Consider the following 57,671-nt stretch of genomic DNA (forward strand, 5'->3'; position numbering starts at 1 on the left):
CCGGCGCGCGGTCCTCATTGCGATAGCCACGGCAAAGCAATGCCCCTGCGGTCTCATGGATCTCCTCCATGAGCGTGAACTCTGCGACCTGCATTTTCCCGCCCTTCGCCGCGATGTTCTCAGGCGAGGTGCCCTGGGGCAAGCGGAACGGGAGACGCTCGCCGAGACGTGAACCGCTTCGTCCCGATCGTGAATCGACGCTGGATGACCATGGTGCGGCAGCATCCCTGGCGTCGCCGGAAGAGGCGCCTCGCACCTCTCCGTCTGTCGGCGGCATGGTGGTCGGGTGACGGAGCGGTGGCCCCGGGGTAGGCTCCAGGCCGGAGGTCTTCCATGCACTTGCTCATCTCGTCGTGGCGTTCCGGCTACCGTGGTCGTCTCGCCCTCCTCGCGCTCCCTGCGCTGATCGCGGCCGCGGTGGGCGTGGGCGCCTGCTCGGCCTCGAGCGACGGGAGCACAGGTACGTTCGGCGACGGGGGGAGCGGCGCGTCCTCCTCGAACGGCACGGGCAACAACGGCGAAGGCGGCGCGGGCGGAGACCTCTTCGGGAACACCACGGTGACGACCACGGGCGGCAGCACGGACGACTGCTCGGAGGCCGCGAAGCTCATCTACATCATCGGCGCGGGCAACAACCTCTACAGCTTCCATCCCCCGACGCTGGCGGTGACGCCCATCGGGGTCATCAACTGCCCGCAGACGGGCGGCGCGACGCCCTTCTCCATGGCCGTGGACCGGCAGGGGACCGCCTGGATCCTCTTCAACGATGGGCGCCTGTACAACGTCGACACCCAGAACGCGGTGTGCACCGCGACGAGCTTCCAGCCTGGCCAGCAGGGGTTGACCCGCTTCGGCATGGGGTACGTGTCGGACGCGCCAGGGAGCAGCGACGAGAAGCTCTACATCGCCGACTTCAACGGGAGCGGCATCGCCACCATCGACACCACCTCCCTGACGGTGACGCCGGTGCGCCCTTACGACGCGCTCTTCCAGGCTGCGGAGCTGACCGGTACGGGGGACGCGCGGCTCTTCGGCTTCTTCACGGGATCGCCCGTGCAGATCGCGGAGATCGAGCCGGCGACGGGCCACGTGCTCTCCATGGCACCCCAGCCGTCGATCAGCATCGGCAACGGCTGGGCCTTCGCCTTCTGGGGCGGCGACTTCTACACCTTCACCAACCCGAGCGGGTCCGGCTCCCAGATCGACCGGTACTCACCGTCGATGGCGATGACGAGCACGGTGCTGACGGGGATCGGGGACAACATCGTGGGCGCTGGGGTGTCGACCTGCGCGCCCACCCAGCCGCCGCAGTAGCCTCGGCACCGGTGGGGATGCGGGGTGTCCGGGATTCGCGCGGGCACCCACCCCAGACGTCGTTCTGGCGCCGGCTGCTGAGCGCGAAGCGACTGCGGTTTCGGGGGGTCTCCTGGGGCCGCAGGCCCGTCGAACTGTACCATTGCAAAAGAAGGTGGTGCTTCCTCGCGGGTGGCCTGCGAGGAGGCCTGGTGCGCCAGGGGCGATAGGATACGCTCGCGGGATGCACCCTGTCCTCTCTGCGAAGCATGGGTTGTTCATGCTGCTTGGTAGCGCGGTGCTCGCAGCAACCTCCTGCGTGCTCGACCCCATGGGGACGGGAAACTCGCCGCCCGTCGCTTCGGGGGCCGGCGCCGCGGGCAGTGGCGCCGGGGACGGGGGAGGTGGCAGCGGCGCCACGGGCGCACCAGGCGTGGGCGGGGGGCCCTCAGGGGGGATCGGAGGCGGCGGAGGCGCAGGAGGCGCCGGGGGAGGGGAGACGCCGATCCTGATGGCGGGAGAGCTCCTGGTATCGCTCGATGCTGCCGATCTGACCGATGGGTCCACGGTGTGGAACAACCGCGGCTCTCTGGGCGTATTCACCCCTATCGGTGCGCCGAATGTCGGCGAGTATCAGCAGGTATGGGCGGTCGAGTTCCACGGCCGGGACGACGCCTACGTTGGGCCGCTCTCGGTCCCCGACATCGAGGGCAGCAGCGATCGGTCTATCGAGGTCTGGGTGAACAACCCTGATGTTGGGGGCGAGGAGGCGCTGGTCTCCTGGGGTAAGCGCGACGGCCTCCCGGCCACCATGGTGTCCCTCAACTACGGGACGAATGGAGGCTTCGGGGCAGTGACGCACTGGGCCGCCGACATGGCCTGGGAGGACGTGCCCAGCGCGGACACCTGGCACCACCTCGTCTATACGCACGAGAACGGGACCTCGCGCGTCTACTGCGACGGCGAAGAGCGGAACTCCTACGACCGCACGCTGAGCACGGAAGGAGGGGTGCCCATCAACCTGGGGGCACAGCGCTCAGGGAACGGTCAGCTCCAGGGGCCCGGCCCGTTGCCCAGGGCTGCGTCCGTGTGGATCGCGGTGGTGCGGGTCCACAGCGCGGCGTTGACCGCGGAGCAGGTGCGCCACAATTACGAGGTCGAGGTCCCGCGGTTCGAGTGAGGCTCCCCGGTGCGCTCACCCCGGGTCGGGCTCGGGCACCTCGCTGCGGTACCAGGGGGCCTCGATGATCACGAGCCCCTGCCTTCCCTGGAAGAACAGCATCATTCGCAGGAACGCGGAGGTGTGGTTGTGCAGGAGGTAATGGTACCAGCGGGGCTCCACCACCTGGGGGATCACCACGGCCACCTGACGGCCCGGGTGTGAGCGCGCCAGGCTGACGATGAAGCGGAGCAGGGGGCGGAAGAGGTGCCGGTAGCGGGACCTGAACACCACGAGCTTCGGGGGCGCGATGCCCCGCTCGCGCGCGGGCTTCTCCACGAGATCGGGCCAGCACTCGCGCAGATCCTCGGTGGGCCGGTCGCCGGTGAGGACCTGCATCGCGTAGACCTCGCTGGAGAGGGTGAGGGCGAAGCGCAGCCCGCTCTGCGCCACCGCATCCCAGCGCCGCACCGGGACCACCACGAGCGGCGCGGGGGAGGGTGACAGATCGAGCGGTCCCGCCGCGGTGGTCTCCGCCGCGAGCCGGTCGTGATGGTGCTGCGTGCTCCGGAGCAGGGCGAGGGTGGCGAGGATGAGGCCCGCGGAGATCCACGCTCCCTCGGTGAACTTCGCGACCACCACCACGACCAGGGTCGCCGCCGTCGCCAGGGCGCCGCAGGCGTTCAGCACGAGGCGGCGGCGCGCGTGGGGCCCTCCTTCCCGGCGCCAGTGCGCCACCATCCCCGCCTGCGACATGGTGAATGCCAGGAGGGCGCCCACCGCGAAGAGCGGGATGAGCCCTTCGGTGACTCCCTGGAACACCACGAGGAGCACGCCCGCGAGGCCCGTCAGGACGAAGATGCCGTGCGAGAACGCGAGCCTGCGGCCACGCCGCACGAAGGGTTCGGGGAGGAAGCCGTCGGCGGCGAGGATGCGGCATAGCCGGGGGAAGTCGGCGAAGCTCGTGTTGGCCGAGAGGGCGAGCACGGCGATCACCGCGGAGAGGGTCACGTAGTAGAACGGGCCGCGTCCCACCACGGCCGCCACCACCTGGGAGACGATGCTCTGGTAGCCCTGCTGCCCCGGGACGGTGGCGGTGATCTGGTAGGCGCGGCAGAGGAAGGCGATCCCGGCGAGGAGCACGACGAGCGCGCCGATGAGGATGGCCAGGGTCCGCCGGGCGCGCACGGTGCGCGGCTGCCGGAAGGCGGGGACACCGTTGCTCACCGCCTCCACCCCGGTCATGGCGGTGCAGCCATTGGCGAAGGCATGGCAGAGGAGCCACGCGGTCGCCATTTCGGTGGTGGCCGCGGTCGTGGGCGGCTGCACCACGGGCGGGGGCGCGCCGTCGTGCGTGAACGTCTTCCAGGCGCCGAGGCCGAGGACCACCAGCAGGCAAGCAAGGAAGGCGTACGCGGGCGTCATCAGGGCAAGCCCTGCGCTGCGCACGCCCCGCAGGTTGAGCAACGTCAGCAGCAGCAAGATGAGCAGGCAAAGCGGAAGGGTGTACGGCAAGAGCGCCGGTACTGCCGACACCAGGGCGCCCACGCCTGCCGAGGTCGCCACGGCCACGTTGAGCACGTAGTCGAGCATGAGCGCGGCAGCGCCGATCAGCCCGGCGGTGACCCCGAGGTTCTCCCGCGCCACCGTGTAGGAACCGCCTCCGCTGGGGTAGGCGCCGATGGTCTGGCGGTAGGACAGGTACACGACGATCAGCAGCACAATGATGGCAATCATCAAGGGGCCGACGTAATGCAGCCCCAGCGTGCCCAGGGGCAGGAGCACCGTGAGCGCGGCTTCGGGCCCGTACGAGGCCGATCCCAGTGCGTCCAGCCCGAGCACCGGCACGCCCGACAGCGTTCCGATCTGCTCCTCTTCTTCTTCGTCCGTGGCCAGCCGCTTGCCGAACAGCAGCGCTTTGAAAGACATGGCGGGGCCGCTGTGCAAGCCATGTTCCCCACGCCGATGGCCATCCTTGCCCAATGAGGATGCGCGGAGGATGCGCGCGCTGCGCTTCGTCCGCGGGGCAGGTGCATCCTGACAATGCATTCTCCTTTTCAGCAATGGAGCAGGGCGTGGAGGAAGAAAGCCGAGGCAGCAATGGCGTGCACCTCGGTCCCTCGGAGATCCTCGAAGGTCCTCTCGGACGCCCTCGAAGGTGCCGCAGCGTCCTCACCTCGCGAGGTGCCTCGTACAGGCCCCGGATTCGACAAGCCATGGCGCCCTGGTTCGACGATCCCTGAATCCTGGAGAGTGCGCGCCTCAGGACCACAGCAGGCGCGGATTCATGAACCTGGTCCGTGCGGTAGGGCTGCGCCTTAGGGTGGGTGTGCAGGTTTGATGACATCTCTGCCGGATACAAACGGGGATCGGCGCGCCTCTACCTTGAATTCGCCGTAATCTTGCCTGTTCACGTGGAAGGGCCGGTGTACGGGGATGGATTGGCGGGCACGTGGCCGCGCGATGGAGAAGCATGCTGAAGCAGGATCACCGGGAGGTGGCAGAGGGATCCATCTCCTCCGACGGGGGAGATGGCGCTGTCTCCGTGGCCCGTCCGCGGGGCGCCTGGAAGCAGGGATGGGAGCATTACTTCGATACGGCTTCGGATCTGCTGTGCGTCGCCAGCCCTGACGGGTACTTCCGGGATCTCAATCCCCGCTGGGAGCGGTTGCTGGGGTACACGGTGGCGGAGCTGTGCGCGATGCGCTTCTTCGATCTCCTCCACCCGGACGATATCGAGAGCACCGGGGCAGCAATGGCGCAAGCCGTGAGCGGCGAGGTGACCCTCGACGGGTTGATCAATCGCTACCGACGCAAGGACGGGAGCTACGCCCAGCTCGAATGGAAGTCGGCCGTGGTGGTGCGGGGGCTCTGTTATTGCGTGGCGCACGACGTCAGCGCGCGCGAGGAGAGCAGGCAGGCACTGAGCACGGCTCTCGAGCGCCTGCAATACCTGCAGCACGCGAGCGGCGTGTGTCTCTTCGCCATCGATATGCGCGGCGGTACGCATCGGGTCACGTTCCTCAGCGAGAACGTGTCCGATCTCTTCGGCTACACGGAGGAGGAGTTCAGGCAGGAGCCGCAGCTCTGGGAGTGCAGGCTCCACCCGGAGGATCGCGCCCGCGCCGTCGCGGAGACGGCGGCCCTCATGAACCACGGAACATGCCTGCGGGAGTACCGGTGGCAGCGCAAGGACGGGACCTACTGCTGGGTGCGGGACGAGACGAAGCTCGTGCGGGACAAGGGGGGTCAGCCCATCGAGGTGGTCGGCACCTGGCAGGACATCACCGGGCGCAAGGAGGTGGAGGTCACCCTGGAGCGGCAGGCCTGCGCCCTGGTCGAGCTCTCCACCCCGCTCATCCCCATCAGCGAGGACATCCTGGTGATGCCCCTCATCGGGATGGTGGACAGCCGCCGCGCCGACCAGATCATGGCCACTCTCCTCCACGGCATCTCGAGCAGGCATGCCCGGTTCACCATTCTCGACATCACCGGGGTGGGCGTCGTCGACACCAATGTCGCCGCGATGCTGATGCGTACCGCCAGGGCGGCGCGCCTGCTCGGCGTGGAGGTGCTGCTCACCGGCATCCGCGGGGACGTCGCCCGCACCCTGGTCGCGCTCGATGTGGACCTCGGTACGGTGGTGACCTTTGGCACGCTGCAGGCGGGTATCCAGCATGCCTTGCGCCGCGTGACGCCCTCGGGGCGGCGCTGACCGTGGATCGTGCTCGCGACGAGCGATGGCGAGCGCACCCTGTTCGGCAGGAAAATGCCGTAGCGTGTACATTCGACCCGCCGCGGGTCTCACGGAAGGGGGCGTTGGGCTCGGCGGCGCTCGGCGAGGAAGCATGCAGGAGCACGATAGGCGCGACGGAGCAGAAGGCGCTCAGGCCGGGGCAGGCGAGGAGGGCAGGCCGCTCTCGGACAGGGTGGCCGCAGCCTGGATGCAGGGGTGGGCGCACTACTACAAGGAGGCCTCGGATCTGCTGTGCGTCTCCAGTGCCAAGGGGTTCTTCCTGGACCTCAATCCAGCCTGGGAGCGGGCGCTGGGGTACAGCGTGGCAGAGATGTGCCGCGGTTCGTTCCTGGACCTCATTCACCCTGACGATCTCGAGCACTCCAGGCAGGCGCTGGCCCGGGTCGCCGTCGGCGACACCGCGCTGGGGGACCTGGTCAACCGCTACCGGCGCAAGGACGGGACCTACGCCTCGATCGCGTGGAAGTCGGTCGTGATGGTGGGGGAGCTTTGCTACTGCATGGCGCAGGACGTCAGCGCGCAGGAGGAGACGGAGGCCATCCTGCGCAAGGAGCGCGCGCGCTTGCACCAGCTCCAGCACGCCAGCGGCGTGGTGCTCTACGCCATCGGCTCCTTGGCTGGTGGCATGCCCGGGATCACCTTCATCAGCGACAACCTGCGCGACGTCCTCGGCTACAAGCCGGAGGAGTTCTTCGAGGATCGGGAGCTCTGGAACCGCATGGTGCACCCGGACGATCTCGCGCGCGCGTTGGACGGGACGCCCATCTTCGCGCATGGGTTCTACCTGCGCGAGTACCGCTTCCGGCACAAGGATGGGAGCTATCGCTGGATGCGTGACGAGACGAAGCTGGTGAAGGACGCCGAGGGGCGCCCCTTCGAGGCGGTGGGGACCTGGCAGGACGTCACGGAGCGCAAGGAGGTGGAGCACACCCTGCAGCAGCAGGAGAACGCCTTGCTCGAGCTCTCCACGCCGCTCATTCCCATCAGCGACGAGATCCTGGTAATGCCCCTCATCGGCATGGTGGACAGCCGCCGCGCCGAGCAGATCATGAGCACGATCCTCGATGGCATCACCGCCCGGCGCGCCAAGGTCGCCATCCTGGACATCACCGGCATGGGCTCCGTCGACACCAAGATTGCCGAGTTGCTCCTCCGCACCGCCAGAGCGGCGCGCCTGCTCGGGGTCGAGGTGCTCCTCACCGGCATCCGCCCCGATGTGGCCCAGACCCTGGTGACGCTCGGGGTGGACCTGGGGGCGGTGGTGACCTTCGGCACGTTGCAGGCCGGGATCCAGCACGCCATGCGCCGGTCGTCTGCGCCGTCGCGGCGCTGATCGCCGCCCTCCTCGGCGGTGGAGATGGCCGGGTCGGCGCGTGAGGCTCCCTCATGCAAGCGACACATGAGGGACATGCCCCACATTCATGACCTCGGGAGCCGCGCTTCGGGGACACTCCCCTCCGTTCACTTCAACGGATGAGGAATTCACCATGCGTCAGCTCATTGCTTCCCTGCTTGCACTCTGCGTCCCTTGCGCCGTCGTCGCCTGTGACGGCGACGATGGATCCGACGACACGTCGACGACCACCACGTCCTCCAGCAGCGGAGAGCAGGGCGGCGGTGGGAGCGGGGGTGGAGGGGCCGGCGGGGGTGGAGGCGGCACGGGCAGCCTCGAGGTCGAGATGTACTCCTCGGACGCGGCGGGGCCGGCCGTGAACTCGGTGCTGATCTCGGGCGCGGAGGAGGCGATCCTCGTCGACGGTCAGTTCATGCTGGCGGACGCCGAGGCGGTGATCGCGATGGTGCAGGCGTCGGGCAAGACCCTGACGACGATCTTCGTCACCCACGCGCACCCGGACCACTACCTCGGCCTGCTCCCCATCCAGGAGGCGTTCCCGGACGCGAAGGTGGTCTCGACGGCGAGCGTGGTCGCCGATTACGACGCCGCGGCCCAGGCGACCTTCGACTCGCTGAAGCCCCAGCTCGGCCCCGCCATCGCCGATGGGATCACGCCGCTCGTCGCCGTCTCGGGTGACGCGCTCGAGCTGGAGGGTCACACCATCCGCATCCTGGAGATCCCCGAGCCGGGCGAGAGCGTCCACGCGGCGGCCCTGGTGCTGGAGGCAGAGAGCACCCTCATCGCCGGCGACCTGCTCTACAACGACGTGCACCTGGTGCTGAGCGAGTGCGGCGCGGAGGGGTGGATCGAGAACCTGAACACCACCATCCAGCCGCTGGCGATGGAGCGGATTTTCCCCGGGCACGGGGCGGTGACCACCCCGGAGATCATCGCGACTGACATCGACTACATCGAGCAAGTCACGTCGATCATGGATGCCGCGGCGACGCCCGAGGAGGCAACGGCGCAGATCCAGGCCGCCTACCCGGACTACATGAGCGAGTTCCTGCTCGGGTTCAGCGTCACCAACTACTTCGCGAACTGCAAGCAGCCCTGACCCCGCGCCTCCCCGCCGCCGGGTTCAGCGCGAGGATTTCTCCGGTCTGAGCACCCGTGAACGGCGCCGGAGGTGGGTCTGACCCACTGTCCGGCGCGCGGTCGTGTACATCCCCAGCGCCATCTGCTGTAAGCTGCCCGGCCATCGATGAGGGCTGTTCGCCGCCACGGCGAACGTGCCATGGAGGCTCGGATGGCTGGAGAAGGCAAACACGCTCTCCTCGAAGTACCGGACTTCGGCGGCGGGAAGTCGTCGTACCTGAGGCTTGGAGCGGCAGCGCCGCTGGGGACGAGCCCCGGCGATGACCTCGCGGCGCGCATCACCACCTTCATCGACGACGATCGCAAGCGGGACGGGTGCCCGGAGTTCGTCCCGGTGGGCGAGCGGAAGGCGGAGACCGCGAAGCTGCACACCAAGGGGGGGTGGCGCGATCACTGCGACGGGAACCGGATCACCACCACCAAGGGCGACAAGGTCGAGGTGATCGGGGGCAACTACAAGATGCTCGTCCTCGGCCGCGGCGATCACGAGTCGGGCTGGGACATCTCCGGTGGGCACGTCACGGAGGTCACCCAGACGTTCGCGGGGGGGACCACCATCGAGTGGGTCCAGAACTACGGGGGGACCTGGAAGGTGGTGGAGACGACGGTGAAGGGGGAGGTGATGTCCACCTACCACGGGGATGTCGTCGACTACTTCTACGGCAACCGCAAGGAGAGCTACACCGGCAGCGAGGCGGCGGGGGTGGTGAGCTGGAAGGAGGACGTGCTCGACGACTCCAAGCCGCACGACACCCAGACCATCCCCAAGATCAACCCCAAGATCCTCGATCGCACCTGGGCGACGAAGATCGAGTCGTACACGGGGTCGGAGGCGCTGCGCCTCCCGCTGATCCACGAGGAGACGTGGGCGGAGGTGATGGAGACGAAGGTCGACGCGAAGTCGATGAGCGACGACACCACGGTGGAGGGAGAGTCGCGCTCGACCATGAAGGCCAGGACGATCACCTCGGAGACCACCGCCGACGCGATGAAGGACACCACCACGGTCACCGGGAACATCGAGAGCACCACGCGCGCCGACAAGATGATCTCGACGACCTACGGCGACAGCGAGGACGCCACGTACGGCGACACGAAGTCGTACCACGAGGGCAACTCCATGGCGACGGTGCTGGGCATCGAGACCACGGTGAACATCGGGATGGTCAACGAGGTGGTGCTGGGGATGATGAACGACGCCACCATCGGCGCGACCGCCGAGGTGCAGCTCGGCGCCACCATGAACCTGAACGTGGGCCTCACCGCGGAGATCACCCTCGCCGCGAAGCTCGAGTTCAACGCGGTCTCGACGGTGGAGATCGGGATGACCAAGACCGACGTCGCGCTCGACGAGACCAACGTCGCGCTCAGCCGCAAGGTGCTCTCGGCGATGAACCTCTACTTCTGATGCGGACGCTCAGGGAAGTAGACGCGGAAGTGGGCGCGGAAGTGGGCGCGGAAGTGGGCGCGGAAGCCGGCGCGACGGGCGGAGGTCATCATGGCGGATGAAGGCAGGTTCGGTGTCATCCACGTCCCGGACTTCGTCCCGGGAATGTCGTCGTACCTGCGCATCGGGGCCACCGTCGACGACGACTACCGCTGGCGGGACTCGACCGACGGCAACCGCATCTCGACGACGACCGGCGACAAGGTGGAGGTCATCGAGGGGGACTACAAGCTCATCATCCTGGGCCGACAGGAGCACCAGTCGGGGGTGAGCGCGGAGAAGGGGAAGGCTGCGCAGAGCGGCATCACCTACCGCGGGACCGTGAAGAAGGACGGAGACCGGCTCATCGAGGAGACGGAGAAGGGAGACGTGCTCAGCACGTTCCTCGGGGACGTCGTCGACGAGTACTACGGGAGCGCGGTGACGAGCCAGACGGGCTCGGAGAGCCCGGGGGTCGACAAGGAGAACCCGCACGTCATCGAGAAGACCTGGGCGACGCGGATCGAGTCCTACACGGGCTCGGCGGCGCTGCGGGTGCCGCTGATCTCGCAGGAGACGTGGGCCGTCGACATGGTGTCGAAGACCGACGTGCTGTCCACGACCACCGAGACCACGGTCGAGGGAGAGTCGCGCTCCTCCACCAAGGCGGGGACCATCACCTCCAGCACCGAGGCCGAGGCGACGACGGACGTGACCACGGTCACGGGGACCATCGAGAGCGTGACCTCGATGGGGAAGACCATCTCCACGACCTACGGGGACAGCGACGACACGACCTACGGGGACACGTCGTCGTACCACGAGGGAAACTCGATGGTGACCGTGATGGGCATCGAGACCACGGTGAACATCGGGATGGTCAACGAGTCGGTGATCGGGATGATGAACGACGCGACCATCGGCGCGACGGCCGAGGTGACCGTGGGGGGGACGCTCAACGTGCAGGTCGGGCTGGAGGCGTCGGTGACCCTGGGCGCGGAGGTGAACCTCACGCTCGCCGAGGTGACGCTGGAGCCCGCGAAGATCAAGATGCAGCTCGACAAGCTGAGGACGGCGCTGTTCCGCAAGAACGTGGCGGCGTTCACCCTCCTCGCCTGAAGGACGCGCGCGCGCCGGATCCCCCGTGAAGAGCAAGAACCTCACCCCATTCCTCTTCGGCAGCAAGGTGACCTCGACGAGGCCGCCGCAGCCGGAGATGGTCCTCATCGTCAAGGCGAAGTTCACCATCAAGCCGGGCGCACCTCCCGCGCTGCCCGAGGGGCACCAGGTGCTCGCCCAGGGGACGCTCCGCGGGGACGTGTTCCGCGAGGGCGACGACGACCAGGTGGGCGACTGCCTGTATCCCAGCGACTTCGCCGACTTCAAGCCGCAGGCCGACGTGCTGCTGCGGGGGCACTGCCACACGCCGGAGGGGAAGGCGCTGCCCGAGTGCCTGGTGCGCTTCGGCGTCGGGGCGTGGTCGAAGGTGCTGCGCGTGGTGGGGCACCGGGTGTGGATGGACGGGGTGATCGGGCCCGCGATGAGCGATCCCGTCCCGTTCGTGCGGATGCCCCTCGACGATCACCACGCCTTCGGCGGGTCCGGGGATCTCGTGAACCCGGTGGGCAAGGGGATCGGTACCCGCGAGCTGCCCAACGTGGAGCTGGTCGAGGAGGTGCTCCGGAGCCGGTCGGACCGGCCAGCGGTGGCCCGGTTCGGTGCGGTGTCACCCCACCGGGCGGAGCGGCGCGCCAAGGTGGGGAAGAATTACGGCAAGTCGTACCGCGAGAAGCGGGCGCCCTATTACGCCGACGATTTCGACTGGAGCTACTTCAACGCAGCCCAGGCCGATCAGCGCCTGCCTTACCTGCGCGGCGACGAGGAGCTGCTCTTCCAGAACCTCCACCCCGAGGCCCCCGTCTTCCGGACGCGCCTCCCGGGGCTGCGTATCCGCACCTTCGCGCTCGACCCTGGGGGCAGGTTCATCGAGGTGCCGATGGTCCTCGATACGCTGTTCGCGGACCTCGACGAGGGGTCGCTGCACCTCGTCTGGCGGGGCGTCACCGCGGCGAGGGACGAGGAGCTCTCCGACGAGACGGTGCTCGTCGCCTCGGAGGCGATGACGGAGCCGCCGCTGCCGCTGGAGCACTACCGGGAGATCCTGGTGCGGTTCCAGGCCGATCCGCTGGAGGTGGAGGACCAGCTCCCGGCGGATCTCAAGGGCGAGTGGCGCGCGCTGCAGGCCCTGGGGGAGCAGCGGGCGAAGGGGACGCCGCCGGACACGCGCGGGCTCGATCCGGTGTCCGCGCTGCTCAAGGTGCAGCTCGGCGACGTGGCGAAGCCGCAGCAGAACAAGCTCCGGGGGGTGCTGGAGGCCCTCTCGCGCGTGCCGATGCCGGACGGCAGGCTGCTCGGGAGCCTCATCGCCGAGGCCGTGGGGAGTGGGCAGGGAACGTCGCAGGGGGCGGTGGCGCCGGTACCGGGGGCCCTGCCCCTCATTGCCGACGCGACGATCCGGAAGGCGTTCCGGGCGCTGGTGCGGGCCGTGGAAGGGGCGAGGTCGAGCGCTGCGGCGCAGGAGAAGCCCCTCAAGGGGATGGAGGACTGGGACAAGCTCCTCCAGGATCCCAAGCTGGCCGCGATGGGTCTGTCGCGGGTCGAGCCCCGCCCGGCGGACAGCATCGGCCCGGGGCTCGATCTGCGGGGGCAGGATCTGAGCGATCAGGATCTGAGCGGTCGTGATCTGACGGGCGCCGACCTCACGGGGGCCATCCTGACGGGGGCGAACCTGCGCGGCGCGAAGCTCGTGCGGGCGAAGCTCTTGCAGGCGGTGCTCTTCGACGCCGACCTCCGGGGCGCGGATCTCTCGTCGGCGGACCTGACCCTCGCCACGCTGCAAGGCGCGCGCGCCGAGGGGGCGGCGTTCCGCAAGGCCACGCTGGATCACGCCTCGTTCGAGGGAGCACACCTCGCAGGGGCGGATCTGTCGGAGAGCGAGGGGCAGCAGTTCGTGCTTTCGCGGGCGGACCTGACCGGGGCGACGGCGAGGGGCGTCCGGTGGCACATGGCCTTCCTGGAGGCCACCACGCTGGAGAAGGCGAACCTGACCGAGGCCACGGTGACGCGATCGTTCGTCTCGAAGTGCAAGGGGGCCTCGGCGGTCTTCGAGCGCGCCACGATCACCGGGTCGAGCTTCGCGGGGTCGGACCTGCGCCGGGCGCGCTTCAGCGAGGCGCGTGGCGATGGGAGCGTGTGGATGGAGACCGACCTCACGGACGCGGATCTGAGCTACGCGACGCTGAAGCGGGCGCACTTCACGGAGGCCACGGCAGTGGGGGCACGGTTCTTCGGGGCCAACCTGCGCGAGGGGCAGTTCTTCCAGGCGAACCTCGCGCGGGCCGACTTCACGCGCGCCAACCTGTTCGACGCGAACCTGCACAAGGCGCTGGTCGGCGGCGCCCTGTTCGTCGAGGCCAACCTCTATGACGCGAAGCTCTACCAGAGCAGCGGGAGCGGGTGCGATTTCCGGGGGGCGAACCTCAAGAAGTCGACGCTGGAGCGTGACGGATGATCCTGGATGAGCTGAAGCAGCGCCTGCGCTCCGGTCCGTCGCTGGCAGGGGAGGGGCTCGACGGGCTCGACCTGCGGGGTGAGTCGCTCGCGGGGGTGAACCTCGAAGGGGCGAAGCTCAGCCGGCTGCGGCTCGACGGGGTGAACCTCGCGGGGGCGAACCTGCGCCGCGCGCAGATCGTGGGCTGCGCGCTGCGGGGGGCGGATCTCTCGGGGGCCGACCTGGAAGGCGCGGTCGTGCTCCAGAGCGATCTCTCGGGCGCGGTGCTCGCGCGCGCCAGCGTGACGGGCGTGAAGGTGGTGCGGTCACCGATGGTCGAGGCGGACCTGCGCGGGGCACGCCTCGCGGGGTCGGAGCTGGTCGAGGCCAGGCTGGCGCGGGCCGACCTGTCGGAGGCGGACCTGTCGGGGACGCGGCTCGACCTGTCGGATCTGTCGGGCGCGAAGCTCGCCAGGGCGGCCATCGCGCAGTGCTCGTTCACCCGGGCGAACCTGCTGGGGGGCACGCTGGAGGGGGCCCGCATCGACAGCGTGACCTTCTCCGAGGCGAACCTGCAGCGGGTGAGCCTCGCCGGCGCCGAGCTGACCCGGGTGGTCTTCGTGAAGGCCGATCTCCGGGGGGCCGTGCTGCCGAAGAAGCTCACCATGACGGTGTTCGATGGCGCGCTGCTCGGGGGGCCCGACTTCTCCGGGGCCAACCTGGCAGGGACGGCGCTCGAGGAGATGAGCTTCTCCGGGGTGAGCTTCGAGGGGGCCGATCTCACCTCGACCTCCCTGCAGGGCGCAGACCTGAGGTCGGCGAACTTCCGGGGAGCGAAGCTCGATCAGACGGTGCTGAACGGCTGCAACCTCACCGGGGCCGACTTCCGGGGGGCCACCCTGAAGGCGTGCATGTTCTACCAGGCGAACCTCGGGGGGGTCGATCTCTCGGGCAAGGACCTGGAGATGGTGATGTTCACCGGGGCCAACCTGTCGGGCGCGAACCTCACCGGGTCGCGGCTGGTGCGCTGCGTGCTGGAGCACGCCGACCTGCGCGGGGCGAACCTGACGCGGGCGCTGCTCACGCAGGTGCCGATGCGGGGGGCGAAGGTGGAGGGCATCACCTTCACCAAGGCGGTCTGCGACTGCGTGGACTTCACCGAGGTGGACCTCCGGAGCGTGACGCTCTCGGGCCTGACCATCACCCGTTGCTTCTTCGTGCGGGGCAACCTGTCGGGGATGGATCTGACGGGGTGCAACCTGTCGAACTGCGACTTCACCGAGTGCAACCTCGGCCAGGCCCGCCTCAAGGAGGCGGTGGTCACGAACTCCAACTTCAAGGGCGCCGATCTGCAGAAGGCGACGCTCTCGGGGGCGATGGCGAAGGCTGCCTTCTTCGGGGAGGCGCTCCTCGGGGGGGCGGTGCTGACGCAGGCGATGCTCCGCTACGCGACCTTCACCAGGGCCGATCTGTCGTCGGCCAACCTGGCAGGGGCCGATCTGCGCGAGAGCGTCTTGCAGGAGGTGCGCGCGCCCCACGCCCTGTTCGTGGGGGTGAAGGCGAGCCACGCGGACTTTTCCCACGCCGACCTCTCGGGCGCCGATTTCACCGGCGCCAACCTGGAGTGGGCGAACCTGCACCATGTCCTCGACGAGAAGACCAGCTACCTCGACGCGACCATGGTCACGGCGAGGCGCACGGACGTCGACAGGCTGGAGGCCGAGGCATGGAGGCCGCCCGAGAAGCGCGCGTGAGCGCGGCGCGTGCGGCGCGTGCGGCGCGTGCGGCGCGTGCGGCGCGTTCTGGAACAGGCACCTGGAGGAGATGTGATGTCGGTAAGAGCCATCAAGAAGAGTGACGCTTCGCTGCCCTCCCAGGGTGACGTGCCGCGGACCGAGGCTGGGCCTGCCCTGGCGGCGGTCGCCATGCCGGCGGCGACCTCCTCGCGCGCGGTCGCGCAGGTCGCGCAGGTCGCGCAGGTCGCGCACGTGAGGGACTACCTGGGGCCGGCCACCGTGGTCGCGGTGGAGGAAGGGACGGTCACGGTGGCGCTGCCGGGAGAGGCCGAGCCGATCCCGGTGGAGCTGGCGTTCACGCTGCCTTACGAGCCTGCGCTGGCGGATACGCTGCTCGTCATCGGCAGGGGCGAGAAGGCGTACGCCATCGGGGTGCTGCACGGGACGGGGCGCACGGTGCTCTCCCTGCAGGGGGACGTGGAGCTGCACGCGAGGGACGGCGCGCTCTCCTTGTCGGGGGACAAGGGCGTCAAGCTGCGGGGACCCGAGCTGGAGGTGGAGGCCGGCAAGGTCCGGATGGTGGCGGATGCGGTCGTCCAGAAGTTCAACTCCGTCTACCAGCGGGTGAGCACGCTCCTCAGCGTGCGGGCGCAGGAGGCGCACACCGTCATCGAGAAGACATCGTTCACGCAGGCGAAGAACGCCTCGATCCTCACCGAGGAGACGGTCACCGTGAACGGCAAGCAGGTCCTCCTGGGCTGAAGGAGATTTCGGCGATGCTCCCCGCGAACAACAAGGGCCTCGGCATGAGCGCCGGCTTTCCGGACGTGTGCCTGTCGCCCGTGCTCGGGCTCTTTCCGTTCCCGAACTTCTCCTTCAACGCGATGAAGGTGCCGTTCTCGCCGAACGTGTGGTTCTCGATGCTGCCGGCGCTGAACATGGCCTCGTTCAGCCCGATCAGCCTCGGCGATCAGCTCGGCACCCTCCACCCCACGTTCATGGGGACGGCGCGGCACACGTTCGGCAACTTCAGGACCCTCATCAACTTCCTCCCCAGCACCTCGCTGGTGTGTCCGCGGATGGGGAACAACTTCAACTGTCCGCTGGGGCTCCAGGTGATCCCGAGCCTGACCAACGTGTTCCTCACGTTCAACGCGCGGGCGGCTGGCGCTGCGGCGGACGCTGCGGCGGACACCGGGGAAGGCACGGGCGCGGCGGAGAGCGAGGGCGCTCCGGGGGCTGCGGGGGAGAGGCGTGCGGCCGTGCTGCCGGTGGACGTGGACAGGTTGCTCGCGTCGCTCGATCCCTGCGGGGAAGGCGCTCCGGTGGAGGTAGCGTGGCTCGGCGAGGGGGTCGGCTACGTGCGCATTCGCAGGTTCTCGCTCGATGTTCCGGCGAGGGTGCACACGGCGCTGGCGTCGCTGCTCGCCGAGGGGCTGACGTCGCTGGTCCTCGATCTGCGCGACAACCCCGGGGGGGAGCTGTCCGCGTTTCTGGAGCTGGCTGGAGACTTCCTGGAGCCAGGGAGCGTGGTCGCCCGCGCCGTCGACGCCGACGGGGACGAGACGGTGTACCGGGCCCGGCATGAGGACCCCTACCAGATGCCGCTGCAGATCCTGGTCAACCGCGGGACGGCTTCGGCGGCCGAGCTGTTCGCCGGATGCTTGCAGTGGCACGGCCGCGCCGTCATCGCGGGGGAGCCCACGTACGGCAAGGGGACGGCGCTGACCTTCCAGCCGGATGCCGGCGCGGGAGCGCCCGGGCTCGCCGCCGTGGCGTCGCTGCTCTTGCCGGGAGGGCAGCCGGTGCATGGCCACGGCGTGAGGCCTGACGGCGGGTAGCGCGCGCCCTCCGCGGCGGGACGGGCGCCAGGTCTTTACTCGTCGACGAGATCGATGAGGATGCCGGCCTTGGTCTTGATCCGGTGGGTGGTGCGGTTGCCCACGGCGACAGGGGAGGGGGTGAGCGGGTTGGGGGCGGCGCCGACGATGACCGGCCGATCGGGATCGCCGTTGACGAAGCCCACCAGCACCTCCACGCCCGGCTTGAGGGGGAAATGGGTGCCGTAATTCGCGCCAGCGTGGTTCTGGAGCATGCGGATGGGGCGTGACACCATGCCTCCCCCGGTGGCCGCCGTGTCGAAGTACAGCCGGACCATGTACCGGCCCTGATCGTCGATCTGCGCGTACTCGGTGGACCCGCCAGGGCCGGTGTCGACGACGCCCGTCACCAGCCCGGCCACCTGGGGTTTCTTGGTGACCCGCGGCGGTCTGTAGTTCTGGGCGCCAGGGATCGCGCGGAACTTGTTGGCGTAGTGGAGGTCTTGCGCAGCGACGAGCGGATCGGGCTGGTCCGCGTTCACGTAGTGCTCGACCTCGACAGCGAGCAGCTCCACGGAGCCGAGCTGCGGGTGCTCTTCGAGGGTGAACTTCACGCCCGCCCCGAGAGGGGGCACGGAGCTCTCTCCGGTGTAGACGAGCTGCTGCGCTTGCCGCTCCTCCGCCCGTGCTTTGGCGAGGATCTTCCCCTCGTCAGGCGACTTGTGGTGCCCGCCGAACTCGATGATGCCGCCCGCGTAGCCGGTGGGCGCGGACTCCTCTGCCGTCAGGTCGAGGAGCGGTTGCCGGTAGTTGTAATCGCGGACCACGTACATCACCGGGATGATGCGCGCGTGCATCTGGAGCTGGTAGACGCAGCGGCTGATCCCCGTGTCGTTGTAGCGGATGGCCTCCGGCGCGCGCTCGAACCCGTCGGGGTTGTCGGTGAAGACGAGGACGTCTTTGCCGCTCTTGTGGTGGAAGTAGTAGCTGATGCCCAGGTGCTCGGCGAGGCGGCTGACGAAGGCCAGATCGGGCTCCTGGTACTGCACCACGAACTCCCGGGGGGCGTAGCTGCCGAGGAGCCGTTGCTCCACGTCGCCCCCGGACAGGCCCACGAGCTCCAGCTTCTTCTTGATGATGTCGGGGATCGCGATGTTCATCGTGATCTCCGAGGTCTCGACGAGGGCGAGGCGGAGCGCGCGGGGGACGATGCGGAGCCGGTAGGTCCGGTAGTCCTTCAGCTTGGCGAGCATGTCGCTCACCTCCGCGACCATGCCGTGCACGCGGCGCACCTCGATGCCCTCGTGCTCGAAGACGAGGGCGATGTCGGTGCCGGTGACCGAGGCACCGTCGAAGGCGAACTCCGCCTTGCCGCCGATCTCGATGTCGAACTCGAAAGGCTGGGAGATCACCTCCCGGCCGGTGAGTTTGTAGAGGCTGAAGTCTGCGCTTGAGAAGGCGCTGCACTCGACCCGGATCTGCAGGAAGTCTTTCTTGGAGCTGCTCATGCGCACACCTCTGGCCGGGGCTCGCGGTCCGGAAGGACGGAGCTATTTGCGTCCGAATCGATCATACAGGTTCCTTTTCAGCTCGGCGGAAGGGGTCGGTAGCGGCGGGGTCTCTGGGGCACTCCGGGCAGGCGGAGGTGGTGGCGCGGTCTGAGGCCGCGCGTACGGAGAAGCATACGGGTCCGCGGCCGGGGTGGGGCGCGGCGGGGCAGGAGGGGAGGGAGGCGCGGGAGGTGCTGCCAGGGGCGCAGGAGGCGCGGGAGGTGCTGCCAGGGGCGCAGGAGGCGCGGGAGGCGCGGGAGGCGCAGGGGGTGCTGCCAGGGGCGCGGGAGGTGCTGCCAGGGGCGCGGTAGGCGCAGGAGGCGCGGGAGGCGCTGTCAGCGGCGCGGCTGAAGGCGGCGGGGGGCGCGTTGCTGCGGGCGCAGGAGGAGGCGGTGCGGGGCGCGGACCTGCGGGCGTGACTCCAGACAGGGGAGGGGGTGGTGCGGGCAGTGGGGCCGGACGCGGAGGGGCATGAACGGCTCCAGGCACGGGTGGCGGTGCTGGCGGAGGGGCCGAGCGCCGGGGAATGGCGGGGGCGTGCGGTGGAGGCGGCGGTGCTGGCGGAGGGGCCGAGCGCCGGGGCAGGGAAGGCACCTGGGGGGGCGCGGTGGGGTGTGGCGCGGTAGGGCGTGGCGCGGTGGGCGCTGGGCTCCCGGCAGGAGGCGTTGTCGTCGCCAGGGGTAGAGCGGACGGGGCCGAGGGAGGGGCGCGGAAAGGCAGCGCCTGCTCCGGGGCCGAGAGGGGAATGTCCTCGGGCGAGAGGGCCATCGTTCCGGAGGTGAGGATCTCCCGCCGCGCGATGGGACCGGGAGCGCGCACCTGCACGGGGAGCGTGCTTCCCTGGGGCGGCGGCTCGAAGGGGAGCGCCGAGGTGCGGGGGGTCAGGGCCTCTTCGTCCGAGATGTCGAGCGTTTGCGAGGCGAGCCCGGCAACCGTGCGCTTTGCCGCGGCCTCCGGGACGAGGACCTGCGGAGGCGCGCCCTGAGGCCGAGGAGCGGTGCCCGAGGCTGCGGGGGGAGCGACTGGTGCGCTGTGAGCCTGAGGGGGGACTGCGCCCGCTGCCTGAGGTCCGGGTCCCGCGGCGAGGAAGGCGGTCAGGTCGGGGATCTCGGCGTCGAGCGCCATGGTGCCGGTGTCGAGCCGCGGTGCGGTCGCCGCCGTCGCCGCCGTCGCCGCCGTCGCCCTGGAAGCGGCGGGCATGGCTTCGGGTGAGAGCCCCGGGCGGAACGGGAGGGCTGCATCTGCGACCGCGGGCGGGGCTTCTCCCGTGAGTGCGAAGAGGTGATCGAGGTTCATGGTCGCGCCGACGTTCGCAGGGGCCTTCGCGGGCACGCCAGGTGCCGCGGGGCGCGCCTGAACTGCGCGGGGTGGAGGCGCTGAGGGGGGCGGCTGTGCAGCCTCCGGCATGGGCGGAGGGATGCTCTCCGGCCGCGAGGGCCAGGTAAGCGACTCCCCCGGAAGCTCCACGCCGGCGACGATGCGCGCGGCCGCGAGGGCGGCCTCGCTCGCCAGGGGGAAGCTCCTCCGGAAGACCAGGGTGCAGCGCTCCTCGGCGCCGTCGATGCGCAGGGTGTCGGCCTGCAGCTCGAGCAGGTGGCCCTCGGTGATGCCGAAGGCGGAGAGGCCGTGGATGCGCGCGAGGGCGCGGGTCCTCGGGACGCACATGCGTAGCTGGGGATGGTCGGGGTGCAGGCCCTGGAGGACGAGCCACTCGCCGCCGCGGAGATACCTCACCCGCTGGTCGGGGGGCGCAGCCTGGAAGTAAGACCAGTCGAAGGTGCCGGGGAGTTCTTGCACGGGGCCCTCGAGCGCCGCGCGGGGGGTCGCGCCCAGGAGGCGCGCGCGTTCGGGCCAGGTGCTGGCGATGGGCCCAAACCCGGCGGGGCGGGTGGGGCTGCGGGGATCGACGATGTTTGGCGTCACCGGGCCGGCGCTCGGATCGATGCCAGTGGGGTTGTGCTGCCGATCGTCACCGCGGGTCGTGCGCTCGTAGACGAGGGGCATCTGCTGGAAGGGGACGCGGTCCTGGACGAGGAGGGCCTTGTCGAGGAGGATCTCCGCGCCGTCGAAGAGGGTCAGGCGCACGGGCAGGGACTGGACGGCGGTGCCCCTCGGCGCGTGGGCGTGGCCCGTGAAGACCACGTCGGCCTGGCCGAGGAAGGGGACGCGGTCGCTGCCGAAGCGGACGGTCCTCGGCGCGTCACCTCCGTGGAAGACGTCTGCGGCGAGGAACTGCTGCGGGTGCACGCGCACCATCTCCGCCTCGGGCGCGAAGGCGAAGCTCGCCTTGGCGATCACCGTCATGTGGAGCTGCCCTCCCATCCGCCAGGCGACGGTGGCGGCGGGGAGGGCTTTCACAGGCTCTGGCGCGCGCTTGAGCATGGCAGCTTTCCTATCACGGCCTTGGTCGCAGGGACTCTCACGGGGTGATCGAGGGCGGTGCCCACTTCATGTGCCTCAACATGGCGCCATAGAGGTAGCGGCGGAACAAGGCGGCCTCCTCGGGGGACTGCTGGTCGCCGTAGTTGACCAGGGACCAGAGCGGCGTGAGCAAGGTGTAGTTGCCGATGCGATCGAGGAGAAGCCGGTCGCACTGCTGGCTCGGGAGATCGTCGGGATCGATGGAGAGGACAGGGATGCCGCAGTAGGCGAAGCCATCCATGTTCCCGCTCTCGACGCCCGCGATGAACGCCGGCGTGAAGGTGTCGAGCACGTGACGGTAGAAGGCGTACTGCTCGGGATAGGTCTGGAAGTGCGGCTTCCGGTGGAGGTCGCGCAGATCGACCACCTCCAGGGCAGGCTGCCCTTCATCTGACCACGCATCGATGAAGGTGGTGCTGACGTGCTGCGCGACCGTCGCGCCGCGGGCGTTGCCGCGACGGGAAGTCTGCCCCGGCGCGGCAGGGACGAGATCCGCGATGTGGGAGGCGCCTTGCTTGTCCCCGAACAGGAGGATCTTGAAGCTGTTCGCGTGGTGCGGGCGGGAAGCGGCGACAGAGGCCATCGCCTTGACCAGCTCGTCCAGCAGCGCCTTGGTCATGTTGTGGCCGGATGAATTGGTCTGTTTGCGGATCCAGAGCAGGAAGGTCTGCTGCTCGGTGTTCCCGTTCAGCGCGCCATGGCCCTCGCGGGAGACGATCTCCACATCCTGCCCGCTGTCCGCATCGAAGAGCGACCTGGCAGCATCCATCCACTCCTGGCCCAGCGAGTCTCGGTAGGCCGCGACCTGCCTGGCGAAAGTCTGGAGGGGGAAATCGTGTCCTTCCTGGACCCAGTAGAGGTGCAGATCCTTCATGGAGGCCTTGTCCTTCTTCGAGCTCGCTGCAGGGGGCCTCTCCGGCGTGATGACCAGCGGCTCGAAGAGCGCGCCATTCAGCTCGGCGCGCCTGGTGTCGTCCTCGATCACGCACTCCAGGCCGCTGAGCATGGCGGCGATGGCGGGGGCACGTTCCCCGTACTGATGGGGGTCCAGGATGAAGGCCATGGGGCGCGTTTTCTGGCTGGAGAGCTGTTCCAGGCGGTGGGTGTACTTCGCTCTGTCGTTGTCAGGGATGTCGGTCAGCCCCTTCATGAGACCCTGGTACTGAGCCAGGATCAGTCTGAGCTTTTCCGGACCTTGCCACCGCGGTGCCTTATCCTTCCAGGGCTTGAAGACCAGGGGAGAGACCTGCGTAGACTCACGTCCCACGCTGATCGGCGTCTCATCCTCCCGGAAGAGTTTCTTTCGGAGCTTCTCCTCCGTGGCGAGCGCGCCCGCGTCCCTCGTCTCGCCGTCGAGGAGCGGGCTCCCCTCGGCCTCCGTCGCAGGGCGGTCCGCGTAGACATCGCGCCGGACCACCTGCGCGTCTTCCCCGCGTAGGATCTCGACCTTCGTGCTCGGGGCCTGGTGCAACCAGCGCTCTTCTTCGCCCTCGTTCCTGGCGACGAACGTTCGCCCTCGGGAGGTGATGGTGACGCGGCCCTCTCGCCCGGTGATGCGGTCCACGGTGACGCCGCGCTGCTGCAGCTCCACCATCAGGTCGCCCGCGAAATCGGCGCTTTCGCAGCCCTTGAGGCTCAGCGTGCCGAGCGCGCGCACCCCTGCTTCGTGGAGGTGCTCGGCCAGCTTGGCGGGCGTCAGCTCCCCGAAGGTGTCGGGTCCTCCATGGGCCACGATGGTGAGCTTGTCCCTGGCGTCGAGGTTCTCAAGCTCGCTGCGGGCGATGCGGCGGTGGCCTTTCTTGCCAGCGAGGTTCCTGGCGTTGTGCTGCACGGTGGCATCGGAGCCCAGGGCGTAGACGCTGCGTGTCCCGTCGCGAGACGCTTCGGGGTCACGGGTGTTTTCCCCCGACGGTGCCGTCGTCGCTCCGGCGGCGGCGATGGGGCCGCTTACTCGGGGCGCGATGCCGAGCCGCTTCTTCAGAGAACGAACGCCTCCCTTCAGGGCGCGAACGATTCCCTTCATGCTGGGCAGCGCGAAGCCCCAGCGGTTGCGGCGCTCGCCGAGGCCGTGGTCCTTGAGCTCCTGGAGCACTTCCTCCAGGGCCATGCCCTTCTCCAGGCGGCTGTCGAAGAAGGTGAACCAGCGATCGAAGAACTCCAGGTACTTCTCGCTGGTCTCCTTGCTCTCGAGCCCTGGGTTGAAGCGGACCTTGGGCATGCCGTCGATCCCGGTGAGGTTCGAGGCGGCGAAGCCGAAGCTCGACCGGCGGTCGGCGGGCAGGCCATTCTCCTCGATGAAGGCATCGAGGTGCTTCTCGAACTGGCGTTTCAGGGCGTCCTTGCTGGCACCCTTGAAGGTGAAGTCGAGGAAGACTTGCTTGTCATCGCCCTCGATCTTGGCGACGTACATGTGAGCGCGGGTCTCGCGCGCGCTGGGTACGGACTCGGCGCTGAACTTGAAGCGGTCGCCGATCGCGTCGTAGATGCGCCTGGTGTTCTCCATGACCCCGCGGCGGTACTCGTCGAGGTTCTCTGCGGCGCTCGAGACGAGGTGGGTGAGCCCCTGCCGGTTCAGGCCACCCAGGCGGTCCTGGGGCTCGCGGATGCGGTCGTTGAAGCCGGTGAACGTGCGCGGGTCGTTCACCGCATAGAGGATGCCCGCGTAGTAGTTGTCCAGGCCGAGCATGTCGAACTTCTGGCCGCTGCGGAAGACGGCGACGTTGAGCTTGCCGGCGCGGATGCGGTCGATGTTGTGATCGAGGAAGCGTTGCACGTCCTCGGAACGCAGGGTGTCGATGGTGTTGTCGATGATGACGGTGAAGGTGTCGGAGACGAGATCCTTGTCGAACAGCTCATCGACCTGGTGGGCGAGCTGCTCGATGCCGTAGATGTCTCTCCCCCTCGAGATGTTGTGGCGGAACTCGCCGAGGAAGACGTCGAGCTTCTGGGTCGAGAGGTGCTGCGTCGCGCTCGTCACGGGATCCCTGTCGCCGAGCCGCTCGAGGGCGTTGTCGTCGAGGGATTTCCCGTCGCGCACGCGGCCACCGTCGAGGCGCCAGACGTCGTAGGTGCGCGCGGTGGTCTCCAGCGTGTCTGCCGACTCGTAGTAGCTGTCCTTGAGGACGGCGACGTTGAGCGCGTTGCTTCCCTTCTGGCGCTCGACCGCGGCGAGGGTGGTGGAGAGGGTGTGCATCGCGGAGGGGTAGACCTCCGCGAGGGTGGTCTGGTCGTCGCGGGGGGGACCGTCTGCGCCGGGGATGGTGTCGCCGAGGTGCGCCACGAGGCCGGCGGCGAAATCCTCGGGTCCATACGGGGAGGCGATCTCCAGGATCGCCTGGATCTGCTGGTGAATGAGGTCGATCTGGTTGAGGAAACGGGCGAAGTCCCCCGGGAAGGCCATGGCCTCGCGCATGGCGTTCTCCATGCGGAAGTACGAGGTCTGGAGGAGGTCGGTCAGGCCCTTGGCCTCGAAGCTCGCGGCGATGGTGCTGTGGGCTGAGGACTGGGCGTCGCCGAGGCCCCTCAGCAGCGCGGCGGTTCCCCGGCTCAGGACCTCGACGTAAGGCGCGTCCGGGTGGCTCCCGGCCAGCGCCTCGAACTTGCGCAGGGTGTCGCTGGCGAGGAAGCCATCGAAGCTCTTGTGGATCTCGGGGATGCCCTGGCCCGCGGTGGCGAGGGTGGTGAGCGCGATCTTCTCCTGCGCGAAGATCTCCTCGATCGAGGCGACCTCGAGCCAGGCCTCCTTGGCGGTGATCGGATCGACGCGGTGGCCGCTCTTCGAGAGCGCCTTGAGCACGGACCCGACGAAGCCGTTGTGCTTGCCCTTGCTCGCCGAGAGGAGCGCGTCGAGCTGGTCCTGGTCGAGGGGGCCAGGGTTCTTGTCGATGAGCGCAGCGCTGAGGAAGCTCGGCGTGAGCAGGACGGGATGCCCGTGGTGGCTGGAGAAGGCAGCGAGTTGCGTCTTCGCGAGCACCGGCGCGAGCTTGCGGAGGAGCTGGCCCTCGTCGAGGACGATGGTGTTCCGGGTGCTCTCCAGGAGGTGCGAGACCTCCTCGAGGGCGATCCGTTCGAGCTCCGACACGATCTCCCGTACCGCGCTGGCCTGGGGTGAGCCATCGCCGAGCCTGTCGGCGAGGAGCGGGGTGACGTCGAGCAGGGGGCTGTCGTCGTCCGAGGTCGAGGGGCTCCGGAGGGCGCTGGCGAGCAGCTCCCGCACCGCCTCACGGAACTCCGCGGTGCTGCCGAGGGGACGGTTGTCGGGGAGGTGCGCCGAGACGTGCGCGCGCGCGAGCACCTCCTTGAAGGTGGGGTTGTCGACGAGGTGAAGGACGCCCGTGAGGAAGCGCTGGCCGGAGGTGGGTGCCGTGCCTCCTTCCGGCGTGTGGAAGCCGAGGTCTGCCTCGTACGCGAGGTGCACCTTCTTGAGCAGGATGTTGTCCGTGCTGCGGTGGTAACCATAGGGGTCCGGCAGGAAAGGCGTGTTCTGCAGCTTCTGCGCCTCCGCTTTCCGCTGATCGATGCCGGCGACCTTGCGGAAGCTGTGCATCATGAGCAGCGCGAGCTGCTTCTTCGTCTCCTCGTCCGTGGCGCGCTGGTAGGCAGCGTCGAGGAGGGTGGCCTGGCCGAGGTACCACTCGCGGTGGGTCTCGCTGTAGACCTGCGCCTCGGCGCTCTGGGCGCTCTCGGCGCGCGGGGCGATGAGCCTGTTCGGGTCCAGGGTGGCCGTGCTCCGGGCGCTGGGGGCGGTGGCGCTCGGGTTCGAGGCGCTGGCGTCGGGGCTCGTGCCGGCGGTGGTGCTGGCGGCCGGGGTCCAGGGGGCGTCGAGCCCGTGCTGGTGGAGATCGAAGACGATGTCCTTGATGGCCATCCCATCGCGCAGGCGGCTGTCGAAGAAGGCGAACCACTTGCCGAAGAACTCCACGTACTTGTCGCGGATCTCCGGCCCTTCGAGGCCAGGGTTGAAGCGGATCTTGTGCAGATCGGCGATGGTGGTGAGGTTCGAGGTGGCGAATCCGAAGCTCGAACGCTCGTCGACGGGCAGGCGGTTTTCCTTGATGAACGTGTTGAGCTGGGAGGCGAACACCGACTGCAGGTTCCCCTTGAAGGTGACGTCGATGAAGACCTGACGGTCGTCCCCCTCGATACGCGCCACATGCATGTGCTGGCGCAGGTCGTTCGCGGGGAGCGGAGCCACGGGATCGTGCTTGAAGCCGTCAGGGATGGCCTCGTAGATGGCGCGGGTGTTCTTCATGATCGCCGCGCGGTAGGCGTCGAGGCTCTCGCCGGCGCTGGAGACCAGGTGGGTCAGTCCCTGCCGGTTCAGCCCTTCCTGGACGCGATCCTCCTGGTTCCGGGCGCGCGCGTTGAAGCCCGCGAAGGCCTTCGGATCGTTCACGCCGTAGACGAAGCCGCCGTAGTAGTTGTCCATGCCGAGCATGTCGAACTTCTGCGCGCTGCGGAAGACGGCGACGTTGAGCTTCCCGTCCCGGATCCTCGCGGCGTTGTGCGCGAGGAAGTCCCGCACCTGCTCCGAGCGGAGGTTGTCGATGGTGTTGTCGATGACGACGGTGAACCTGTCGGAGGCGAGGCCCTTGTCGAAGAGCTCATCGACCTGGTGGGCGAGATCCTCGATGGCGTAGACGTCCCTGCCCCCCGAGATGTTGTGCCGGAACTCGGCGAGGAAGACGTCGAATTGCGCCGCCTTGGGGTTCCCCTGGGTGGCGGGGCCTTCTGCTTCGCCCCGGCTCGGGGAGAGGCTGTCTGCGCCGAGGGGCTGTCCGCCGCGCATGGTGTCGCCGTCGAGCGTCCAGACGTCGTACGTCCTGGCGTGGGAGATGGCCGCTGAGGATTCGTAATAGCTGTCCTTGAGGACAGCGACGCGGAGCGCGTTGCTCCCCTTCTGGGCTTCGACGGCCGCCAGGGTGCTGGCGACGCTGTGCATGGCGGAGGGATAGAACTCCGCGCTGGGAGTGACGCCCTGGGGGAGGACGTCGCCCAGATGGTCGAGGAGGCTCCGCTCGAACGCGCCTTCTCCGTACGGCTGGACGATCTCCAGGAGGGTCTGGATCTGCTGGTGAAGGACCTCGATCTGGTTGAGGAAGCGGCTGAAGTCCTGGGGGAATGCCATGGCCTCGCCCATGGCGTTCTCCATGCGGAAGTAGGAGGTCTGGAGCAGGTCGCCGAGCCCTCTGGACTGGAAAGCCTGGTCGATGTCCTTTCCGCCCGCGCGCGCGGCGTCTTCCAGGCCCTTCAGGAGGTCCGTGGTCGCACGGCTCAGGACCTCCACGTAGGGGAGGTTGGGGTGCTCGCTGGCCAGCCCTTCGAAGCGCTGTAGCGTCCCGGTGCGGAGGAAGTCCGCGAAGCTCGCGTGGACCACGGGGATGCCGGAGCCACGGGTGGCGAGGCTGGTGAGCGGGATCTGCTCCTGCGCGAAGATCTCCTCGATGGAGGCGACGTCGAGCCAGGCCTCCTTGGCCACGATGGGATCGACGCGGTAGCCGCTCTTCGAGAGTGCCTCCCCGAGGGACTCGGTGAAGCTCGGGTGCTTGTACGCGCTGGTCGAGAGCAGCGCGTCGCGTTGCTCCTGGCTCAGGGGCTCCGCGCTGGCGTCGAGGTTCTTCTTCTCAAGGAACTCCGGCGTCACCAGGATGGAGCGCCCGAGCTGCTTGGTGAACGCTGCCACCTGGGTGCTGGCGACGACCGGCGCGAGGCTGCGGAGGAACTGGCCCTCGTCGAAGTGGGGGAGGTCCCGCCTGTCGTCCAGGAAGCGCGACACCTCTTCGAGGAATGCCGTTTCGAGGTCGGCCGTGAGTGTGCGCAGGGTGGTGGGGTTCAGCGCTGCGTCGCCGAGGCGGTCAGCGAGCAGGGGCGTGATGTCGAGGAGGACCTTGTCATCCGGCGACGTCGCGGGGCTGGCGTGCACGCTGGCGAGCAGCACCCTCACCGCGCCGCGGAACTGCTCGACGTCGTGGAGAGGCGGGTTCGCGGCGAGGTGCGCGGTGACGTACTCCCGCCGGAGCACCTCGTTGAAGGTCGGGTTGTCGATGAGGTGGATGACGCCCTGCGGCTTCAGCCTGGGTGGCCGCCCCAGGTTGTCCGCGGGCTGCGGTCCTGGCGCGCGGAAGCCGAGGGCCGACTCGTAGGCGACGTGGAGCTTGTCGAGGAGGCTGTTGCCGGTGCTGCGGTGGTAGCGGTAGGGCTGCGGCAGGAACGGCGAGACCTGCCGCTCCTGGAAGTTCGCCTTGTCCTGGTCGATGGTCGCGACCTTGGCGTAGCCGTGCATCATGAGCAGCGCGAGCTGCTTCTTCGTCGCGGCGTCGGTGGCCTGCTGCAAGGCCGCGTCGAGCAGGGTGGCCTGGTCGAGGTACCACTCGCGGTGAGTGTCGTTCCACCGCGGCGGGGTGGCGCCTTCCTCGCGCGGCGCGATGAGCCGGTTCGTGTCGAGTTGACTCTCGGTCGAGCGGTCCGCCTGCGCATTGCTCCGTCCTTTGCCTTTCGCCCTGGACTTGAGCGCCGCGAGCCGTTCCTGCAGGCCACGGACTCCGGTGACGTCGCTGCGCGAAGGCTCCTCCGGCTCCGTCGTCGTTCCCCTGGGTGCCGCGGTCGACGCATTCTCCGGCGCGAACGTGCCGAGGGTGAAATTCGGGAAGAGCCTGGGCAGGAGCTCCTTCGTCACCTGAATGGAGAAGCTCTTCTGCCAGGTGTGCAGCGGGACCGTGTAGTAGCCGTCCTTCTCGGTGATCTCGCCGTTGATGACCACCTGATGGGCGTCCGAGAGGGCGATCGCCGCCGCGTCATCGTAAGGCATGGACGCCGACGGGTCCGCGGTCAGCGCCTGCATACGCGCCTGGAGCGCCTGGCCGTCCCTGATCGTGGCGAGGACGAACGGGCCCTCGTCGGACTTCCTGAGCACCTCGTTGATGCGCGCCACGTCGCTGTCCGGCGTGCGCGTGACCAGCACCTCGGCCTGCGTCTCGAAGACCTTGTCGAACAGGGTCGCCAGCGAGTTCGCCGAGAGCAACAGGTCCCCGCGCTTCTTCGACGGGCCCGTCGCCTCTTTCGGCCGTTCCGGAGCCTTGTCGAGGTATCCCGGCGCATTCCTGGCCGTGGTCTCCGCGTCGGCCTGGTACTGCTCCGGCGCGAGCTTGCTCAGGAGCTTGCCCATGCCCCGGCTCAGCAGGTAGTCGAGCTCGTACTCCTCCGACAGGGTGAGCCCCTTGCTCTCCAGGTCGGCGCGCTTCGCTTCGAGCTTTTTCACGCCGTTGTGGAGCAGCTTGTTCGGGGTGCCGAGCGGCTGTCCCTGCGAGGCGTGCGAGGCGTGCGAGGCGTGCGAGGCGTCGAAGATCGACTGGCCGTCGCGTCCCCGCAGATCTCCGGTGAACTCGGCGGCGACGAGCTGCGCGAGTCCCCCGAGGTGGTTCGTGAGCAAGGCGTGCAGCACACTGTGGAGCGCGCAGGTGGAGAACTGATCCTGGGAGAGCGCGTCGGGGTCCTGGATCAGCTCCCCCAGCCTGTCGACGAGCGCCTGGCTCGCACCGCTCGCCCTCATGAGGTCGCCGAGGAGCTTCGTGGCCTCTTGCCTGTCCGCCGCCGTGGGCTGGTGGGACCAGGTCGGGCTCTTCTCCAGGAGAGCCTCCAGGGCCTGGATCTGGGCGCGCTCCGTGACCTTGGTGACGTCCACGGGAGCCGTCGCCTCTTTCCCGGAGCCACGCGTCGTTTCCGCGCCCGTGCTGGTGGTACGTGGCGTGGTTGTGCCGGTGGTCGTGCTCGACTCCTGAGCCAGGTCCTTGTCCCAGCTCGCGACGTTGTTGAGGATGGCGCCATAGAGATACTGGCGGAACAGCTCCGGATCCTCTCCCTCCCCATAGTTGACCAGCGACCACAGGGGTGTGAGCAAGGTGTACTGGCCGATACGGTCACCCAGGATTTTCTGCGCCTGCATCTTGGGTTTATCGACGATATCGATCGAGATGACAGGGACGCCGCTGTACCCGAAGCCGTCCATGTTCCCGGACTCGCCCCCGATGATGAGCCTGGGCTTCATCGTCTGCTGCACGAGCCGATAAAAAGCCCACTGGGACAGGTAGGAACCGAAGGAATCCTTCGCGTGGAGGCTGCGCAGGTCGAGCACGCGCACCTCTGGTTCCGCCGTGTCGCCTTCACGGCTTCCTGCCTCGGAGAACCAATCCTTCACTTTCGTCGCGGTATCGAGGAGGGGTGATGAGGACTGCTTGTCGTTCTTCTTGCCCCTCGCACCGCTCTTCGAACCCTTCGAGGTGCTTGCCGCTCCTCGTTCTGCCTTGATCGCCGCCTCTTCAGCAGCCTTCTCGGCGGGCTTCAGGTCGCCGAAGAGGATGAACTGGGATTTGATGGGAGCATTTCGTTGCGATCGGGTTGTGGCTGCGATGGCCTGGACGATCTCCTGGAGGAGAGCGTCGGTCATGTTGTGGGTCGGTGTTTTGTCGTGGTTGCGCACCCAGAGAAGGAAGGTGTCCTGCGGTTCGCCGTCCCCGTAGTTGCTCGATTCGACAATCCTCCTCGCAGCCCAATCCCCGCCGCCGAGCAGCTCCTCAGCATTCTCCTTCCAGGTCTTGTTATCCGCGTCTCCGAGGTATTCATCCAGCTTCGTCTGGAACTTTTCGAGGGCGAGCTTCTCTCCAGGCTGGACCCACTGGTGGTGGAGATCGCCCAGCGAGATCTTGGTCTTGCTGCTGGTGTTGCCGTTGTACGTCGTCACGCCCATGGGCTCGAACAGATCCGTCTGGAGGTCGGGAGCCTCCGTGGCTCCGCCCTCGGGAGCGAGCGTGGCCTTCACCCCGCTGAGCATTGCAATGACGGCAGGGCCGTACTCACCCTTGTGTGCAGGGTTCAGTCGGAACACGTACTCGGCAGCTCCGGATTTCGAGGTGCCGTCGCTTGAGGCCGAGCGCAGGCTGTAGAGACCAGTCTGATACGTCTTGTTGGGATCGAGCTTCTCGTCCAGCCGCTTGATGACAGAGTCCAGAACCATGTCCGCCAGCCGGGAGTTGGGGACGCCATTGAAGGCGAGGATCATCTTCCGGGTGTTCGGGCGGGCTTTGAGCTGGCTCTGAAAGGTCTCACGCCACGCTCTGGGGACGCGTGGCACCACGGCTTGACCCTCCCCGAGGTGTTCTGCCGGGATCGATTGACCTTCGCTGAAAAGCGCTTCGCTCAGCTCCTGGTCAGTCAGCTCGTCGGCGTTGATCTTCGTTTCGTGCTGCGCGCTGCGTGCCTGGACGGCTTCCTCGCGCTCACCTGCGTAAGGATCTCCCCTGACGACGCCGCCATCCTCGCGCCGCACCTCCTGCTTCGTCCCTGGCGCCTGGTGCACCCAGCGTCCGTCACCCGGGGCGCGGACCAGTGTCCGACCGTCGGACGTGATGGTGACCTTGCCATCGCGCCCCGTGATGCGGTCGACGGAGATGCCCTGCTCCTGGAGCTTCTCCATCAGATCCTGCGCGTAATCGGCGCTGTCGCAGCCCTTGAGGCTCAGCGTCGCGAGCGCGGTGACGCCGGCCTCCTTCAGGTGCTGGGCCAGAGCGTCGGGGGTCATCCCGCCGAAGCGCTGCCGCCCGCCACCATGTGCGATGATGGTGAGCTTGTCCTGTGCGCCGAGGGTGCCCAGCGCTTCGTTCGTGACCGCCTCGTGCCTCGGCTTCCCGGACAGGTTGCGGGCGTTCTCTGTGACTGCTGCGTCGTCTCCCAGCGCGTAGACGCCTCTTCGAGCGTAGCGCCCGTCCAGCGCGGTGCCGTCTTCCGGCGCGTCGCTGTCCTCCTGGGCCTCCAGCATGTTGAACCCGAAGCCCTCGTCTTCGAAGGCCGCGTCGCGCTCCTTGCGCTCTTTTTTCTCCTGCTCCCGGCGCGTCTTTTCCCGCTCCTGGTTCTCTCGTCGCGCGGCCTCCTCCTGGGCCTCACGAAGCTCCTTGTTGTTGCTGCGGTTCACCCAGAGGTGCTTGTTCGCCTCGACGAAGCGAAGCTCGCTCACTCCGCTCCAGAACCGCTCGAAGCCCTGCTTCTTCAGCACCACGTTGGAGATCCCGGACGCGTTGTCGCGCCCACCGGCGTCTCCCTCGTTCTTCAGGTTGGCGTTGCCCATGAACGCCGTGGGCTTCCGCGTGCGGTGCGGGTTGCTGATGTAGCTGTGGTCCCGAAGGAAGCCGAGCATCTGCTCGGTGATCGGCACCTCCATGATCCATCGGTACCCGGGGATCTCCTTGGGGATCTTCTCGCCCTCCTTGAGATCCTTCTTTTCTCGCTCGAACACGAAGGGATCGTTCACGGAGAAGACGATCTCTCCGCGCGTGCTGGGGCCCGATCCCTTGAACAGCAGGCTGGCGATCGTCTCGATATCGCCGGTCCGGCTGGCCTCGACGAAGGCGTCCTTCTCGGCGTCGGACATCCGGCGAATGAGCACGCCAGACTCCATGCGCGCCAGGTTGCGGGCCATGAGTTCGCGCAACCCGCCGCCGAACTGGCTGTCGTCGAGCAGCTCCTCGGGTCCCACCATGGGCGGCGTCTGGCGCAGATCGTCGCTCTTCTGGACCTGAGGGGGCTGGATGGCCTTCAGGAGCTGGTCTGGCGGCAGGGAGCGCAGGAATGTCTGGGCGAGGCTCGGATCCTCAGCGTTCCAGGGGACGGAAGGATCCAGCGCGTAGCCCAGCTCTCTCAGCTCAGCGAAGGCGTCCAGGCGCTCGGTTCCCGAGTCGTCGGGCAGCGTGGGGGGGGTGGGCCGGTGATTGACGGCGTGGACCTCGGTCAGCGGGTACTGCCTGTCGGCCCACGCTTTTGCGTCGCGCATCCTGTCCAGGATCGCCGTCTTCAGCTTCTCGGCATGTTCGGTGGAGAGCCCCACCTCCCCCAGTGCTGCGTCGATCTTTTCGGGCGTGAGGTGGAAGATGAACGTCCGCACGGAGTCGGCGATCTCGTGGTTCGTCAGCAGGCGGTAGGGGTTCCGCGCGGCGTCCTTCTCGCGCATCGAGTCGAACTCGGCGACCTTCGTGTCGTAGAAGTCGGGCTTGCGATCTCCCTGCGCCCGCCGGTCCAGCGCGCCGCCGAGATCGGCGCGCACCATCCGCCCGCCGATCTCCATCCAGTTGTCATTCTTGAACAGGTCCCAGTTGGACAGGACCATGTCGGCGCCGACGTGCCGGAAGAAGTCCGGGGATTCACGGAGATCTTCGACCTCGGGGACCGCGAACTTCGGCTGGTAGTCCGTGAGCTGGGCGATGTTGCCGTCCACCTCGACGAGCGTCGCGTCCAGCGTGGGGATGCCGGCCGCCTTGTAGAGCTTCTGCGTCAGCACCTCGGTGCGGATGTGATCGCGGTCCCGCTCGCTGCCGTACTTGAGGACCTTCTCCGAGCCGTCCGGCATCCGTACGCGCTGCGGTTTCGTCGATCCGGACGTGAAGACGGCGAGGACCTCGAGATCGCGTGCGCTGTATTGCGGGTAGCGCTTCGTGCCAGCGGTGTCGGTCGTCGCGGTCGTGTCGGGAACGGTGCGGGGTGCTGACGTGGGGGCCGGGGCACCCGCGACGATGGCCGTGGGGCTGGGAACCGCGCCGGCGGTGATGCGGGTGGGGTTCTGCCCTCCTTCCAGCCCCTCCATGCGGAGGTCGAAGAGGATGTCTCCGAGGCTCTTCTCGCCGAGGCGGCTGTCGAAGAACTGGAACCACTGGTTGAAGAAATCGACGTACCTGGCGCGCGCGTCGGGTCCTTCGAGGCCGGGGTTGAAGCGGATCTTGGGGAGGCCGCCGATGTTGGTGAGGTTCGAGGTGGCGAAGCCGAAGCTCGACCGCTGGTCGACCGGCAGGTGGTGCTGCGCGATGAACTTGTTGAACTGGGACTCGAACTCGCCCTTCAGGTTGCCCTGGAAGGTGACGTCGATGAACACCTGCTTGTCGTCGCCCTCGATGAGCGCGACGTGCATGTGCTGCCGCAGATCGTCCGCGGGGATCGTCGCTCCGGGCGCATGCTTGAAGCCGTCGGTGATGGCCTCGTAGATCTCCTTGGTGTTCGCCATGATGGCCGAGCGATAGGCATCGAGGCTCGGGCCGGCGCTGGTGATCAGGTGGGTCAGGCCCTGGCGGTTCAGGCCCCCCAGGCGGTCGACGGGGTTGCCGGTGCGCGCGTTGAAGTCCGCGAAGGCGCCGGGATCGTTCACGTTGAAGACGAAGCCGCCGTAGTAGTTGTCCATGCCGAGCATGTCGAACTTCTGGGCGCTCCGGAAGACGGCCACGTTGAGCTTCCCGTCCTTGATCCGCTGGGCGTTGTGCTCCAGGAAGTCCTTCACCTGCTCGGAGCGGAGGTTGTCGATGGTGTTGTCGATGACGACGGTGAATTTGTCGGAGACGAGCCCCTCGTCGAAGAGCTTGTCGACCTGGGCCTTGAGGTCCTCGACGGCGTAGACGTCCCTGCCGACGGAGATGTTGTGGCGGAACTCGCCGAGGAAGACGTCGAGCTTCTTGCCGGAGGAGTCGCCGAGCTTGCCCTCGCTTCCTGCCTTGCCGTCCTCCTGGGTGAGGCTGTTGTCGGCGCCATCGAGCGTCCAGACGTCGTAGGTCCTGGCGTGGGTGATGGCTGCTGACGATTCGTAGTAGCTGTCCTTGAGGACGGCGACGTTGAGATCGTTGCTCCCCTTGAGCGCCTCGACGCCGGCCAGGGTGCTGGCGACGCTGTGCATGGCGGAGGGGTAAAGTTCGGCGCTGGGCTTCAATCCAGCGGGGATGGTGTCACCCAGGGTAGAGATGACGCCGCGCGCGAAGGCGTCGTCCCCGTAGGGCTTGGCGATCTCCAGGAGCGTCTGGATCTGCTGGTGAATGACCTCGATCTGGTTCAGGAAGCGGTTGAAGTCGCCCGGGAAGGCCATGGCCTCGCGCATGGCGTTCTCCATGCGGAAGTAGGAGGTCTGGAGCAGGTCCTGGAGCCCCCGGGCCGCGAAGGTCTGGGCGATGTCGCTCCCGTTTGCGAGCGCTGCCTGGTCGAGGCCCTTCAGGAGGTCTGCGGTCGCCTGGCTCAGGACGCTCACGTACGGCAGGTCTGGGTGCTGCGTGGCGAGGCCCTCGAACTTCTCCAGCGTCGCGCTGTTGACGAAGTCCGTGAAGCTCGCGTGGAGGGTGGGGATGCGGCTTCCCCCGGTCCCCAGCTTGGTGAGCGCGATCTTCTCCTGCGCGAGGATGTCCTCGACCGAGGTCACGTCGAGCCATGCCTCCTTGGCGGCGACCGGATCGACGCGGTAGCCGCTCTTCGAGAGCGTCTCGCCAAGGGCCTCGGCGAAGGTCGTGTGCTTGGACGTGCTCGACGAGAGGAGCTCGGCGAGCTGGTCCTGGCTCAGGGGGCCCTGGCCGGCGTCGAGGAGGCCCTGGCCGAGGAACTGGGGCGTCACCAGGATGGAGCGCCCCAGGTGCTCGGTGAATGCGGCCACCTGGGTGCTGGCGACGACCGGCGCGAGGCCGCGGAGGAATTGGCCCTCGTCGAAGTTCGGGGTGTCCCGCCTGTCCGCGAGGAGGCGTGACACCTCTCCGAGGAAGACCTGTTCGAGCTCGGCCGCGAGTGCGCGCACCGTGTCGGCATGCAGCGGGCCTGTGCCGAGCCTGTCGGCGAGCAAGGGGGTGATGTCGAAGAGGACCTTGTCGTCCTTCGAGGTGGCGGGGCTCCTGTCCGCGCTGGTGAGCAGCTCGCGCACCGCTTCGCGGAACTGCTCGATGCCGCGGATGGGAGGGTTCCGGGGGAGGTGCTCGGTGACGTAGTCACGCTGGAGGACTTCCTTGAAGGTGGGGTTGTCCACGAGGTGGATCTCCCCCTGCGGCTTGGGCCCGCGGCCGAAGCGATCTTGCGTCGGCGGGCCCGGCGCGCGGAAGCCGAGGGCCGACTCGTAGGCGACGTGCAGCTTGTCGAGCAGGGTGTTGCCGGTGCTGCGGTGATAGCGGTACGCCTGGGGCAGGAATGGCGAGATCTGGCGATCCATGAAGGTCGCCTTGTCCTGATCGATGGTCGCCGCCTTGTAGTAGGCGTTCAGCATCAGCAGCCCGAGCTGCTTCTTCGTCTCCGCGTCGGTGGCCTGCTGGGAGGCGGCGTCGAGCAGGGTGGCCTGGTCGAGGAACCACTCGCGGTGGGTCTCGCTCCATTTCGCCTGGGTCTCACCGTCATTGCGCGGTGCAATGAGCTTGTTTTTGTCGAAGTGGGCCTGCTGCGGGCCCTCCGCTGCGGGAGGCTTTCGCGCGCCCTTGCCTTTGTTCCTGAGCGCGTTGAGCTTCTCCCGTATTCCCCGGCCGCCGCTGACGTCACTGCCCGAGGTCTCCTTCGGGGGCACCTGCGTGGTCTGCGTGGTCTGCGTGGTCTGCGTGGCGCTGGCGGCAGTGGCGGTCGGAGAGCTTCCAGGTGCGAAGGTGCCGAGGGTGAAGTTCGGGAAGAGCCGCGGGAGCAGCTCCTTCTTCACCTCGACGGAGAAGCTCTGCTGCCAGGTATGCAGGGGGACCGTGTAGTAGCCGTCCTTCTCGGTGATCGGGCCGTTGATGACCACCTGATGCGCGCTGGACGGGTCGATGTCGTTGGCCTGATCGTAGGATGCGGAGGCCGAGGGATCGTCGCTCAGCTCCTGGGCGCGCTCCTGGAGCGCTGCGGCGTCCATCACCGTGGCGAGGACGAAAGAACCCTCGCTGGCCCTGTCGAGCACCTGATTGATGCGGGCGACGTCCTTCGACGGCGACTTCGTGGCCAGCACCTCGGCTTTCGTCTCGAAGACCTTGTCGAGCAGGGTGACCAGCGAGTCCGCCGAGAGCAGCAGGTCTCCTCGTTTCTTCGAGGGGCCCGTCGCGTCCTTCGGCCGCGTCCTCGATTTGTCGGTGTACGCAGGGTCGCTCCTGGTGGCGGTCTTCAGGTCCGCTTCGTATTGCGCCGGATCGAGCTTGCTCAGGAGCTTGCCCATGCCGCGGCTGAGCAGGTAATCGAGCGCGTAGGTGTCCGACATCGTGAGCCCCTTGCTCTCCATGTCGGCGCGCTTCGCGTCGAGCTTCTTGATGCCGTTGCTGAGCAGCTTGTTCGGGCTTCCGCTCGGCTGGCCCTGCGTCGCGTCGAAGAGCTGCTGGCCGTCGCGACCGCGCAGATCACCGGTGAACTCCGCGGCCACGAGCTGGGCGAGGCCTCCGAGGTGAGACGTGAGCAGTGAATGCAGCACGCTGTTGAGGGTGCAGGTGGCGAACTGGTCCTGGGAGAGGGAGTCGGGGTTCTGGACGAGCTGCTGCATCCTGTCGACGAGCACGTCACTGGCCCCGCTGGCCCGGAGGACGTCGCTCATCAGCGTTCCGGCTTCCTGCCGCTCCGCCTCCGTGGGCGTGTGAGACCAGGCTTTGCTGCGCTCCAGGAGCGTCTTCACGGCCTCGCTCTGGGCGCGGGTGGTCGTCGCGTCCCCGGAGTGCTGGCTCGCATCCTGGGCGGCGCTCGGGGCAGTGCTGGTCGCCGGGGAGCCCTGGGCGGGGGAGCCGCTGACAGGCGTGGGCGTGCCCCGGGTGGTGATGCTCGGAGGCGCACCGGGAGGGGTGACGGTGATCGGGGGGAGGCTCTGGGAGGGGGAGGAGGGGACCGTCGTGGGGAGGCTCCGGGAGGGCTCGGTCTTCGGGGCCTCGGGCCGCTTCGGGAGCGCCCGGGCCTTCGCCCCCAGGCTCGGTTCCTGGAGGGTTCTCTGGTCCTGGCTCAGAGCCGCGCCCATCTGGAACGACGCTTCGTCCAGCTTGTTGACCTTCTGGGGGCCCTTGGGAGTCTGCCTCTCGTCCGGAGCCTGGCTGACGTGCGTGTTGATGCTGTCGAACCAGTCCTGGAAGAACTTGACGTACTGATCGCGGACGTCCTTCCCTTCGAGGCCCGGATTGAAGCGGAACTTCTTCAGCTCCGGGATGTAGGTCATGTTGGACGTGGCGAAGCCGAAGCTCGAACGCTCGTCGACGGGCAGGTGGTTCTTCCTGGCGAAGTGGCGGAGGCTTTCCTTGAAGGGTTCCTCGAACTTGCCCTCAGGTTTGAAGTCGAAATCGAGGAAGACTTGCCCGTCGTCATCCTGGATCATGGAGACCTCCATCTGCCGACGCAGGTCGTTCTCCGCGAGGGCCGCGTTCGGCTCATGCTTGAAGCCGGAAGGGAGCGCGTCGTAGATGGCCCTGGTGTTCTCCATGATCGCCGAGCGATAGGTGTCGAGGCTTTCGCCGGCATTCTTGACGAGGTGGGTCAGCCCTTGCCGATTGAGGCCTTTCAGGCGGTCCTCGGGCGCCCTGGCGCGCCGATTGAAATCGCTGAAGGCCTTCGGTTCGTTGACGCTGTAGACAATGCCGCCGTAGTAGTTGTCCATGCCGAGCATGTCGAACTTCTGGGCGCTGCGGAAGACGGCGACATTGAGCTTCCCGTCCTTGATGCGCTGGGCATTGTGGGCGAGGAAGTCTTTCACTTGCTCCGAGTGGAGGTGATCGATGGTGTTGTCGATGATCACCGTGAACCTGTCGGAGACGAGCCCCTGGTCGAAGAGCTGGTCGACCTGACCCTTGAGATCTTCGCGCGCGTAGACTTGCCTGCCCTCGCTGATGTTGTGGCGGAACTCGCCGAAGAAGACGTCGAGCTTGGGCTTCTCCTGCGCGCCTTGGGTCTGCTTCCACTGTGACTTCTGGGCGAGGCTACGGCCTTCGAGCGCGGTGCCGTCGCGCAGCTTGTCGCCGTCGAGCGTCCAGACGTCGTACTTCTTCGCGCCTTCGAGGGCGTAGGACGACTCGTAGTAGCTGTCCTTGAGGACGGCGATCTTGATCTCGTTGCTGTCCTTCTGGGCCTCCACCGCGGCGAGCGTGCTGGCCACGCTGTGCATCGCGGAGGGATAGAGCTCTGCACTGGCCTGGGTGCCGGCGGGGATGGTGTCGCCCAGGCGCTCACGGAGGGCACTCTCGAAGGCGCTGTCATCGTGGGGGCGGACGATTTCGAGCACGTTCTGGAGCTGCTGGTGAATGACCTCCATCTGGTTCATGAAATGGTTGAAGTTCTCCGGGAACACCATGGCCTCCCGCATCGCGTGGGCCATGCGGAAGTAGGAGGTCCGGAGCAGCTCGGTGAGGCCCTTGTCTTCGAACGTCGCGTCGACGTCCTTGCTCTCGGGGGACCTCACATTGCGGAGGCCTTTGAGCAGATCCACGGTCGCCCTGGTCAGGACATTGACGTAGGGGCGATCCGGGTGGCGGCTGGAGAGACCCTCGAAGTTCTTCATCGTGTCGGAATCGAGGAAGTCGCCGATGGTGGAGGGGAGGTCGCTGGTGGTCGCCGCCTCTCCCTGGGGACCCACGCTCGATTCCGACGCCGCTGGAGCCACGTTGGTCGCTTCCCTCGGCAGATTCTGCGTTCGCGTGCTGAGCTGAGGCAGCGCGATGTTCGCATGGGTGAAGATCGACTCCACGGCCCCGATCTCGAAAGGCTTGTCCTTGGCAGTGGCGTCGAGCCAGGCCTCCATCGCGGTGACCGGGTCGACGTGATAGCCGCTCTTCGTCAGGGTGTTGCGGAGGTCGTTGTCGAGGTCCATCAAGGCTCCGCCCTGCAAGCCGAGGGGGTTCGGGGTGCGCTGGTCCGTCGCGCCCTCGCTGGTGGTCGTGGCGGGCGCATTGCCGAGGAACGTCGGCGTCACCAGGATGGAGTGGCCGAGGAACTCCGTGAATGCGGCGATGTTGGTGACCTTGACGACCTGTTCGAGCTTGTCGGTGAAGGTCTGAGGCTTCCTGGCGCCGTCCTTGTTCTCGGCGTCCTTGGTCTCCGTGTCCGTGCTGCCGTCTGGGCCCTCGTTCGTCGGTGATCCTTCCGGGGCAGGTGGCGACAGGGGGTTCCCATGCTCGTTCAGGAACTGCGTCACCTCGTCGAGGAAGGCGTTCTCCAGCGCGGTGCTGAGCTGCCCCACGACCTCGGGGGTCACCGCCGTGTCTTTGAGCTTCTGCTGGAGCATGGGGCTCACGTCGAACAGGATCTTGTCCTTGGGCCCTACCTGTAGCGGCTGGGTGGCGATGCCGGTGAGCAGGTCGCGGACCGCGCTGCGGAACTGGTCGATGGTCGCGAGCGGAGGGGACGTGGGGAGGTTGCGAGTGACGAACTCCCGCTGAAGGACACCTGCGAAGGTGGGATTGTCGACGAGGTGAATGACGTTCCCGTTCGGCTCGAATCCCAGGGCTCTCTCGTAGACCCGGTGGACGTCGTCGAGGAGCTTGCTCCCCGTGCTGCGGTAGTAGCCCTGGGTCGAGAAGGGGGAGATCTGGCGATCCTGACGGGCGGCGCGGTTCGAATCGAGGCTCGCAGCCTTGAACAGGCTGTGCATCGCGAGCATCCCGAGCTGTTTCTTCGTCTCAGGGTCCCTGGCGCTGTTGCGGGCGGCTTCGAGGAGCGCGGCCTGGTCGATGTACCACTCGCGGTGCGTGTGGCTCCACGACGGCGTGGCGCTCCCTTCCCGGGCTTCGAGGAGCTTGTTGGGGTCGAGGAATTTCCTGGAGTCGCTGTCCTCCGGCTGCTGGGAGGAGGGCTTGCCTTTGCCCTTGGCCAGCCGCGTGACAGCATCCCGGAAGAGACGCACCCGTGCGGGACCGCTCTTCGGGGTGGTGCCGGCTGCCGTGCGCGGCGCGGTCTGAGCCGGGGAAGCCGTCGGCTGAGCTGCAGTTCGCGGAGCGCCAGCCGTGATGCTCGTTGCCCCGACGGTCGCTGCGATGGGGACTGCCAGCGCCTGTTCCGAGGGAGCGCTCGTGAGGGTGTCGTCCGCGGGCGGAGGCGTGACCTCCTGGATCGGCGCTGATGTCAGTGAAGGGGTCGCGGTGGCGACGTCGGTGCTCGTTGCCTCGACCGCCGAGGAGGTGGTCGTGCTCGGGGTGGGTGAGCCGCTGACCGTCTCCGCCGGGGGCTTCTCGGGGAGCCCCGGGGGCCTACCGGGCGTTTCGGTCTTGATGCGAGACCGACTCCGGAACGGCGAGGTGAGGATCTGGCGGAGGCTTCTCCGCGGCGGCAGGGGCTTCGGGGCCTCGGGGCGCTCCGGGAGCGCCTGCATCTTCGCCTTGATCTGATCGGCTTCCTCGAAGCCGTCACGACCCTCGCGCGCCTCCAGGATCAGATCCATGGCAACCGTGTTCGGATCGGTGCCGTTGCGGATGCGCTTGCTGACGTTATCGAACCACTCCTGGAAGAACCTGCTGTACTGGGCGCGGACGTCCGCCCCTTCGAGGCCCGGGTTGAAGCGGAACTTGCTCAGGGCCGTGATGTAGGTGGTGTTGGTCGTGGCGAAGCCGAAGCTCGAACGCTCGTTGGAGGGCAGGTTGTTGTCCCTGACAAAGCGGCTGAGACCTTCCTCGAAGGGCTGTTTGAACGGGCTCTTGGGCTTGAAGTCGAAGTCGATGAAGACTTGCCCATCATCGTCCTGGATCGTGGAGACTTCGATGTACCGACGCACGTCGTTCTCCGCGAGGTCGGCGCCCGGCTGGTGCTTGAAATCAGCGGGGAGCGCGTCGTAGATGGCCTTGGTGTTCTCCATGAGCGCCGAGCGGTAGTCGTCGAGGCTCTGGCCGGCGCTCTTGACGAGGTGGGTGAGGCCCTGACGATTGAGGCCTTTCAGGCGATCTTCGGAGCCGCTGATGCGCTCGTTGAACGACTTGAAGGAATCCGGATCGTTCACGGTGTAGACGGAGCCGCCGTAGTAGTTGTCCATGCCGAGCATGTCGAACTTCTGCGCGCTGCGGAGGACGGCGACATTGAGCTTCCCGTCCTTGATCTTCTGGGCATGGTGGGCGAGGAACGCTTTCACCTGCTCCGAGTGGAGGTGATCGATGGTGTTGTCGATGATCACCGTGAAGCTGTCGGAGACGAGCCCCTTGTCGAAGAGCTGCTGGACCTGTTGCGTGAGGTCTTCGCGCGCGTAGACGGCGCGGTCTGTGCTGATGTTGTGGCGGAACTCGCCGAGGAAAACGTCGAGCTTCGGGCTGTCGCGGCCCTGATCGTTCTTGTCGTTCTTCCAGCTCGACGTCCGCTGGAGGGTGTCCTTTCCGACCTCGGCGCCGCCGCTCCATTGGTCGCCGTCGAGCTTCCAGACGTCGTACTTCTTCGCGTCCTGGATGGCCAATGACGTTTCGTAGTAGCTGTCCTTGAGGACCGCGATAGCGAGCTCGTTGTTTCCCTTCTGGGCTTCGACCGCCGCGAGGGTGCTGGCGACGCTGTGCATCGCGGAGGGGTAGAGCTCGGCGCTGGTCTGCATGCCCTGGGGAATGACGTTGCCCAGTTGCTCGCGGAGACCGACGGCGAATGCTTCGTCCGTGTGAGGCTGGACGATTTCGAGCATCGTCTGGAGCTGCTGGTGAATGACCTCGATCTGATTGAGGAAATGGATGAAGTTCTCCGGGAATGCCATCGCCTCCCGCATCGCGGTTTCCATGCGGAAGTAAGAGGTCTGGAGCAGGTCGTTCAACTTCTTGTCCCGGAACGTCTGGTCGACGCTCTTGCCCTCCGGCGACCTGGCATCTTTGAGCCCTTCGAGCAGCTCGGCAGTCGCCCTGGCCAGGACCTTCACATAAGGCAGATCCTGGCGCCGGGTCGCGAGGCCCTTGAAGTTCGTCAGCGTGCCCGACTTGAGGAAATCCTCGATGCTGGAATGGATGTTCGGGATGCCTGTCGTCGGGTTCTGCGTCCGCGTGCTGGTCTGCGCGAGGGCGACGTTCTGGCCCGTGAAGATCGCCTCCAGCGCACCGATGTCGAAGCGCTCTCCCTGGGGAAGGGTATCGAGCCAGGCTTCCATCGCCGTGACCGGATCGACGGTGAAGCCGCTGCTCGCCATGGTGTCTCGGAGCTGGGTCCTGAACGTCGAGAGCGCTCCGCCCTTCGACCTGAGATCTTCCACGGTGCCCTGAGGTACCTGTTTCTTGTCAGCGCCCGGGGCAGGGGCATCGAGGAGGAACTTCGGCGTCACCAGCAGGGGGTGGCCAAGGTGCTCCGTGAATGCTGCGATGCGGGTGACGGCGATGACGTCATTGAGCTTCTCGGCGAACGTCTTCGGGGGGTCCGGCTCGGTGTTCTTGCTGCCCCCCGTTGACGGCTCCGGCTTGATCGGGAGCGTCAGGGTGAGGCCTCTCTCGTCCACGAACCGGCTCACCTCGTCCAGGAAGGCATTCTCCAGGCTGGACCCGAGCTGCTGCACGACCGCCGGAGTCACCGTGGCCTTGCCGAGCTGCTGTTCGAGGAGCGTGGTCACATCGAAGAGGATCTTGTCCTTTCCGGGGTCGATCTTCAGCGGCTGGCTGTCGATGCTGGTGAGCAGGTCACGAACGGCATCGCGAAACTGCTGCATGTTCGTGATCGGGGGAGGGATGGGCAGATTCCGGGTGACATACTCCCGCTGCAAGACCTCGCTGAACCTGGGGCTGTCGACGAGATGGATGACGCCGCCGTCCTTCTCGAACCCGAGCGTGTCCTCGTAGACCTGCTCGACCTTGTTGAAGAGCCCGCTCCCGTCGCGGTAGTACTGCAGGGCCGAGGGGAAGAAGGGCGAGATCTGGCGGTCCTGGTAGTCCGCCCTCTTTTCAGCGATGGGCGCAGCCTTGTACAGGCTGTGCATCATGAGCATGCCGAGCTGCTTCTTCGTCGCCGGATCTGTGGCCGCGCTGCGGGCAGCTTCGAGGAGCGTGGCCTGATCGAGGTACCACTCGCGGTGGGTGTGGTTCCACTTCGGCTCGGCGCTCCCCTCGCGCGCCTCAAAGAGCTTGTTGGGGTCGAGGTGCTTTCTGGTGTCGCTCACCGCCGCGGGCTGCCCCGCCACGGGCTGCTGGGAGGCCTTGCCGGTGTCCCTGTCCTTGTCCTTGTCCTTGCCCTTGCCCAGCCGGGCGATGGTGTCCCTGAAGCGACGGAGGCGGCCGGAGCCGCTCTTCGGGGTATCGCGGGGCGTGGTTCGAGGAGGCGTCTGGGCCGGCGAAGCGGCGGTCTGACTTCCCGTCTGGGAGGCCTTCGCTGTGATGCTCGTCCCCCCCAGGGTCGCGGCGATGGGGACCGCCAGCGCAGAGGCCGCAACGGCCCCGAGGGCGGCCTGCTGCTCGGTCGAGGGACTGCGGGATCCCTCCTGGGTGCCCTCTGTGGCCTGCTCCGTGGCGCTGTCCTTCGCACCCTCGGGAGTGCTGGAGTCGCGTTCGGCGGACGTGGTCTGTGTGGTGTCCGCGGTCTGCTGTGTGGTGTCCGCGGTCTGCTGCGTGGTGTCCGCGGTCTGCTGCGTGGTGTCCGCGGTCTGCTGTGCCGTGTCTGTGCTCTCCGAAGCGGCCAGCTCCGGGGACCTTGCGTCCTGGGGCACCTCGGCGGACGCGCTGTCGGTGAGCTGCTGGGTGTCGGAAGCCTCTGTCGGCGCGCGCTCCTCGACCGTCGTGCTGGTCTCGTCTTGCGCGAGCAACTCGTCGGCAGGCTGCGTGGTGTCTTGCCTGGACGGGGCGGTGTCGAGTCCCTGTTCTGTCTGCGCCGTGGTGTCTTGCTTGGACGGGGCGGTGTCGAGTCTCTGTTCTGTCTGCGCCGTGGTCTCGGTGAGGGGATCCTGCGAGGAGATACCTTCCGAGGGAGCTGTCGAGGCTTCGTGCGTCGGCGATGGCGCTGTGGTCGACGTGTCGAGGCTCGGCTGGCCCACGGTCGAGGTGTCGTTCCCGGAAGACCACGGGGATACGGGAAGGGTGTCGGCGACCGGCCCGGTAGGCGACGTCGTGCTGCTGCTGGGGAACGTGGACGCGCCATGGGCCTCGGGGAGCGGTCCGGCCGCAGGCTGCGGGGGACCCTCATTGAAGCCAGACATGGCCTGCTCCAGACCCTGGCTGATGCTGCCAGCCGTCTGGGTGCTCTGCGTGAACGGGTCGGTCGACGCCATGTCGGTCGCCGTCCCGAGCCCCGTGTCGACCACGGGTCCAGGGGCGGTGACGCTCCCGGTCATGCTCTCCTGGATCACGGGAGGGCTGGTGACCGTGGGCGTGGGCGACATGGGCGGCGGGGGCGGCGCGGTGTTGACGGGCGGCGGCGTGAGGACTCCCTCGCCGCTCGTGAGGGGCAGGGGACGTCCGGCGCTGTCGGTGTAGCCGTAGGGGCGCTCGATGATGACCGGCCTGTCCCGCGGGTCGGCTGCGGGCGACGGGGGCAGGGGACGGTCGGGGAGGTTGGTGGGAAGGACCGGCTTCTCGATGATGGCAGGTCTGCCGCGCTCGTCGGTGGGCGCGACCGGGGGAGCCTCCGCGGTGATCGGGAGCGGCTTCGGCGCGGTGTCCCGTCCACTCTCACCCGGCGCAGGCTTGGCAAGCGTGCCCTTGAAGTCCGTGGTGGTGACCGTCCGCGTCACCGGATCCCACAGGGGGAGCGCGCTCGTGCTCGGCCCTGCCGCGGGAGGCGTCTGCATCGGCGTGGAACTCGGCGAGGTCACCACAGGGGCGACGTTCGCTGGCGCGCTGTTCGTCGGTGCTCCGCTCGACGAGCCACCGTTCTGGGGACCGTCGGCCGTGGGGACGTCGTGCGTCACGCCAGGGGCGAGGTTCCCTCCCGCGGTGTCGGACGGGGTCCAACCAGCGGTGCCGGGGTGCGAAAAATTGTGGGCGTACTTGATGAGGGCGCGGGACGAGCGGAAGCGCGTCATGGCGGCCGAGTGTACACAAAATCATGCATCGACACGCGGTCGCCCGCGGCGCTTCTCGCGGTCGCGCAGGCGCGAGGATGTTCTGGAAGACTGCAGGCGTCCGACATGCAGTGAAACGTCGTCACCAGTGCACTCCAACCATGAGCACACGAACGCATTTCCACCAGACTGGAGGTTTCGTTCACCCGGCTTCGTGGATGAGCACCACCGGTTCGTGTAAAGGTATGGACCAGCCATGAACGTGACTACGATCGCCGCCGCTGACGTTCCTCTCGCGGCGACGCGGCTGCCGGCCTTCGAGGTCGACGCTGCGGTGCGCAGCCTCCTCGTCGCGCCCGTCGAGGCGATGATCCTGCCGCAAGCGCCCTTCGTGGGGCGCACGGATCTGCACCCGCTGGTGCAGGCCGCCTACCTGGCCTTCACGGAGCGCTGCCCCCTCGTGCTCTCGCCCGACGTGGTCTGGTTCTGTCTGGCGCGGGGGTTCACGTTGCACGTGGCCTCGCAGGAGGCGCTGAGGCGCGAGATCGTCGGGGCCGATCACGATTTCGAGCTGGAGCTCGACAGGCCTGATTTCACGATTGGCGGGACCAATCCGTGGCATGCCGTGTTCCAGGATCTCTCGTCGCAGCTCTTCGCGCGCGCTGGCAAGCTGTGGGAGCTCACCGGCGCGCATGTCTCGACCACCGGGCCCCTCGAACGGCTGGCCTCCGAACTCTCGGTGGCGACCTCGCTCGCGCCTCATTTCACGTGGGAGCCGCCGTTCCCTGGAGATCGCGTCGTCACCGGACCCGGGATCCCGCGCATTCACCTGCTGGGCACGCCGGACGACTGGCGCCAGATACGGCAGCGGGCCGCCTCATTCACGCCCTTCGGGCTCGAGGCCTGGACCCGCGCGCTCCTGCCCGTGCTCGACAGGATCGTCGACGCCGCGGAGGGGCGCTCCGACGTCGAGTTCTGGCGGGCGTTCTTCCGGTACGAGCACGGCGCGGACGAGCTGACCGGCTGGTTGCTGGTGCTGTTTCCCTACCTCCGCGCTGTCCGCGGCGATCGGTTCGTCCCGAACCTGCACCTCGACACATGGCTCGCCTCCTGGCGCGCCGCCGAGGCCCGTCAGAACCCCGTCGAGGCCCTCGGCAAACCCGAGGGGCCCGGGCTCGCTCAGATGCCGCCAGGGCTCGTGAGCGCAGCGTTCCGCTTCGTCGATTCCGGGCGGCGTGAGCATGTCCTGGATCTCGTCGCGGGTCTCATCGGCGTGACCCAGGATCCCGACACCCTGGCGCTCAGCCCGGAGTTCGTCTGGGCTCTGGTGCACCCCGACGGCGTGGTGTGACGCTGGTCGCGGGGGCTGCCGCGCTGATCTCCCCATCGTCGGAGGTCGGGGCGGTATCCTGCGGCAGCACATGGCCGGGCCCTCCGACACCGAAGAACTGCTGCTGGGGCTGAGGGGCGGACGGCTCCGGGGGCTCGCCGAGAGGCTGCGCACGGGGGCGACGTACGCGCTGACGCGCTTCCTGATCCTGCGGTTGCTCGGCCTCGTGTACTTCGTGGCGTTCGCGTCCGCGGCGACGCAGGTGGGGCCGCTCCTCGGGCCGGATGGGCTGCTCCCGGCGGTCGGGTTCCTCGATCGGGTGGTCGCTGCGACGGGGTCGCGCGGGGAGGCGTTCACGCTGCTGCCCACCCTGTTTCTCTGGATCACGCCCACCGACGCGGCGCTGCGGGGGTGGTGCTGGGTCGGCGCCCTCCTTTCGCTCGTGGCGCTCGGGGGGGCGACGAATGCGATCCTGCAACTCGCGCTGTGGGGGATGTACCTGTCGCTCGTGAAGGTGGGGCAGCTCTTCTACGGGTATGGCTGGGAGATCCAGCTCCTGGAGACAGGGTTCCTGGCCATCTTTCTGTGCCCCGTGCGCTCGATTTCGCCGAGGGGCGTGGCGCCGCCTCCGGCGGTGGTGATCTGGCTGTTCCGGTGGTTGATCGTGCGGATCATGCTGGGGGCAGGGCTGATCAAGCTGCGGGGGGACCCGTGCTGGCGGGATCTGACCTGCCTGGTCTACCATTACGAGACGCAGCCGGTGCCGAGTCCGCTGAGCTGGCTGCTGCACCAGGCGCCGCGCGGTGTGCACCAGGTGGGGGTGCTGTTCAATCACCTCGTCGAGCTGGTCGCGCCGTTCTTCGCGTTCGGGCCGCGGCGGGCGCGCCTCGTGGCGGGGGGGCTGTTCGTCGTCTTCCAGGGGACGCTGATCCTGAGCGGGAACCTGTCGTTCCTGAACTGGCTGACGCTGGTTCCAGCGCTCGCGTGCTTCGATGATGCAGCCCTGGCCAGGCTGTTTCCGGAGCGGCTTCGGGGGTTGGTCGGCGTTCTCGACGCGGAGGGGCGCGCGCCGTCCCGGCACCACCGGTTTGCGGCGGTGGCGCTCGCGGTGGTGGTGGCGGGACTCAGCGTCGAGCCAGTGGCCAACCTGGTCTCGACGCGACAGGTGATGAATACGTCCTTCAATGCGCTCTCGCTGGTGAATACGTATGGGGCCTTCGGGAGCGTGGGGAAGGAGCGGTTCGAGGTGGTGCTGGAGGGGACGGCGGGCGCGCCGGACGATCCGGAGGCGCGCTGGTTGCCCTACGAGCTGCCCTGCAAGCCGGGCGACGTGGCGCGAAGGCCCTGCCTGATCACGCCGTGGCATTACCGGGTGGACTGGCAGATCTGGTTCGCGGCGCAGTCGGTGGTGGACCGGCAGCCGTGGCTCGTGCACCTGGTGGCGAAGCTGCTGGAAGGGGACAGGGGGGTGAAGCGGCTCCTGGCCCACGATCCCTTCCCGGACACGCCGCCGCGGGCGATCCGGGTGGCGCTGTACCGCTACGAGTTCACCCGGTGGGGGGAGCCAGGGTTCTGGAGGCGAACGTACCTCGGGGAGTACCTGCGTCCGCTCAGGCGGGGGGATCCGGACCTCACGCGCTTCCTGGAAGCCCACGGCTGGGCGGACAGGCCGCGGCGGTGAAGGGGCGGTGAAGGGGCGGTGAGGGGAAGTGAGGGAGGTGAAGGGCGTGAAGGGGGTGAGGGGCGTGAGGGTCAGCGCCGTAGCTGGGGGGCGCCGCTCCGGCGGGGGCCGCGGAGGGCGTGGGTGATGCCGCTCTGGAGCGTTCCCAGGGTGGTGAGGTCCTTTAGGTCGAGGTCGAGGGTCACCAGGGTCTGGGCGACGGCGGGGCTCATGCCGGTGAGGAGCACCTCGGCGCCGAGCAGCTTCACGGCGCGCGCGATGGTCACCAGGGCATTGGCGATCTGGGTGTCGACGACGCGCACGCCGGTGATGTCCAGGATCGCGGTGCGGGCCTGCTCGCGGACCACGCCTTCGAGGAGGGTCTCCAGGATCTCGTTCGCCCGGGCGCTGTCGATGGCGCCGACGAGGGGCATGGCGAGCACGCCTTCGGCGATGGGCATGAGCGGCGTGGACAGCTCGCGCAAGGCCAGGCGCTGGGCCTCGATCACCTGCTCCTGGAGGGCGAGGCGCTCGGCCTCGGCGCGCTTCGAGGCGGTGATGTCGGTGCTGATGCCGCAGATTCCGATCAGATCTCCCGTCGAGCTCCGCAGGGCGAACTTCGACGAGAGGAAGGTGCGTTCTCCCTCCAGGGTGATGGCCCGCTCCTCGACCTGGAGCGGCTCTCCCCCGGCGAGGGCGATCTCGTCGGCGTACCGGAAGGCCGTGGCGATCTCGGGTGGGAACAGCTCGTGGTCGTCGTGGCCGAGGAGCTGCGCCTCGTCGAACCCGAAGAGGCCGAGGAAGTGGTGGTTGGCGAGGAGGTACCGGAACGCCGTGTCCTTCACGTAGATCACGCTGGGGGAGTTGGTGAGGAGCGCGACCAGGAAGGCGCGGCTCCGCTGGAGGGTGGCCGCGGGGCTGTCCTGGCTCACGTCCATGACCTCGACGCTCACCTCCAGCGGCTCGCCCCGAGGGTCGCAGAGCACGGTGTTGGTGTAGGTGCACTCGATGGTGCGGCCGTCGGCCATCAGGGTGAGGCTGCGGGCAGTGACGAGCTGTCCGGTCAGCGTGAACCGGAGGGTGAGCTGCACGATCTCGGGGGGGATCTCGGGCGGGGTGAGGACTTCCCAGAAGGGGCGGCCCACCACGTCCTCGGACTTCCACCCGAGGAGGCGCTCGGCCTCCGGAGACCAGGCGGTCAGGATGCCTTCGGCGTCGTACCGGATCTCGGCGGGCTTGAGGATGCTGAGGCCCATGAACTTCTGCCGGTCGACGTGCTGCGCAGGTCGGGCCTCCGCGCGCTGGAGCTGCTTCCGCAGCGCTTCGTTCTCGGCACGGAGTTGGGCGATCAAAGCCTCTGCGTTCTGTACCTCATCCTCCATGGTCGACGGTGCTCCCTGCTGGCCAGCCCTGCTCGCATCATCCATCCGCTCGCATCTGCTGGGGAAGCGCGGGCGACGGGAATCGTGCGGTGTCAGGGCTCGCCTGTCGTGGAGACCCTGAATTCACCCGGGAAACCGCGGCGCATCATGCGGGCGCAGGGCGGGGATGGTGGGGTGAGCACGCCGACGATGTGAGGACGTGGCAGGCGTGAGGGTGCGCGTCCGCTACATCTGGTCGAAGCCGGGAGGGAGGACCTCGACGCTCGACAGGCCGGGGATGACATCCTGGATGGCCTGGCCGATGTCGGCGTGGGTGCCGACGACGCTGAGGACGAGGTTGTCGAAGGAGAGGCGGGTGTGGATGGCAGCGTTGGCCTCGGCGAGGGTGGCTGCCTCCAGGCGCGCGACGTAGCTCTCGTGGTAGCCCACGGGCATGTCGAGGAGCGCTTCCACGAGGGACTGGTGCACGCGCTTGCGCGCGGTGTCGATGTCGAAGGCGTGGGAGCGGATCAGGTAGCGCTTGGCGAACTCGAACTCGTCCTCGGTCACGCCGCGCTCGATGAAGGCCTGGAGCATCTCCAGGGTGAGCTTGAGGCAGGCGCTCGCGTCGTTCGCCGCGGGGGATGAGCCCACGGAGAAGGCGTCCCGGTGGCGGTCGTAGGAGACGTGGGAGTAGGCCCCGTACGACCAGCCCCGCTTCACCCGGATCTCCTGCATCAGCCTGGAGGAGAAGGTGCCGCCGAGGACGGTGTTGGCGATGAGGAGGGGGACGTGGTCCGCGTCGTGGGCGTCCGTGCCCAGGCTGCCCACGATGAGCTGGGCCTGGGTGCGCTCGGGCTTGTCCACGAAGACCAGGTGGCGGCCGGGGCGCTGCAGGGGGGGAGGGATGGGGTCGGTGGCAGGGGTGCCCTCGGGGAGGTCGGCGAGGATCCGGGCGACGAGGTCCTGCGCCTCGTGCTGGTCCACGTCTCCGGAGATGGCGACCACGGCGTTCCGGCGGGTGTAGTGCTGCCGGTAGAAGGCGCGGACGTCGTCACCGGTGATGGTCCGCAGGGTGCGCACCGTGCCCTCGCTGGGGCGGCCGTAGGGGTGGCTGGTGAACAGGGTGCGGCGGAAGGCGCGGCTGCACAGCACCTGGTCGAGGTCCTGGGACTCGATGATCTCGGCCTCGGCCTCGCGGAGGAGGCGCTCCAGCTCGCGGACCTCGAAGGTGGGGCGGGAGAGCACGGTGGCGCCGAGGCCGGCGAAGGGGTCGAGGGAGCGCTTGATCACCTCGAGATGGACAGACGAGGCGCTGAACCCGACGTCGACGCTCAGCTCGCCGCCGAGGGAGTCCGTGGTCTCCTCGATGCGGGCCGCCGTGTAGCCCTCGGCGCCCCGGCGGAGCATGCGCGCGGTGATGCGGGCGAGGCCCTCGCGGCCCGCGGGGTCGTGGCCGGCGCCGGAGCGGAAGGCCACCACGGCGCTCACGAGCGGGAGCGCGCGGCTCGACTCCACGAAGATGGGGGTGCTGCTCAATGGATCTGCTCCTCTGCCGTGAGGGCGTCGTCGCCGTCGTCGCCGTCGTCGCCGTCGCCGTCGCCGTCAGCGCCGTCAGCGCCGTCAGCGCCGGGCTGCGCGTCGTTATCGCCGTCGTCGTCGTCGTCTTCCTCGCCCTCGTCCGGGGGAAGCTCGCCGCTCGGCGCGACGTGCACCACGGTGCGCGTGGAGGGGAGCAGGTAGCGCCGGGCGACGCGGAGGAGGTCGCCGAGGGTCACCCGCTGGTAGGCCGCGAGGCGCTGGAAGAGGGCTCCCGGGTCGCCCAGGACCGTCTCGTAGAAGCCGATCTGCTCGGCCTTGCCCGAGGTGGTCTCCATGCCCTGGAGCAGCGACAGCTCCAGGCGGGCCTTGGCGCGGTCGAGCTCCGAGGGGAGCACGGGCTCCCGCCGGACCTGGTCGAGGAGCACGTCGAGGGCTTCGAGCACCTCGGCGCTGGTGCGCTCGCCGCGGGCGGCCAGGTAGAGGTCGTAGAGGCCCTCGTCCCGGAAGGACCCGACCCAGCCCCGGACCTCGCTGACGATCTCCTGCTCCTGCACGAGCGCGCGGTGGACGCGGGAGGAGCGGCCGCAGAAGAGGATCTCGTTGAGGAGCACGAGCGGGGCGTGATCGAAGTCGCCGAGCGCGGGCGATTTGTAGCCGATGGCCAGCTTGTGCGTCACCGTGGGCTTCTTGACGGTGACCTGCCGCTCGTCCACCTGGCGCGGCTCGGGGCGCACGTCTTCCACGGGGATCACGGAGGGGGCGCGGGCCCCGTAGTGCTGCTGGATCAGCCGGAGCGCGTGGGCGCAGGTGGTGTCTCCCACGATGACCAGGATGGCGTTGTTGGGCGCGTAATAGGCGCGGTAGAAATCGAGGCAGTCGGCGGTGTTGAAGGCGCTGATGTCCTCCATCCAGCCGATGGTGGGCCAGCCGTAGGCGTGCTCCCGGAAGGCTTCCTTGTAGAGGAGTTCGTTCACCGCGCCGTCGACGTCGTCGTCGACCCGCTGGCGGCGCTCGTTCGAGACCACCTCTTTCTCGCTGGCGACCTGGGGGTCACGCAGGATGAGCCGCGTCATCCGCTCCGCTTCGAGGCGCAAGGCAGACTCCAGCGCTTCGCGGGGGAGGTTGGTGTGGTAGAAGGTCCAGTCGAGCGAGGTCGCGGCGTTGGTCTCCGCGCCGGCCTCTTCGAGGGTGCGGTCGAAGACGCCGGGGGGGACGTTCTCGGTCTCGCCGAACATGAGGTGCTCGAACAGGTGGGCGAGGCCCGTCTTGCCGCGGACCTCGTGCCTGGAGCCGACCCCGAACCAGGTCTGGAGGCTGATGACGGGGGCGTGGTGGTCCTCGAGGATGAGGACGCGCAGGCCATTGCCGAGCAGGAAGCGCTCGACGCGGAGCGAGGGGCCGAAGTCGATGGAGGCGTCGTGGGTGATGCGGGAGAGCGGGGTGCTGCCCTGGTTCAAGGTCTCCAGCATGGGCTGGATGGCTTCGCCACGACCGGCGGGCGAGGGTTCACGCAGAGCGGCTTCTTGCATGGGTCTCCGGGCTCTCTCGCTCAGTCCAGCTTGAGGATGGCGAGGAAGGCTTCCTGGGGGATCTCGACGCTCCCGACCATCTTCATGCGCTTCTTGCCCTCTTTCTGCTTTTCGAGGAGCTTGCGCTTGCGGCTGATGTCGCCGCCGTAGCACTTGGCGGTGACGTCCTTGCGGAGGGCCCGCACCGTGGTCCGGGCGATGACCTTGGTGCCGAGGGCGGCCTGGATGGCCACCTCGTACTGCTGGCGGGGCACGATGTCCTTGAGCTTCACGGCGAGGTCGCGGCCGCGGGTGTAGGCCTTGTCGCGGTGCACGATGACGCTGAGGGCGTCGAGGGGGTCGCCATTGACGAGCATGTCGAGCCGCACCAGGTCGTCGGCGCGATAGCCGACGAGGTCATAATCCATGGAGGCATAACCACGGGACACGCTCTTCAGCTTGTCGTGGAAATCGAAGAGGACCTCGCTGAGGGGCATGTCGTAGGTGATGATCACCCGGTCGGCGGAGGCATACTGGAGGGCCTTCTGCTCGCCGCGGCGCTCCTGGCAGAGGGCCAGCACCGCGCCGACGTAGCCCGAGGGGACGTGGATGGTCACCTTGTAGATGGGCTCCTCGATGCGATCCACGGCCTGGGGGGGCGGCATCTTGGCCGGGTTCTCGATGCGCTTCATCGAGCCGTCGGTCAGGTACACGTGGTAGGCGACGCTGGGCGCGGTGGTGATGAGGTCGAGGTTGTATTCGCGCTCCAGCCGCTCCTGGATGATCTCCATGTGGAGCAGGCCGAGGAAGCCGCAGCGGAAGCCGAAGCCGAGGGCCTCGGAGGTGTCGGGCTCGAAGCCGAACGAGGCGTCGTTCATGTTGAGCTTCGAGAGGGCGTCGCGGAGGTCCTCGTATTGCGCGGAGTCGGTGGGGAAGACGCCGGCGAAGACCATCGGCTTCACGTCCTTGAAGCCGGGCAGGGGGGTGGTCGCGGGGTGGACGGCGTCGGTCACCGTGTCGCCGATCTTGGTGTCGACGACGGTCTTGATGTTGGCGACGAGGAAGCCGACCTCGCCCGGGCCGAGCATGGTGATGGGCGTGGGGTGGGGGGCGAAGACGCCCATCTCGACGAGCTCGTAGTCCCGGCCGGTGGCCATGAGGCGGACCTTCTGGCCCTTGCGGAGGGTGCCGTCGAAGACGCGGACCATGATCACCGCGCCGCGGTAGCTGTCGTACCAGCTATCGAAGATGAGGGCCCGCGGCGGGGCGTCGGGGTCGCCCTTGGGGGGCGGGACGCGGGCGACGATGACCTCGAGGATGTCGCGGACCCCGAGGCCGGTCTTGGCGCTGGCCTTGACCACGCCCTCGGTGTCGAGGCCGATGACGTCCTCGATCTCGCGGCAGGCGCGCTCGGGGTCGGCGGAGGGGAGGTCGATCTTGTTGAGGACGGGGATGATCTCGAGGTTGTTCTCGATGGCGAGGTAGACGTTGGCCACGGTCTGGGCCTCGACGCCCTGGGAGGCGTCGACGACGAGGAGCGCGCCCTCGCAGGCCTGGAGGCTGCGCGAGACCTCGTAATGGAAATCGACGTGGCCTGGGGTGTCGATGAGGTGGAGCCGGTAGGTCTGCCCGTCCTTCGCCTTGTAGTCGAGGCGCACGTTCTGGGCCTTGATGGTGATCCCGCGCTCGCGCTCGATATCCATCTTGTCGAGGAACTGAGCGACCTGCTCCCGCTGGGTCAGCGCCCCCGTCTCATCCAGAATGCGGTCGGCCAGCGTGGATTTGCCGTGGTCGATGTGGGCGATGATCGAGAAGTTACGGATAAGCTTGGGATCGGTGCTCATGAGCGACCTTTGGCATGAGAGGCAAGGCGCACTCTCAGCGCAGGGCTTTGGGGGTCTCGTTGCTGGTTCCCCGTGCTCATCCCAGCGCGGCTGTACGGCGACCCGCACGGCCACCGGCACGGCGATCTGCGAGGAAACAGGGGGGGACGACCATCGGGTAGGGAGGAGGACCGGGCGGCCCCGGATTCAGGGTACGCAGTACTAGCGCACCCCGTCGTGCGTAGCCATGAGGTTACTTCTTGGCGGGGGTCGTCATTGAGCTGGGCGGAGCGTCCAGCGTCATCTGGCCCGGGAGGTGGTGCTCGTAGTGCTTCAGGACCAGGTCGATTCCCTCCCGGATGTAGACGGCGATGGGAACCTTGGTGCGCTCGTGCAGGAGCTTCAGCCGGTCGGCTTGCTCGGGCGTGATGTAGATGGTCGTCGAGACTTTCTTGCGCGACATGCCACGCCCACCTGTCCACATCGAGCGGCAACACCTGGACCGCCGGCTTTTGCCCCCGGAACGAGGGCTCTCGCGCCCCCAATCAGCAGGCCTTGGCCTGGATCGTCGGGGTAACGCGCCGAGAGCGACGCTGACAAGGCGTTACCCTAGATGCCGGTACGTGTCATGTCAATCGGGATGGCCGGTCGCCCCGGCCCGCCTCCCACCTCCCCCTGGTAGCCTAAGCTTCCGTAAAGAAAGGGGTCTTTCGGGATCTCGGGGGGCCAGGAAGGGCTCCGTGGAGGGGGTCGCAGGGGGGCAGGGGGGCGGGAGAGGTGGGGCGCGGGGCTCGGTAGCGCGAGAGCGCAGGAGCGCGAGAGCGCAGGAGCGCGAGAGCGCGAGAGCGCGAGAGCGCGAGAGCGCGGGGACGTGGGGTCAGAGACTCAACCATACGGCCGGGGACAGTGTCCGCTTCCCGAGGCGACGGGCGTCAGGCCCGAAGCGGCAAAGCGCTCTGGAAACTGCGGGTGGATCGCGGCGTGGGGGGCCCCGACGAGCTTTGCTCGGCGGGGGGCGGGGGCGCGAGCCCCTGCCGTGGGAATCAAGCGCTCGCGCGGAGGCGGTCGACGTCGACGCCGAGCTTCAGCGTGGGCTCTTCGGCGAGGGCGCGGAGCCGGGCGCCATCGATGAGATCCTGCGCCATGAGCTGGGTGGAGAGGATGGCGCAGAAGGCCATGTCGTCGGTGTTGCTCATGGCATTGCCGCCGGTCTTGCGGCACTTGGCCACCAGCGCATTGACGAGGCGCGGTTGCCAGATGCCCGCGGCGCGGACGGCGTCCTCGCCGAGGCAGGCGTCGACGTAGGCGGGGGTCTCGGGGGTGAAGAAGGGGGCCACCACGGGGGCGCGGTAGGGCTGTTTGCGGCGCTGGAGCACGCCGGGAGGGAGGAGGTCGCCCATGGACTTCTTGAGGGCGTACTTCTCGTCGAGGACGCGGAGCTTGAGGGCGTCGGGGAGGTCTTCGGCGACGTCCATGACCTCGGGATCGAGGAAGGGGAAGCGGCCCTCGACGGAGTTGGCCATCATCATGCGCTCGCCCTGGGACGAGAGGAGGTAGCCGGAGAGGAGGGTGGTGATCTCCAGGTACTGGGCCTGGCCGAGGGGGGTCCAGCGGGCGTAATCGTCGGGGAGGCGGCCGCGGAGGCGCTCGACGGCACTGTCCGGAGCGATGCCTTCGCGCATGGAGGGGTCGAGCATGAGCTTGATGCGCGAGGTGCCGTCCCAGCGGGGGCGGTGCGAGTAGAAGGGATCGTCGGTCTGGGTGAGGTTGCGGCCGAAGAAGGCCTTGGCCATCTCCACCTGGGCCACGGGAGAGCGCTGCAGGTAGGGGTAGAGGCCGAGGAGGAGCTGGGGGCGGAACTTGCTCTGGGGGTGCCGCGCCCAGAAGCGGCGCACGCGGTCCTCGCGGAAGATGTCGTAGCCGGCGAAGAACTCGTCGGCGCCCTCGCCGGTGAGCACGACGCGGTAGCCCTGGGAGCGCACCAGGCCGGCGAGGATGTAGAGGGGGGCGGGGGCGGTGCGCAGGAGGGGGGCCTCGGCGTGGTAGACGACCTCGGGGAAGACGCGGGCGATGTCGGCGTTGCCGCAGCGGGTGCCGGTGTGCGAGGTGCCGAGGTGCCGGACCGCTGCCTGCTGGTGCTCGGCTTCGTCGAACTCGCGGTCGGCGAACTCCACGGAGAAGGTGCGGAGGGGGACGCTGCGGTTCGAGGCGATGAGGGAGGCGACGATGGTGGAGTCGAGGCCGCCGGAGAGGTAGCTGCCCACCGGGACGTCGGCGCGGAGGCGGATGGTGGAGCCTCCGTGGAGGGCGTCGCGGACGCGGCCGAGGGCTCCGGCTTCGTCGCCGCGGGCCTTGGTGCCGCTCGGAGCGCCGTCGGAGAACTCGGGCCTCCAGCGGATCTGGACGCGGGGCTCGGTGTCGCGCCCGAGGTCCAGGGTGGCGACGGAGCCGGGGGGGAGCTGGTGAATGCCGGCGAAGGGGGTGAGGGGGGCGATGGGGGCCCAGAAGGTGAGCGCTTCGTCGAGGCCTTCGCGGGAGAAGGCGCGGGGGATGGAGGGGTCCTGGAAGAGGGCTTTGACCTCGCTGGCGAAGCGGAGGACGCCTTCGTGGACGGTCCAGAAG

The 57,671-nt window shown here is 68.1% G+C and carries 23 protein-coding genes (1 of these 23 running past the window's edge); 13 read left to right on the forward strand and 10 right to left on the reverse strand.

The features are described 5' to 3' along the window. The first annotated feature begins 333 nt into the window (after positions 1-333). Entirely contained in the window at positions 334-1,314 is a 981-nt protein-coding gene (locus tag CAP_RS45655) for an NHL repeat-containing protein (protein ID WP_052376107.1), read from the forward strand. Between the two features lie 259 nt (positions 1,315-1,573). Continuing rightward, complete coding sequence (locus CAP_RS45660) at positions 1,574-2,473, forward strand: LamG-like jellyroll fold domain-containing protein (protein WP_156041198.1); 900 nt, start codon at positions 1,574-1,576, stop codon at positions 2,471-2,473. Positions 2,474-2,488: 15 nt separating this feature from the next. Here CAP_RS45660 and CAP_RS27715 read toward each other — a convergent pair whose 3' ends face one another. Further along, positions 2,489-4,381, reverse strand: coding sequence for an APC family permease (locus CAP_RS27715; RefSeq protein WP_044246591.1), 1,893 nt, complete (start codon positions 4,379-4,381; stop codon positions 2,489-2,491). 544 nt (positions 4,382-4,925) lie between these two features. On the opposite strand from CAP_RS27715, the gene CAP_RS45665 reads away from it, so the two are divergent. From CAP_RS45665 to CAP_RS45675, 9 genes are all read left to right on the forward strand, one after another. After that, a complete protein-coding gene (locus tag CAP_RS45665; RefSeq protein ID WP_052376112.1) occupies positions 4,926-6,167 on the forward strand; it encodes a PAS domain-containing protein in 1,242 nt (413 codons plus the stop codon). A 133-nt stretch (positions 6,168-6,300) separates the two neighbouring features. Next, positions 6,301-7,542 carry a PAS domain-containing protein gene (locus tag CAP_RS45670; protein WP_052376114.1) on the forward strand — a complete coding sequence of 414 codons (1,242 nt, stop codon included), beginning with the start codon at positions 6,301-6,303 and terminating at the stop codon, positions 7,540-7,542. Between the two features lie 154 nt (positions 7,543-7,696). Next, on the forward strand, positions 7,697-8,662 hold the full coding sequence (locus tag CAP_RS27730; RefSeq protein WP_044246521.1) for an MBL fold metallo-hydrolase: 966 nt from the start codon (positions 7,697-7,699) through the stop codon (positions 8,660-8,662). 192 nt (positions 8,663-8,854) lie between these two features. Continuing rightward, on the forward strand, positions 8,855-10,111 hold the full coding sequence (locus tag CAP_RS27735) for a hypothetical protein (RefSeq protein WP_044246522.1): 1,257 nt from the start codon (positions 8,855-8,857) through the stop codon (positions 10,109-10,111). A 90-nt stretch (positions 10,112-10,201) separates the two neighbouring features. Then, entirely contained in the window at positions 10,202-11,248 is a 1,047-nt protein-coding gene (locus tag CAP_RS27740) for a hypothetical protein (RefSeq protein WP_044246523.1), read from the forward strand. Between the two features lie 25 nt (positions 11,249-11,273). Next, a complete protein-coding gene (locus CAP_RS27745) occupies positions 11,274-13,700 on the forward strand; it encodes a DUF2169 family type VI secretion system accessory protein (RefSeq protein ID WP_044246525.1) in 2,427 nt (808 codons plus the stop codon). Next, complete coding sequence (locus CAP_RS27750; protein ID WP_044246526.1) at positions 13,697-15,433, forward strand: pentapeptide repeat-containing protein; 1,737 nt, start codon at positions 13,697-13,699, stop codon at positions 15,431-15,433. The genes CAP_RS27745 and CAP_RS27750 overlap by 4 nt, the downstream gene beginning before the upstream one ends. Positions 15,434-15,508: 75 nt before the next feature. After that, complete coding sequence (locus CAP_RS27755; RefSeq protein WP_081865320.1) at positions 15,509-16,177, forward strand: DUF3540 domain-containing protein; 669 nt, start codon at positions 15,509-15,511, stop codon at positions 16,175-16,177. 14 nt (positions 16,178-16,191) lie between these two features. Beyond that, positions 16,192-17,256: a S41 family peptidase gene (locus tag CAP_RS45675; protein ID WP_052376116.1), complete on the forward strand. Its 1,065-nt coding sequence runs from the start codon at positions 16,192-16,194 to the stop codon at positions 17,254-17,256. 35 nt (positions 17,257-17,291) lie between these two features. Here the strand turns inward: CAP_RS45675 and CAP_RS27765 are convergent, their stop codons facing one another. From CAP_RS27765 to CAP_RS27780, 3 genes are read right to left on the reverse strand one after another with little or no spacing between them, the layout of a single operon-like run. After that, positions 17,292-18,743, reverse strand: a complete 1,452-nt coding sequence (locus tag CAP_RS27765) for a type VI secretion system Vgr family protein (RefSeq protein ID WP_044246528.1) — start codon at positions 18,741-18,743, stop codon at positions 17,292-17,294. A 42-nt stretch (positions 18,744-18,785) separates the two neighbouring features. Beyond that, positions 18,786-21,167: a DUF2169 family type VI secretion system accessory protein gene (locus tag CAP_RS55195; protein ID WP_052376118.1), complete on the reverse strand. Its 2,382-nt coding sequence runs from the start codon at positions 21,165-21,167 to the stop codon at positions 18,786-18,788. A gap of 37 nt (positions 21,168-21,204) precedes the next feature. Continuing rightward, complete coding sequence (locus CAP_RS27780; protein ID WP_044246530.1) at positions 21,205-45,846, reverse strand: C80 family cysteine peptidase; 24,642 nt, start codon at positions 45,844-45,846, stop codon at positions 21,205-21,207. A gap of 235 nt (positions 45,847-46,081) precedes the next feature. On the opposite strand from CAP_RS27780, the gene CAP_RS27785 reads away from it, so the two are divergent. Continuing rightward, entirely contained in the window at positions 46,082-47,176 is a 1,095-nt protein-coding gene (locus CAP_RS27785; RefSeq protein ID WP_044246533.1) for a DUF4419 domain-containing protein, read from the forward strand. A gap of 70 nt (positions 47,177-47,246) precedes the next feature. Next, positions 47,247-48,836, forward strand: a complete 1,590-nt coding sequence (locus CAP_RS27790; protein WP_081865321.1) for a lipase maturation factor family protein — start codon at positions 47,247-47,249, stop codon at positions 48,834-48,836. Between the two features lie 71 nt (positions 48,837-48,907). On the opposite strand, the gene CAP_RS27795 is transcribed toward CAP_RS27790, so the two are convergent. From CAP_RS27795 to asnB, 6 genes are all read right to left on the reverse strand, one after another. Further along, on the reverse strand, positions 48,908-50,167 hold the full coding sequence (locus CAP_RS27795) for a PAS domain-containing protein (RefSeq protein ID WP_231511728.1): 1,260 nt from the start codon (positions 50,165-50,167) through the stop codon (positions 48,908-48,910). A 255-nt stretch (positions 50,168-50,422) separates the two neighbouring features. Next, positions 50,423-51,715 (reverse strand): M16 family metallopeptidase, encoded by a 1,293-nt coding sequence (locus CAP_RS27800; protein ID WP_052376122.1) that lies wholly within the window; start codon positions 51,713-51,715, stop codon positions 50,423-50,425. Further along, positions 51,712-53,247 carry a M16 family metallopeptidase gene (locus CAP_RS27805; RefSeq protein ID WP_081865323.1) on the reverse strand — a complete coding sequence of 512 codons (1,536 nt, stop codon included), beginning with the start codon at positions 53,245-53,247 and terminating at the stop codon, positions 51,712-51,714. The genes CAP_RS27800 and CAP_RS27805 overlap by 4 nt, the downstream gene beginning before the upstream one ends. A 20-nt stretch (positions 53,248-53,267) precedes the next feature. After that, positions 53,268-55,070: a translation elongation factor 4 gene (gene lepA / locus CAP_RS27810; protein WP_044246535.1), complete on the reverse strand. Its 1,803-nt coding sequence runs from the start codon at positions 55,068-55,070 to the stop codon at positions 53,268-53,270. Between the two features lie 232 nt (positions 55,071-55,302). Then, a complete protein-coding gene (locus tag CAP_RS27815) occupies positions 55,303-55,512 on the reverse strand; it encodes a ribbon-helix-helix domain-containing protein (RefSeq protein WP_044246538.1) in 210 nt (69 codons plus the stop codon). Between the two features lie 580 nt (positions 55,513-56,092). Further along, a protein-coding gene (asnB, locus tag CAP_RS27820) for an asparagine synthase (glutamine-hydrolyzing) (protein WP_044246541.1) crosses the window boundary here: on the reverse strand, positions 56,093-57,671 show its 3' portion. It continues 443 nt past the right edge of the window; 1,579 of the gene's 2,022 nt are visible here — the last part of the coding sequence; the start codon falls outside the window, past its right edge; its stop codon occupies positions 56,093-56,095.

The organism is Chondromyces apiculatus DSM 436 (genome assembly GCF_000601485.1).
Lineage (GTDB): Bacteria > Myxococcota_A > Polyangia > Polyangiales > Polyangiaceae > Chondromyces > Chondromyces apiculatus.

Coding starts and splice junctions, on each gene's coding strand:
- CAP_RS45655 (WP_052376107.1), top strand. CDS start 334: ATGCACTTGCTCATCTCGTCGTGGCGTTCCGGCTACCGTGGTCGTCTC.
- CAP_RS45660 (WP_156041198.1), top strand. CDS start 1,574: ATGCTGCTTGGTAGCGCGGTGCTCGCAGCAACCTCCTGCGTGCTCGAC.
- CAP_RS27715 (WP_044246591.1), bottom strand. CDS start 4,381: ATGTCTTTCAAAGCGCTGCTGTTCGGCAAGCGGCTGGCCACGGACGAA.
- CAP_RS45665 (WP_052376112.1), top strand. CDS start 4,926: ATGCTGAAGCAGGATCACCGGGAGGTGGCAGAGGGATCCATCTCCTCC.
- CAP_RS45670 (WP_052376114.1), top strand. CDS start 6,301: ATGCAGGAGCACGATAGGCGCGACGGAGCAGAAGGCGCTCAGGCCGGG.
- CAP_RS27730 (WP_044246521.1), top strand. CDS start 7,697: ATGCGTCAGCTCATTGCTTCCCTGCTTGCACTCTGCGTCCCTTGCGCC.
- CAP_RS27735 (WP_044246522.1), top strand. CDS start 8,855: ATGGCTGGAGAAGGCAAACACGCTCTCCTCGAAGTACCGGACTTCGGC.
- CAP_RS27740 (WP_044246523.1), top strand. CDS start 10,202: ATGGCGGATGAAGGCAGGTTCGGTGTCATCCACGTCCCGGACTTCGTC.
- CAP_RS27750 (WP_044246526.1), top strand. CDS start 13,697: ATGATCCTGGATGAGCTGAAGCAGCGCCTGCGCTCCGGTCCGTCGCTG.
- CAP_RS27755 (WP_081865320.1), top strand. CDS start 15,509: ATGTCGGTAAGAGCCATCAAGAAGAGTGACGCTTCGCTGCCCTCCCAG.
- CAP_RS45675 (WP_052376116.1), top strand. CDS start 16,192: ATGCTCCCCGCGAACAACAAGGGCCTCGGCATGAGCGCCGGCTTTCCG.
- CAP_RS27765 (WP_044246528.1), bottom strand. CDS start 18,743: ATGAGCAGCTCCAAGAAAGACTTCCTGCAGATCCGGGTCGAGTGCAGC.
- CAP_RS55195 (WP_052376118.1), bottom strand. CDS start 21,167: ATGCTCAAGCGCGCGCCAGAGCCTGTGAAAGCCCTCCCCGCCGCCACC.
- CAP_RS27780 (WP_044246530.1), bottom strand. CDS start 45,846: ATGACGCGCTTCCGCTCGTCCCGCGCCCTCATCAAGTACGCCCACAAT.
- CAP_RS27785 (WP_044246533.1), top strand. CDS start 46,082: ATGAACGTGACTACGATCGCCGCCGCTGACGTTCCTCTCGCGGCGACG.
- CAP_RS27790 (WP_081865321.1), top strand. CDS start 47,247: ATGGCCGGGCCCTCCGACACCGAAGAACTGCTGCTGGGGCTGAGGGGC.
- CAP_RS27805 (WP_081865323.1), bottom strand. CDS start 53,247: ATGCAAGAAGCCGCTCTGCGTGAACCCTCGCCCGCCGGTCGTGGCGAA.
- lepA (WP_044246535.1), bottom strand. CDS start 55,070: ATGAGCACCGATCCCAAGCTTATCCGTAACTTCTCGATCATCGCCCAC.
- CAP_RS27815 (WP_044246538.1), bottom strand. CDS start 55,512: ATGTCGCGCAAGAAAGTCTCGACGACCATCTACATCACGCCCGAGCAA.